General features: G+C 69.8%; 55 protein-coding genes (1 of these 55 running past the window's edge). 34 read left to right on the forward strand and 21 right to left on the reverse strand.

What is annotated here, in order from left to right; genetic code table 11:
• The coding region (locus AN478_RS01465) for a protein-disulfide reductase DsbD N-terminal domain-containing protein (protein WP_197289208.1) at positions 1-491 on the reverse strand (491 nt) is incomplete at its 3' end.
• 159 nt (positions 492-650) lie between these two features.
• Complete coding sequence (cutA, locus tag AN478_RS01470) at positions 651-959, reverse strand: divalent-cation tolerance protein CutA (protein ID WP_054964854.1); 309 nt, start codon at positions 957-959, stop codon at positions 651-653.
• A 316-nt stretch (positions 960-1275) separates the two neighbouring features.
• Here cutA and AN478_RS01475 point away from each other — a divergent pair, with 316 nt between their 5' ends.
• From AN478_RS01475 to AN478_RS01495, 5 genes are all read left to right on the forward strand, one after another.
• Entirely contained in the window at positions 1276-1740 is a 465-nt protein-coding gene (locus AN478_RS01475) for an FxsA family protein (protein ID WP_054964855.1), read from the forward strand.
• Between the two features lie 180 nt (positions 1741-1920).
• Entirely contained in the window at positions 1921-2208 is a 288-nt protein-coding gene (gene groES, locus AN478_RS01480) for a co-chaperone GroES (protein ID WP_054964856.1), read from the forward strand.
• A 62-nt stretch (positions 2209-2270) separates the two neighbouring features.
• Positions 2271-3926 carry a chaperonin GroEL gene (gene groL, locus AN478_RS01485; RefSeq protein WP_054964857.1) on the forward strand — a complete coding sequence of 552 codons (1656 nt, stop codon included), beginning with the start codon at positions 2271-2273 and terminating at the stop codon, positions 3924-3926.
• Between the two features lie 146 nt (positions 3927-4072).
• On the forward strand, positions 4073-4525 hold the full coding sequence (locus AN478_RS14615) for a hypothetical protein (RefSeq protein WP_054964858.1): 453 nt from the start codon (positions 4073-4075) through the stop codon (positions 4523-4525).
• Positions 4526-4633: 108 nt separating this feature from the next.
• Positions 4634-6043: a dihydrolipoyl dehydrogenase family protein gene (locus AN478_RS01495; RefSeq protein WP_054964859.1), complete on the forward strand. Its 1410-nt coding sequence runs from the start codon at positions 4634-4636 to the stop codon at positions 6041-6043.
• Positions 6044-6049: 6 nt separating this feature from the next.
• Here the strand turns inward: AN478_RS01495 and AN478_RS01500 are convergent, their stop codons facing one another.
• Both AN478_RS01500 and AN478_RS01505 read right to left on the reverse strand, forming a co-directional pair.
• Complete coding sequence (locus AN478_RS01500) at positions 6050-7132, reverse strand: glycosyltransferase (RefSeq protein ID WP_054964860.1); 1083 nt, start codon at positions 7130-7132, stop codon at positions 6050-6052.
• Between the two features lie 155 nt (positions 7133-7287).
• On the reverse strand, positions 7288-8790 hold the full coding sequence (locus tag AN478_RS01505; RefSeq protein WP_054964861.1) for a SulP family inorganic anion transporter: 1503 nt from the start codon (positions 8788-8790) through the stop codon (positions 7288-7290).
• Between the two features lie 220 nt (positions 8791-9010).
• On the opposite strand from AN478_RS01505, the gene AN478_RS01510 reads away from it, so the two are divergent.
• From AN478_RS01510 to merB, 13 genes are all read left to right on the forward strand, one after another.
• Positions 9011-9496 (forward strand): universal stress protein, encoded by a 486-nt coding sequence (locus AN478_RS01510; RefSeq protein WP_054964862.1) that lies wholly within the window; start codon positions 9011-9013, stop codon positions 9494-9496.
• A gap of 140 nt (positions 9497-9636) precedes the next feature.
• The gene (locus AN478_RS01515; RefSeq protein ID WP_054964863.1) at positions 9637-10824 is read left to right on the forward strand and encodes an efflux RND transporter periplasmic adaptor subunit; all 1188 of its coding nucleotides are present in this window, start codon (positions 9637-9639) and stop codon (positions 10822-10824) included.
• Complete coding sequence (locus tag AN478_RS01520) at positions 10821-13892, forward strand: efflux RND transporter permease subunit (protein WP_054964864.1); 3072 nt, start codon at positions 10821-10823, stop codon at positions 13890-13892. Before AN478_RS01515 ends, AN478_RS01520 begins: the two co-directional genes overlap by 4 nt.
• Before the next feature lie 157 nt (positions 13893-14049).
• Positions 14050-14499: an NfeD family protein gene (locus tag AN478_RS01525; protein ID WP_054964865.1), complete on the forward strand. Its 450-nt coding sequence runs from the start codon at positions 14050-14052 to the stop codon at positions 14497-14499.
• 35 nt (positions 14500-14534) lie between these two features.
• Positions 14535-15485, forward strand: coding sequence for an SPFH domain-containing protein (locus AN478_RS01530; protein WP_231627307.1), 951 nt, complete (start codon positions 14535-14537; stop codon positions 15483-15485).
• Positions 15486-15578: 93 nt separating this feature from the next.
• Complete coding sequence (locus AN478_RS13830) at positions 15579-16343, forward strand: hypothetical protein (RefSeq protein ID WP_074471335.1); 765 nt, start codon at positions 15579-15581, stop codon at positions 16341-16343.
• Between the two features lie 70 nt (positions 16344-16413).
• Complete coding sequence (locus AN478_RS01535) at positions 16414-17343, forward strand: hydrogen peroxide-inducible genes activator (RefSeq protein WP_054964866.1); 930 nt, start codon at positions 16414-16416, stop codon at positions 17341-17343.
• Between the two features lie 142 nt (positions 17344-17485).
• The gene (locus AN478_RS01540) at positions 17486-18229 is read left to right on the forward strand and encodes a glutathione peroxidase (protein WP_054965152.1); all 744 of its coding nucleotides are present in this window, start codon (positions 17486-17488) and stop codon (positions 18227-18229) included.
• Positions 18230-18412: 183 nt separating this feature from the next.
• Positions 18413-20602, forward strand: coding sequence for a PAS domain S-box protein (locus AN478_RS01545; protein WP_054964867.1), 2190 nt, complete (start codon positions 18413-18415; stop codon positions 20600-20602).
• A 158-nt stretch (positions 20603-20760) separates the two neighbouring features.
• A complete protein-coding gene (locus AN478_RS01550; protein ID WP_269434437.1) occupies positions 20761-21132 on the forward strand; it encodes an FAD-dependent oxidoreductase in 372 nt (123 codons plus the stop codon).
• Between the two features lie 299 nt (positions 21133-21431).
• On the forward strand, positions 21432-22109 hold the full coding sequence (locus AN478_RS01555) for a hypothetical protein (RefSeq protein WP_054964869.1): 678 nt from the start codon (positions 21432-21434) through the stop codon (positions 22107-22109).
• 326 nt (positions 22110-22435) lie between these two features.
• A complete protein-coding gene (locus AN478_RS01560) occupies positions 22436-23188 on the forward strand; it encodes a zinc ribbon domain-containing protein (RefSeq protein ID WP_176758751.1) in 753 nt (250 codons plus the stop codon).
• A 126-nt stretch (positions 23189-23314) separates the two neighbouring features.
• Positions 23315-23974, forward strand: a complete 660-nt coding sequence (gene merB / locus AN478_RS01565) for an organomercurial lyase (protein WP_054964871.1) — start codon at positions 23315-23317, stop codon at positions 23972-23974.
• A 21-nt stretch (positions 23975-23995) separates the two neighbouring features.
• On the opposite strand, the gene AN478_RS01570 is transcribed toward merB, so the two are convergent.
• The 4 genes from AN478_RS01570 to AN478_RS01585 all read right to left on the reverse strand — a co-directional run bounded on the left by AN478_RS01570 (position 23996) and on the right by AN478_RS01585 (position 26328).
• On the reverse strand, positions 23996-24250 hold the full coding sequence (locus AN478_RS01570) for a Smr/MutS family protein (protein ID WP_054964872.1): 255 nt from the start codon (positions 24248-24250) through the stop codon (positions 23996-23998).
• Between the two features lie 13 nt (positions 24251-24263).
• Positions 24264-24683 carry an MAPEG family protein gene (locus AN478_RS01575; protein ID WP_054964873.1) on the reverse strand — a complete coding sequence of 140 codons (420 nt, stop codon included), beginning with the start codon at positions 24681-24683 and terminating at the stop codon, positions 24264-24266.
• A gap of 138 nt (positions 24684-24821) precedes the next feature.
• Positions 24822-25232, reverse strand: coding sequence for a globin (locus AN478_RS01580; RefSeq protein WP_054964874.1), 411 nt, complete (start codon positions 25230-25232; stop codon positions 24822-24824).
• A 163-nt stretch (positions 25233-25395) separates the two neighbouring features.
• Positions 25396-26328, reverse strand: coding sequence for a LysR family transcriptional regulator (locus AN478_RS01585; RefSeq protein ID WP_054964875.1), 933 nt, complete (start codon positions 26326-26328; stop codon positions 25396-25398).
• A 96-nt stretch (positions 26329-26424) separates the two neighbouring features.
• Between AN478_RS01585 and AN478_RS01590 the strand changes: the two genes are divergently transcribed.
• From AN478_RS01590 to AN478_RS01610, 5 genes are all read left to right on the forward strand, one after another.
• Positions 26425-26988: a cytochrome b gene (locus AN478_RS01590; protein ID WP_054964876.1), complete on the forward strand. Its 564-nt coding sequence runs from the start codon at positions 26425-26427 to the stop codon at positions 26986-26988.
• An 11-nt stretch (positions 26989-26999) separates the two neighbouring features.
• Entirely contained in the window at positions 27000-27578 is a 579-nt protein-coding gene (locus AN478_RS01595; RefSeq protein ID WP_054964877.1) for a YceI family protein, read from the forward strand.
• A gap of 12 nt (positions 27579-27590) precedes the next feature.
• Positions 27591-28448 (forward strand): pirin family protein, encoded by an 858-nt coding sequence (locus tag AN478_RS01600; RefSeq protein WP_054964878.1) that lies wholly within the window; start codon positions 27591-27593, stop codon positions 28446-28448.
• Positions 28449-28729: 281 nt separating this feature from the next.
• Positions 28730-29389 (forward strand): hypothetical protein, encoded by a 660-nt coding sequence (locus tag AN478_RS01605; protein ID WP_054964879.1) that lies wholly within the window; start codon positions 28730-28732, stop codon positions 29387-29389.
• Between the two features lie 81 nt (positions 29390-29470).
• Complete coding sequence (locus AN478_RS01610; RefSeq protein ID WP_054964880.1) at positions 29471-30208, forward strand: DUF3307 domain-containing protein; 738 nt, start codon at positions 29471-29473, stop codon at positions 30206-30208.
• Between the two features lie 45 nt (positions 30209-30253).
• Here AN478_RS01610 and AN478_RS01615 read toward each other — a convergent pair whose 3' ends face one another.
• Both AN478_RS01615 and AN478_RS01620 read right to left on the reverse strand, forming a co-directional pair.
• Positions 30254-30637 carry a DoxX family protein gene (locus tag AN478_RS01615; protein ID WP_054964881.1) on the reverse strand — a complete coding sequence of 128 codons (384 nt, stop codon included), beginning with the start codon at positions 30635-30637 and terminating at the stop codon, positions 30254-30256.
• Between the two features lie 104 nt (positions 30638-30741).
• Entirely contained in the window at positions 30742-31182 is a 441-nt protein-coding gene (locus tag AN478_RS01620) for a YbaN family protein (RefSeq protein WP_074471337.1), read from the reverse strand.
• Between the two features lie 151 nt (positions 31183-31333).
• Between AN478_RS01620 and AN478_RS01625 the strand changes: the two genes are divergently transcribed.
• From AN478_RS01625 to AN478_RS14625, 8 genes are all read left to right on the forward strand, one after another.
• Positions 31334-31951: a hypothetical protein gene (locus AN478_RS01625; protein WP_054964882.1), complete on the forward strand. Its 618-nt coding sequence runs from the start codon at positions 31334-31336 to the stop codon at positions 31949-31951.
• A 324-nt stretch (positions 31952-32275) separates the two neighbouring features.
• Entirely contained in the window at positions 32276-33058 is a 783-nt protein-coding gene (locus tag AN478_RS01630) for a BPSS1780 family membrane protein (protein WP_054964883.1), read from the forward strand.
• Between the two features lie 15 nt (positions 33059-33073).
• Entirely contained in the window at positions 33074-33772 is a 699-nt protein-coding gene (locus tag AN478_RS14065) for an RDD family protein (protein WP_231627308.1), read from the forward strand.
• Positions 33769-34743 carry a stage II sporulation protein M gene (locus AN478_RS14070; RefSeq protein WP_054964885.1) on the forward strand — a complete coding sequence of 325 codons (975 nt, stop codon included), beginning with the start codon at positions 33769-33771 and terminating at the stop codon, positions 34741-34743. Before AN478_RS14065 ends, AN478_RS14070 begins: the two co-directional genes overlap by 4 nt.
• Positions 34733-36232, forward strand: coding sequence for a DUF4129 domain-containing protein (locus AN478_RS01645; protein WP_054964886.1), 1500 nt, complete (start codon positions 34733-34735; stop codon positions 36230-36232). The genes AN478_RS14070 and AN478_RS01645 overlap by 11 nt, the downstream gene beginning before the upstream one ends.
• Positions 36229-37383: a DUF4350 domain-containing protein gene (locus AN478_RS14620; protein ID WP_054964887.1), complete on the forward strand. Its 1155-nt coding sequence runs from the start codon at positions 36229-36231 to the stop codon at positions 37381-37383. The genes AN478_RS01645 and AN478_RS14620 overlap by 4 nt, the downstream gene beginning before the upstream one ends.
• A complete protein-coding gene (locus AN478_RS01655; protein ID WP_054964888.1) occupies positions 37380-38372 on the forward strand; it encodes an AAA family ATPase in 993 nt (330 codons plus the stop codon). Before AN478_RS14620 ends, AN478_RS01655 begins: the two co-directional genes overlap by 4 nt.
• The gene (locus tag AN478_RS14625; protein ID WP_054964889.1) at positions 38369-39673 is read left to right on the forward strand and encodes a DUF58 domain-containing protein; all 1305 of its coding nucleotides are present in this window, start codon (positions 38369-38371) and stop codon (positions 39671-39673) included. The genes AN478_RS01655 and AN478_RS14625 overlap by 4 nt, the downstream gene beginning before the upstream one ends.
• A gap of 145 nt (positions 39674-39818) precedes the next feature.
• On the opposite strand, the gene AN478_RS01665 is transcribed toward AN478_RS14625, so the two are convergent.
• The 5 genes from AN478_RS01665 to polA all read right to left on the reverse strand — a co-directional run bounded on the left by AN478_RS01665 (position 39819) and on the right by polA (position 45431).
• On the reverse strand, positions 39819-40157 hold the full coding sequence (locus tag AN478_RS01665) for a hypothetical protein (RefSeq protein WP_054964890.1): 339 nt from the start codon (positions 40155-40157) through the stop codon (positions 39819-39821).
• A 499-nt stretch (positions 40158-40656) separates the two neighbouring features.
• Entirely contained in the window at positions 40657-41211 is a 555-nt protein-coding gene (locus tag AN478_RS01670; RefSeq protein ID WP_054964891.1) for a hydrolase, read from the reverse strand.
• A 96-nt stretch (positions 41212-41307) separates the two neighbouring features.
• On the reverse strand, positions 41308-41895 hold the full coding sequence (locus AN478_RS01675) for an exopolysaccharide biosynthesis protein (protein WP_054964892.1): 588 nt from the start codon (positions 41893-41895) through the stop codon (positions 41308-41310).
• Positions 41896-41984: 89 nt separating this feature from the next.
• Entirely contained in the window at positions 41985-42554 is a 570-nt protein-coding gene (locus AN478_RS01680; RefSeq protein ID WP_054964893.1) for an endonuclease dU, read from the reverse strand.
• 171 nt (positions 42555-42725) lie between these two features.
• Entirely contained in the window at positions 42726-45431 is a 2706-nt protein-coding gene (gene polA / locus AN478_RS01685; RefSeq protein WP_054964894.1) for a DNA polymerase I, read from the reverse strand.
• Positions 45432-45507: 76 nt separating this feature from the next.
• Between polA and AN478_RS01690 the strand changes: the two genes are divergently transcribed.
• The 3 genes from AN478_RS01690 to AN478_RS01700 all read left to right on the forward strand — a co-directional run bounded on the left by AN478_RS01690 (position 45508) and on the right by AN478_RS01700 (position 47638).
• Positions 45508-46230, forward strand: coding sequence for an LOG family protein (locus AN478_RS01690; RefSeq protein WP_054964895.1), 723 nt, complete (start codon positions 45508-45510; stop codon positions 46228-46230).
• A gap of 95 nt (positions 46231-46325) precedes the next feature.
• Positions 46326-46655 (forward strand): DUF2782 domain-containing protein, encoded by a 330-nt coding sequence (locus tag AN478_RS01695; protein WP_054964896.1) that lies wholly within the window; start codon positions 46326-46328, stop codon positions 46653-46655.
• 17 nt (positions 46656-46672) lie between these two features.
• Positions 46673-47638 carry a homoserine kinase gene (locus tag AN478_RS01700; protein ID WP_054964897.1) on the forward strand — a complete coding sequence of 322 codons (966 nt, stop codon included), beginning with the start codon at positions 46673-46675 and terminating at the stop codon, positions 47636-47638.
• A 155-nt stretch (positions 47639-47793) separates the two neighbouring features.
• Here AN478_RS01700 and AN478_RS01705 read toward each other — a convergent pair whose 3' ends face one another.
• From AN478_RS01705 to atpD, 6 genes are all read right to left on the reverse strand, one after another.
• On the reverse strand, positions 47794-49956 hold the full coding sequence (locus AN478_RS01705) for a UvrD-helicase domain-containing protein (protein ID WP_054964898.1): 2163 nt from the start codon (positions 49954-49956) through the stop codon (positions 47794-47796).
• On the reverse strand, positions 49949-51700 hold the full coding sequence (locus tag AN478_RS01710) for a chloride channel protein (protein WP_054964899.1): 1752 nt from the start codon (positions 51698-51700) through the stop codon (positions 49949-49951). The genes AN478_RS01705 and AN478_RS01710 overlap by 8 nt, the downstream gene beginning before the upstream one ends.
• 46 nt (positions 51701-51746) lie before the next feature.
• Positions 51747-53579, reverse strand: a complete 1833-nt coding sequence (glmS, locus tag AN478_RS01715; protein ID WP_054964900.1) for a glutamine--fructose-6-phosphate transaminase (isomerizing) — start codon at positions 53577-53579, stop codon at positions 51747-51749.
• On the reverse strand, positions 53580-54962 hold the full coding sequence (gene glmU, locus AN478_RS01720) for a bifunctional UDP-N-acetylglucosamine diphosphorylase/glucosamine-1-phosphate N-acetyltransferase GlmU (RefSeq protein WP_074471339.1): 1383 nt from the start codon (positions 54960-54962) through the stop codon (positions 53580-53582).
• 100 nt (positions 54963-55062) lie between these two features.
• Positions 55063-55488 carry a F0F1 ATP synthase subunit epsilon gene (locus AN478_RS01725; RefSeq protein ID WP_054964902.1) on the reverse strand — a complete coding sequence of 142 codons (426 nt, stop codon included), beginning with the start codon at positions 55486-55488 and terminating at the stop codon, positions 55063-55065.
• Between the two features lie 79 nt (positions 55489-55567).
• On the reverse strand, positions 55568-56750 hold the 3' portion of the coding sequence (gene atpD, locus AN478_RS01730; protein ID WP_054964903.1) for a F0F1 ATP synthase subunit beta. Its footprint extends 218 nt past the window's final position; the window shows 1183 of its 1401 coding nt (coding positions 219-1401); its start codon lies beyond the right edge, outside the window — the gene reads right to left on this strand; its stop codon occupies positions 55568-55570.

Genomic DNA, 56750 nt, shown 5'->3' on the forward strand with positions numbered 1-56750 from the left:
CCCGGCCCGCCCGCGGCGGCCGCCGGGGCGTCGGCCAGGGAAACCGTGAGCTCCTTGGTCTGCGGCGGGTAGCAGACCCCGGCGTCGGCGCAGCCCTGGTAGCGGGCCTCCACCACCACCTCGTCGGTGTCCTCGACGCCGCTGAGCTCGGCGGTGAGGGTGGCCTCGCCGTAGAAGACCTCCATCTCCTTATCGAAGGTCTCGTCGTACTTCTCCTTGCCCGCGGGCACCTCGGTGGCGACCACCTCGCCCCCCTCGGGCTCCACGACCGAAAGATCGAGCTTGTCGCGGTAGAGGTAGGTGTCGTCCCCCACGTCCCAGGTGACCCGCACCGTGTCGGGTCCCACCGCCTCGGCGCTGGGCTGGAACGCCTCCTCGGGCTGCGGGATGTTCTGGGCCTGGGCGGAAACCGCCAGGGAGGTCAGCAGCAAGGCAACCACAAGGCTCAGCGCAGCGCGCGCCTGCCTCGCAACCGACGCTTGGAACTTCATGCCGGGCTCGCTCCTTTTCCCACTAGAATGTCCGTTCTAGCGGCGTAATGTACCAGACCTCGGACCACAAATCCCCCCAGCGGGTTCATTTGCCCCGCCTTGGCCGTCCCCGCGGACCCGTGATGGGCGTCCCGCCCCCGGGCCCCACGGAATCCCGGCTCAATCCAGATGGTCGATCCAGCGCAGGTAAGCGGCGAGGCCGTTGTCGATGGACACGGCGATGATCTCGGGGACGTCGTAGGGGTGGGCCTCCAGGATGGCGGCCTCCAGGGGCTCGTAGAGCTTCTCCTTGGTCTTGATCATGAGGAGGATCTCGCTGTCCTCCTCCACTCGGCCCTCCCACTCGTACACGCTGGTACCCGCCTGATGCCGGTGCACGCAGGCGGCAAGGCGCTCCGTCACTACCTTGTGGCTGATGGTGCGGGCCACCTCCTCGTTGGGGCAGGTGGTGTAGACGATGATGTTCAAGGTCGGCCTCCTTGCTCGGGCTGCGGCGGCGGGCGTTTCATCCCGTCGGGAACTCCGCCCGCCACCCGTACTCTAACGTGGTAGCCGAATCAGTCCACGGCTCGGTGCGAGAGCGACGGGCTTGTTGATTGTGAAGGCTTTTCCTCCTTTGTGGGTTGGGCGACGGTCTCCGGACCGTCGCCATTTTTTTGCCCCCCGGCCCGAATTCGCCTTCGCGGAATCTTTCCTCCGACCCCCTTGAACCGTTCGCCGCCCGTCCCCACATACGCAGGACTGGGAGGCGCCTCTCCCCCCATCCGCGTCCGGAAGGTTTTCCATGCGGCTATTTCCTAGCCTGTTCGCGCTGTTCCTGATTGTCCCCCTCGTGGAGATCTATCTCCTCATCGAGGTGGGCCAGGTCATCGGAGCCCCGCTGACCATCCTGGCCGTGGTGGGCACCGCCCTCCTCGGTGCCGTCCTGACGCGGTACCAGGGGATGGTAACCGTAACCCGCTTCTATGGGCAGCTTGCCCGCGGCGAGCTGCCGGGCTTCACCCTTTTCGAGGGCGCCTGCCTGCTGGTGGCCGGCGCCCTGCTGCTGACCCCCGGCTTCTTCACCGACGCCGTGGGCTTCGCCCTGCTCACCCCGCCTTTGCGAGCCTGGGCCTACAACCGCCTGCGCCACCGCCTGGAGGTGCGGACCTGGTCCCCGCCGCCCCGCGACCGCGGCGGTCCGGGGAGTCACGGGGGATCGGGCTCGACCATCGAAGGCCAGTTCCGGGAGCGGGACCGCGACCAATAGCCTTTCGGGTCCTTCGAAAGGCACGGCAAATCCGGACGCTATGGGATTGACAAGGCGGACCGGACCGTTAACATTAGCACTCTCCTCCGCCGAGTGCTAATAACGCCCCGGACGGAAACCGAACACCCAAAACCATCAGCTTTTTTTCGACGTACGCCTACCTCAGGAGGGAACGGCACCATGAAGATCCGGCCTCTACACGACCGTGTCGTGGTGAAGCGTGTGGAAGAGGAAGAGAAGACCGAAGGCGGTCTCTACATCCCCGACACCGCCAAGGAGAAGCCGATCCAGGGCGACGTGGTCGCCGTGGGCGACGGCAAGATCCTGGACAACGGGGAGAAGCGCCCCATGGCCGTCAAGGAAGGCGACCGGGTGATCTTCGCCAAGTACGCCGGCACCGAGGTGTCCGTGGGCAGCGAGGACGTCCTGGTGATGCGCGAGGACGACATCATGGGCGTGGTCGAGTAACCGACCGCCCCACCCCGAACATTACACCCACTAGGTTCCAAAACCGGAGGGTTTAGAAAACCATGCCTGCGAAAGATATTAAATTCGGTGAGAACGCTCGCCACCGCATGCTTCACGGCGTCGACCAGCTCGCTAACGCCGTCAAGGTGACCCTGGGCCCCAAGGGGCGCAACGTGGTGCTGGAGAAGTCCTTCGGCTCCCCGAACATCACCAAGGACGGCGTCTCCGTGGCCAAGGAGATCGAGCTTGAGGACAAGTTCGAGAACATGGGCGCCCAGATGGTGAAGGAAGTGTCCTCCCAGACCTCCGACGAGGCCGGTGACGGCACCACCACCGCCACCGTGCTCGCCCAGGAGATCGTCACCGAGGGCATCAAGTCCGTGGCCGCCGGCATGAACCCCATGGACCTCAAGCGCGGCATCGACGCCGCCGTGGAGAAGGTCGTGGGCGAGCTGCGCGGCATGAGCCGCGACTGCTCCGAGGAGAAGGAGATCGCCCAGATCGGCACCATCTCCGCCAACTCCGACGAGTCCATCGGCCAGATCATCGCCGACGCCATGTCCAAGGTGGGCAAGGAAGGCGTGATCACCGTCGAGGAAGGCTCCTCCCTGGAGAACACCCTGGACGTGGTCGAGGGCATGCAGTTCGACCGCGGCTACCTGAGCCCGTACTTCTGCACCGACAACGAGCGCATGGTGGCCGAGCTGGAGGACTGCTACATCCTCCTGCACGACAAGAAGATCTCCAGCATGAAGGACCTGCTGCCCGTGCTGGAGGCGGTGGCCAAGCAGTCCAAGCCGCTGCTGATCGTCGCCGAGGACCTCGAGGGCGAGGCCCTGGCCACCCTGGTGGTCAACAACATGCGCGGCACCATCCGCGTCGCCGCGGTGAAGGCCCCCGGCTTCGGTGACCGCCGCAAGGCCATGCTCGAGGATATGGCCATCCTCACCGGCGGCCGCGTGATCTCCGAGGACGTCGGCGCCCAGCTCGAGAACGCCACCATCGACGACCTCGGCCAGGCCAAGCGCGTCACCATCGACAAGGACAACACCACCATTGTCGACGGTGGCGGCAACGACACCGACATCCAGGCCCGCGTCCAGCAGATCCGCAAGCAGATCGAGGACGCCAACAGCGACTACGACCGCGAGAAGCTGCAGGAGCGGGTCGCCAAGCTGGCCGGCGGCGTAGCGGTGATCAACGTGGGCGCCTCCACCGAGGTGGAGATGAAGGAGAAGAAGGCCCGCGTCGAGGACGCCCTGCACGCCACCCGGGCGGCCGTCGAGGAGGGCATCGTGCCCGGCGGCGGCATGGCCCTGCTGCGCGCCCGCAAGGTCCTCGACGACTTCAAGACCGGCAGCCACGACCAGGACGCCGGGGTGGGCATCATCCGCCGCGCCATCGAGGAGCCGCTGCGCCAGATCGTCCACAACGCCGGTGGCGAGCCCTCCGTGGTGGTCAACAAGGTCATGGAGAAGGACCAGGCCACCTACGGCTTCAACGCCGGTACCGACGAGTACGGCGACATGATGGACATGGGCGTGATCGACCCCACCAAGGTCACCCGCCTGGCGCTGCAGAACGCCTCCAGCATCGCCAGCCTCATGATCACCACCGAGGCCATGATCGCCGACAAGCCTGAGGAAGGCGGCGAAGGCGGCGGCGGTGGTGCCGACATGGGCGGCATGGGTGGCATGGGCGGCATGGGCATGATGTAAGCCCCGCCCGACCCACTGCGGTCGCAAAGCCCCGCCGGCTCCCCCGGCGGGGCTTTTTTGCGTCCCTACTCCGGAAGCCCCTTCCCTCCCCGGCCTTGAAATCGTTGCCCCTCCCCGGCACCCTCGGTCGGGCAAAGGGGGGAAGAATGGACAAGCATCCACGGAAAACCGCTGGCTGGCGGGCGGTTCCGCGTACGGGGCTGGTGCTGGTGGTCCTGGCGATGGGGGAGGCCGCGCCGGCCGGGGACATCGGGCTGCGCTACCAGGGCACCCTGGGCACCGAGCAGCACACCGGGCGGCTGTCCTTCTTCGTGGGCGAGGACCGCCTTCCGGACGACCTGGCGCCGCCCCAGCCCCAGGCCGGCCATCCCTTCCCCGTGCGCTCCGAGCCCCTGGTGGCCCTGCCCGTCTACCGGCAGGGCGCCTACCTGGCCACCCTCCCCCGCGAGCCCCGCGATCCTTCCGGGAACCCCGTGGGAGCCACGCCCATCCGGTGCGGCGGAAGCTCGGACCCCTGCGGCCCGGCCCGCGCCACCCTACCCATTCCGGCGCTGTCGGGCCGCCTCCCCTTCTCCCGGCCCTTCGCCGAATACCGGTAGACTCCCGCGCCCCGGACCGGAACGAACCCGGAATCCCGGCGGGGTTGATCCCGCCGGGCGCCCTCCACAAAATAGCCCTCTTTTCCGTTCCGCCCGGAGTGCACACGAATGAGCGAATCCCTGGATCTGATGGTGATCGGCAGCGGCCCCGGCGGCTACCGCGCCGCCGTCTACGCCGCCCTGCGCGGCCTGTCGGTGGGCATCGTGGAGAAGGCCGACTGGGGCGGCACCTGCCTGAACCGCGGCTGCATCCCCAAGAAGGACTGGCACCACACCGCCAAGACCATCGCCCGTTCTGCCAAGTTCGCCGAACGCGGCATTGCCGGGGGACCGCTGAAGGGCGACCTGGCCGCCGCCTGGGAGCACCAGGAGCGGGTAGTGGCGCAGGTCCAGGAGAGCTACGTGGGCTTCATGGACCGGCTCAAGGTCCAGCAGTACAAGGGCCACGCCCGCCTGGACGCCGAGGGCAACGTGGTCATCGAGGGGCCCGACGCCGGAACCGTGGCGGCCCGCAACGTGATCCTCGGCACCGGCTCCCGGCCCGCCCCCATCCCCGGCGTGGAGCCGGTTTCCGGCAAGGTGCTCACCACCGACATGCTCTTCGACGAGCCGGCCCCGCCGCCCGGCGAGGTGATCGTGGCGGGCTCGGGGGTCATCGGCACCGAGATGGCCTTCATCCTCGCCCAGCTGGGCTGCTCGGTGACCTGGGTGGCCTCCGGTGCGCCCCTGCGCAAGACCCGGTTCACGCCGCAGGCCCGGGGCGCCCTGGAGGGCAAGCTCCAGGAGCACGGCATCGAATGGCGCACCGGCGGGCGCCTGGCCGGTACCCGCGTGGAGGGGGAGCGGGTGGTCGCCGAGCTCGACGACGGCGAGCGCCTGGAGGCGGACTGGCTGCTGCTGGGCACCGGCCGCGAGCCAGTCACCGACGGCCTGGGTCTGGAGGAGGCCGGGGTGGAGACCGACGACCGCGGCTTCGTCCGGGTGGACGAGTACCGCCGCACCACCCGGGAAGGGGTCTACGCCATCGGTGACTGCGCCAACCGCCACCAGACCGCCAACCACGCCATGGCCGACGGCGTGGTGGCCGTGAAGAACATCCTGGAGGCGGAGAGCACCGAGGCGAACGACGCCATGGTGCCGGAGGTGGTCTACTCCGCCCTGGAGCTGGCCCGGGTCGGGCTGGACGACGACGAGGCCGAGGACGCCGAGTACGAGCCGGCGGTGGGCTTCACCAGCTTCGAGACCAACCCCAAGGCCGTGGGCCAGGACACCGACGAGGGCTTCACCCGCCTGTTGGTGGACATGGACGAGGGCACCCTGCTCGGCGGCGAGATCGTCGGCGACTCCGCCGGTGAGCTAATCCACATCCTCACCAGCCACCCCGACCCCGACACGGCCCTCTCCCAGATCGCTGCGGGCCGCTTCAACCACCCCGCCATGGCCGAGGAGGTGCTCAACAGCACCGAGACCCTGGCCGCCAACTGGGGCCTCGGGCCGGAGATCTTCGGCACGGACTGAACCCCCTCACGCCTCGACGGCGGCGAGGAAGCGCCGCACCGTTTCCTCCCCCGGAGGCACCGGCGGGAGCCCCGGATACCCCTCCGCTCGCACCGCGTCCCGGGCCAGGTCGAGGCGGCTCTGGGACACCGCATGGGCGTGGCCGCGCTCCCGGTGGTAGCGGGCCAGGTACTCCTGCTCGCTCTGGCCGGGGGTGGGGATCAGCAGGGCACGCTTGCCGAGCCGCGCCACCTCGGAGAGGGTGGACAGGCCCGAGCGACAGACCACCAGCCGGGCGCGGTTCATCATCGCCCCCTGCACCTCCCGGTCCAGGTGGCCGTATACGGTCACCCGTCCCCCCTCCAAGGTCCGCTCCGTGGCCTCCTGCCTCCCGAGGGTGACCACCACCCGGCCCGGCAGCCCCTCCACCTGCCCCAGCACCCGCTGCGCCAGCATGGTGCGCTGCGGCTCCTCCCCGGAGAGGGTGACGAAGCAGTCCAGCTCCGGTGCGCCTTCGCGCGGAGCCAGGTCGGTTATGGGCCCGATGTAAGTTAGGCGCCCTCCCCAATCGCAGGATAGATGGTGGCTCAGGTCGCCGGTGAGCCCGCCGTCCTCCGCCCGATCCGGCACCAGGATCCGCCGGAAGGGGGCCAGGAGGCGGCGCTGGTGGGCCTCCACCGCCCGCTCCAGGAGGCGGGGGCGGCCGGGGACGATCTGGCGCAGGGACTGGGTAAGGAAGTAGCTGGGCACCTCGGGGTCCACCACCCCGAAGCGGGTGTCGGAGACGATGCGGTCGATCCCCTGCTGGCGGCACAGCTCCCGAGTGAAGCGGCGCTCCCGCCGGTAAGCGCGGAGCACCCGGGGCAGGGAGAGGGTCAGCCGGGCGTAGAAGCCGGCGGCGGTGCGGCTGAAGGGCTTGGGGATCCCCGGCAGGTCGTGGAAAGCGCACCGCCCCGCCAGCTCACACTCCAGGAGCCGCAGGGCGGGGCCCGTGGACAGGACGGTTACGGCGTGGCCGGCCTCCAGGAGGCCGCGGATGAGCGGCAGGGCCCGGGTGGCATGGCCCAGGCCCCAGTCGTGCACCGCGAACAGGATCCGTTGTCCGGCCATGGCCGCTCCCGCGGTCCGCCGCTCCTCTCTCCATCCCGACAGGCCCTTCCAAGCCTGGCAAGTGCCGCGATGGCCGGTTCTTCCAAAACCTGTCCAGGCCCCACGCAAAAAGGCCCGCCGTCGGGCGGGCCTTTCAGGGGGGTTCACGGGACGGTCTAGTGGCCGGCGCCCAGCTCCACGTCCTTGTCGTGCAGGGCCAGCCGGTCGTGGAGTTCGCCGCTGGAACCGCCCGGGCTTTTGACATCCACCTCCATGCCGCGGCGGCGGAACTTGCCCACCACCTTGTCGATGGCGTCCACGGCGGAGCTGTCCCACAGGGCCACGTCCCGGAGGTCGAGGACCACATGGTGGATGGGCTCGCGGTAGTCGAAGCTGTCGATGAACTTATCCACCGCCACGAAGAAGAGCTGCCCGGAGACGGTGTAGGTGCGCGTCCGCCCGTCCGGGGAGAGCGCGCTGGTCACCCCGATGGCCTTGGCCATCTTGCGGGCGAAGAAGATGGCGCTGAGCACCACGCCCGCCAGCACGCCCATGGACAGGTCGTGGGTGATCACCACCGTGGCCACGGTGACCACCAGCACGGTGGCGTCGGTGCGCGGCAGCCGGTGCAGGGTCTTCAGCGACCCCCAGTCGAAGGTGGCGATGGAGACCATGATCATCACCGCCACCAGGGCGGCCATGGGGATGATGGAGACCAGATCGCCGAGCACCAGGATAAAGAACAGCAGATAGATCCCCGCCGCCAGGGTGGAAAGCCGGCCCAGCCCGCCGGACTGGATGTTGATCATGGACTGGCCAATCATGGCGCAGCTGGCCATGCCGCCGAAGAAGCCGGTGACGATGTTGGCTATGCCCTGCCCCTGGGACTCGGTGTTCTTGCCGCTGGGGGTGTCGGTGAGGTCGTCGACGATGGAAGCGGTGAGCAGCGACTCCAGCAGACCCACCACCGCCAGGGCCAGGGAGGTGGGGGCGACGATCTGCAGAGTCTCCCAGGTCCACGGCACGTCGGGCAGCAGGAACACCGGCAGGCCGTCGGGCAGCTCGCCCATGTCGCCCACCTGGAGGGTCTCCAGCCCCTGCCACCAGACCACCGCCGTAAGGGCCACGATGACCACCAGCGGCGCCGGCAACAGGCGCGGGTAACCGGGCAGGTGCGGCAGGGTGTAGAGGAGCGCAAGCCCCACCCCCACCATGATCCACATGGTGGTATTGCCGTCGGTGAGGTAGTGGACCTGGGAGAGGAAGATGAGGATGGCCAGGGCGTTGACGAAGCCCACCATCACCGTGCGCGGGATGAACATCATGTAGCGCGCCAGCTTCGCCCAAGCGAACAGGATCTGGATCACCCCGGTGAGGAGGGTCGCCACCAGCAGGTACTGCAGCCCATGGTCCGCCACCAGGTCCACCACCAGCAGGGCCATGGCGCCGGTGGCCGCCGAGATCATGCCCGGCCGGCCGCCGGCGAAAGCGATGACCACCGCCATGGTGAAGGAGGCATAGAGGCCCACCTGGGGATCTAGGCCGGCCACCAGGGAGAAGGCGATGGCCTCCGGGATCAGGGCCAGGGCCACCACGGCCCCGGCGATGAGGTCGCCGCGGACGTTAAAGAGCCATATGCCGCGCTGGCGCTCCCAGGCGGCCTGCAGGGTTTTCTTCACGTTGTCGTTCCTGGTGCTGCGGGAGTGAGGCGTGCGTCCAGCAGGAAAAGGAGGCAGGTGGCAACGAGAGCGCGGCCGGCAACCGCCCGCCCTTGCAACCGGCGCGATGGGGGTACAGACTGAGCACGCCGTGAAAGGCGTGAAAGCCTATCACTCTATTAGAATTTTCTAAAGACTCCGATCCGCAAGGCCCGGGAGTCTCCGACTACGGGAAGCACGCATGGCCCAGCGCGTCCTCATCGCCGTCGATTTCTCCCCCGCCTCGGCCCAGGCCCTGGCGGTGGCCCGACAGCACTTTCCCCAGGCCACCCGCCGCCTGCTCCAGGTCCTGCGCCCCTCCGACGTGGCCGCCAACAGCGCCGCCGGCGCGGCGCACACCGGCACCTCGCCCCTGTCCTCCAAGGACATGCGGGAGAGCGCGGAGAAGGAGGCAATGGAGCAGCTGGAGGCCTGGGCCCAGGAGGGCGAGGAGTGCGGCATCGACGTGGGCAACGCCGCCGAGGAGATCATGCGCCAGGCGGAGGAGTGGGGCGCCGACATGATCGTCCTGGGCACCCGGGGCCGCAGCCAGCTCGCCAACATGCTGCACGGCTCGGCCACGGAATGGCTCATCCGCCACGCCCGGCAGCCGGTGGTGGTGGTCCACGAGGTCTCCATGGACGATTCCATCCGCGCCCACCTGCCCCCCTCCGAGATCGCCGACTAGGGGCTCCCGCCCCCGGACCCTCCGTGGCCGCCGCCGGGAACCCCGCCCCGGCGCAAGGCTCTAAAGGTTTACCCTGATAAGGGGTTCCGGGGCCCTGCCCCGCTCCCCCCCCCGGCCACGGACAACCACCAGCGGAGACCATGAGCACGCCCGCCCGCCTCGGCTTCCCCCTGCTTGTCCTGGCCCTGCTGGCCGTCGGCGCTGCCTGGTGGCTGGACCGACTTCCCTTCCAACAGGACTCCGACACTCCGCCGGACGAAAAGCCCGCGAACCGCATCGCCGTGGAGGCGGCTCCGGTCACCACCGGCGCCATCACCGATGTGCGCGCCTTCACGGGCACCCTGGAGCCCGAGCAGGCCTTCACCCTGGCCCCCAAGACGGACGGGCAGCTGGAGCGCATCCACGTGGACATCGGCGACCGCGTCGAGCGTGGTCAGGTGGTGGCGGAGCTGGACGACGACGAGGCGCGCCAGGACGTGGCCGAGGCGGAGGCGCTGGTCGCCGTGGGCCGGGCCGAGCTGAGCCAGGCCAAGGCGGATGCCCGCCTCGCCCGGCGCGAGCTGGAGCGCACCGAGCGCCTGGCGGAGCGCGACATGGCCTCGGCCTCCGCCCTCGACACCGCCGAGGCGGAGGCCGAGGCCAAGGAGGCGGCGGTGGCGGTGGCCGAGGCCCGGCTGAAGCAGCGGGAGGCCGCCCTAAGCCGCACCCGGGTGCAGCTCGGCCACACCCGGATCCGCGCCCACTGGCCCGACGGCGACGCCACCCGGCTGGTGGGCGAGCGCATGGCCAACCCCGGCGACTCCATCGGCGCCCATGAGCCCCTGCTCTCCGTGGTGCGCACCGCCCCCCTCACCGCCGTGATCCAGGTGCCCGAGCGCGACTACCCGCACCTGGCCAAGGGCCAACCGGCTACCATCACCACCCGTGCGCTCCCCGGCCACCGCTTCGAGGCCACCATCGCCCGCATCGCCCCCCGGTTCGCCGAGGACAGTCGCCGGGCCCGGGTGGAGGTGCGCGCCCCCAACGAGGAGCGTGCGCTCAAGCCCGGCATGTTCGCCAACGTGGAGGTGGCCGTGGGCACCGCCGAGGACACCACCCTGGTCCCCACCGAGGCCCTGGTGCGCCGGGACGGGCAGCCCGGGGTCTACCGCATCCGCCGCAGCTCCCCGGCCAAGGTGGAATTCGTTCCGGTGACCACCGGCATCCGCAACGGCGAACGGGTCCAGGTGGTTGCGCCTGAGGACCTCGACGGCCGGGTGGTCACCCTGGGCCAGCAGCTGCTGGAGGACGGCGCCCCGGTCACCGTCGCGGAGCTGCCCGAGCTTTGAGCCTGCCCGCCTTCAGCGTCCGCCGTCCGGTGTTCACCGTCATGGTGACCCTGATCGCCGTGCTGCTCGGCGCCGTGTCGCTCTCGCGGCTGTCGGTGGACCTCATGCCGGACGTCGAGTACCCCTTCCTCACCGTGGCGGTGAACTACCCCAACGCCAGCCCCGAGGCCATGGAGGAGCTGGTGGCCCGGCCCATCGAGCGGGCGGTGGCCACGGTGCCAGGCCTGGAGGAGATCACCTCCGGATCGGCGGAAGGGGTCACCAACGTCCAGCTGCGTTTCGACTGGGGCACCGACCTCGCCGTGGCCGCCAACGACGTGCGCGACGCCCTGGACAAGGAGTTCGAGGACCCGCCGGAGGGGGCGGACCGTCCCCAGATCCGCAAGTTCGACACCGCCAACATGCCGATCATGCTCATCGGCCTGTCCACCGGCATGGACCCGGTGGCCCTGCGCCGGCTCATCGACGACCGGCTTACCCCCGCCATCCAGCAGATCCCCGGGGTGGCCCACGTGGATCCCTGGGGGGAGCCGCAGCGCGAGGTGCAGGTGCGCCTGCTGCCCGAGCGCCTCCAGGCCCTCGACCTGTCGCCGGGCGAGGTGGCCACGGCCATCGAGGAGGCCAACCTCAACCGCCCCGGCGGCAGCATAAAGCGGGGCCACACCGACTACACGGTGCGGGTCCCGGGGCGGTTCCGGAGCCTCGACCAGATGCGGGAGACGGTGATCGCCCGGCGCGGCGACGCCCTCATCGAGCTCGGCCAGATCGCCGAGATCCGCAACACCCAGCAGGAGCCCACCCGCCTGGTGCGCATCGACGGCGAGCCGGGGGTGCGCCTGGCGGTCCGCAAGCAGTCCGGGGCCAACACCGTGGAGGTGGCCGAGCGCCTGCACCGCGAGATCGAGCGCCTGCGCGGACGCCACCCGCAGATCCGGCTCACCCCGTTGTTCGACCAGTCCGAGTACATCCAGCGCTCCATCACCAACGCCACCCGCTCCATGCTCCTCGGCGCCCTGCTGGCGGTGGCGGTGCTGCTGGTGTTCCTGCGCAGCCTGCGGGCCACGGCGGTGGTGGCCACCGCCATCCCGGTGGCGGTGATCACCACCTTCGGTTTGGTCTACTTCGCCGGCTTCACCCTGAACCTCATGACCATCGGCGGCCTGGCCCTAGGGGTGGGGCTGATGGTGGACAGCGCCATCGTGGTGCTGGAGAACATGGTACGGCGCCGGGAGAGCGAGGGCCTGGCCCCAGCGGAGGCGGCGGTACGGGGCACCGGCGAGGTGGCCGCGCCGGTGGTGGCGGGTACGCTCACCACCCTGGCCATCTTCCTGCCCATGCTGTTCGCCGAGGAGCTGACCGGCCAGCTGTTCCGACAGCTCGCCTGGGTGGTGGCCTTCGCCCTGCTGGCCGCCCTGCTCGCGGCGCTGACCCTGGTGCCCATGCTCGGGGGCCGGATGCTGGGGGCGGGGGCGCACCCGGCCCCCGTCCCCCTGCGCCGGCTGGGGGACGGCATCGGCCGGACCCTGAAGCGGCTGGAGAGCCGCTACCAGGCCCTCCTGGACCGGACCCTGCGCCGCCCCTGGACGGTGGTGGGCCTGGCCCTGGCCGCCCTCGGCGCCGCCGCGGCCGCCCTGCCCCAGATCGGCACCGAATTCATGCCGCGGACCGACGAGTCCGAGGTGCAGATCAACCTGGAGATGCCGCCGGGCACCCGACTGGAGACCGTGGACCGCGCCACCCGCACCGCCGAGCGGGTAGCCGCGGCGGAGGTGCCTGAGGCGGAGGTGACCGTCACCAGCGTGGGCACCAGCGGCTACCGGCCCAGCGAGTCGGCCACCGGCTACGTGCGCGTGGGCCTGCCGCCGCGGGGCGAGCGGGAGCGCTCCAGCGCCGAGGTGGCCGAGGCCCTGCGCGAGGCCCTGGGGGCGGTGCCCGGCGCCGAGGTTCGGGTGCACACCCGCCGGCCCTTCTTCATGCGCATCCTCTCCGGCCAGGAGGAGGCCCTGGCGGTGGAGGTGCGCGGCTTCGAGCTGGACACCCTGCAGGCCTTGGCCCGGGAGGTGGAACGGCGCATCGCCGACATCGACGGCCTGACGCGGACCCGACTTTCGCGCAAGGGCGGCGCCCCGCAGGAGCTGATCCAGGTGGACCGCCAGCGGGCCGCCGACCGGGGCGTGGCCATCGCCGACATCACCGGGATCGTGGAGACGGCGGTGGGGGGCCGGGTGGCGTCGCGCTACCTGGACGCCGGGGACGAGGTGGACATCCGCGTCCAGTTCCGGGACAACCAGGTCCTGCCCCGCGAGGACTTGCTCGATCTGCGGGTTCCCGCCGACGGCGACCGCCTGGTGCGGCTGGGCAGCGTGGCAAGCCTGGAGGTTGGCGAGGGGCCCACGGTCATCGACCGCAAGGACCAGACCCGGATCGTCAGCGTCGAAGCCAACCTGGCCGGCCGAGACATGGGCTCGGTGGTGGCCGACGTGCGCGCCGCCCAGGCGGACCTGCCCGTCCCCGACAACTACGAGGTGCTCATCGGCGGCGACTGGGAGGAGCAGCAGGAGGCCTTCTCCAGCCTGTTCCTCGGCATCGCCCTGGCCCTGGTCCTGGTCTACATGGTCATGGCCAGCCTCTACGAGTCCCTGCGCGATCCCCTCATCGTCATGGGCTCGGTGCCCCTGGCCGGCATCGGCGTGGTGGCCATGCTCCTGGCCACCGGCACCACCCTCAACAGCCAGTCCCTGCTCGGGTGCGTGATCCTGGTGGGCATCGTGGTGAACAACGCCATCCTGCTGGTGGACCAGGCCAACCGCCTGCGGGCCGAGGGACGGGGGCTCCACGCCGCCCTCCGGGAGGCGGGCCGGCGCCGACTGCGGCCCATCCTCATGACCGCCACCACCACCATGCTGGCCCTGGTGCCGCTGGCCCTCGGCCTCGGCGAGGGCGGCGAGACCCAGGCGCCCATGGCCCGCGCAGTGATCGGCGGGCTATTCGTCTCCACCGCCATCACGCTGGTGCTCATCCCGGCGGTGTACGCCCTCGTCCACCGCCGCCGCGTCGCCACCGCCTGAGCCCCGGGACCTCCTCGGGCTCGGCCCCCTGCCCCCGAGCCTCCGGGCCTTCCCCCCGCTTGCAATTCATTTCCTCAGCATATAAAAGGGCTTAGCCGGTTCCGGGCGCGACCCGGGCCGTGCCCTTCGCGACATACACCAACCGGGGAGGAAGCGCGTGGAGCTCCTGGGACTGCCCGCCTGGCTGTGGTGGCTCGCCGCCGCCGTGGCCCTCGTCCTCATCGACCTGAGCCTGCTGGGAACCCAGTTCATCCTGGTGGCCACCGGCCTGGCGGCGGTGCTGGCCGCGGTGGCGGCAGCCCTCGGCACGGGGGTCACGGCCCAGGTTTGGACCTTCCTGCTCGCCACCCTGGTGCTCGTGCCCCTCATGGTCCGCCTGTTCCGCAAGGAGATGGCCAGCCGGGGCGCCGGCCCGCGGGAGCCGGGCTGGGAGCAGGGGGCGCGGGTCACCGTGGTGGCCCAGGGCGACCGCCTGGTGGCCAAGCTCAAGAGCGACCACTACCCGGTGGTCCTGGACGACGGCAGCGAGCCTCGGGAGGGGGAGACCCTGATCGTGGAGCGCATGGACGGCATCACCCTCGTCACCCACCGCCCGGAAGAAGACTAGAACCGCGGCCCCCGGGCCGCAAAAGGGGAATCCGCATGATCGACATCAGCATCGGCCTGATCGCCGCCCTCGTCATCGGCGTCGGCCTCATCGCCTTCATCGCCAAGGGCCTTTTCATCGTCCAGCAGAGCGAGGCGGTGGTGGTGGAACGCCTGGGCAGCTTCAGCCGCACCCTCGGCCCGGGCATCAACTTCCTGATCCCGGTGCTGGAGCGGGCCCGGCCCATCAAGATCCGCCGCTACGAGAGCACCGGCATCGGCTCCAAGGCCCTCGCCGAGCGGGTGGTGGAGGAGACCAAGATCGACACCCGCGAGACGGTGCTCAACTTCCCCGCCCAGCCGGTGGTGACCAACGACAACGTCTCCATCCAGATCGACGGCGCCCTCTACTTCCAGATCCAGTCGCCCAAGGACGCCGTCTACGAGGTGGAGAACCTGATCCAGGCCGTGGAGGTGCTGGCCAAGACCACCCTGCGCGCCGTGGTGGGCGCCCGCGAGCTGGACACGCTGTTCTCCTCCCGCGACGAGATCAACAACGAGCTGCAGAAGGTGATGGACGACGCCGGCAACAAGTGGGGCGTGAAGGTGAACCGCGTGGAGATCCAGGACATCACCCTCCCCGAGGAGGTGGAGAACGCTATGCGCCAGGTGATGACCGCCGAGCGCAAGCGCCGGGCCACCGTCACCGAGGCCAACGGCTACAAAGAGGCGCAGATCAAGGAGGCCGAGGGCGACAAGGAAGCGGCCATCCAGCGCGCCGAGGGCGAGAAGGGGGCCATCGAGAAGGTGCTCTCCGCCGGCCAGCAGATGCAGAAGGACATCGACCCGCAGATGGTGATCAGCTACCTCATCGCCCAGCGCTACATGGAGAAGCTCCCGGAGATCGCCAAGGACGGCGAGCGGGTGCTGGTGCCCTATGAGGCTACCGGGTTACTGGGGAGTCTGGAGTCTATTCAGGGGTTGTTTCCCGGGAACGGGAAATTTTGACGGAATGAAACCTTTCAAATAAAGAGACATTTTTGGCGTCCGCTTTCTAGATATTCTATCTTTAATAGCTTCTCAAACATAAAGCCAAAAGCCATGCACCTAGATTTTTCTTACAAATTCATACGAACAGCAAGAACAAGAGAGAGTGAATCTTATGTTATATGGAAATTTGACCCAAGCTACCAAGATAGCGTGCGGGCAGGACATATTGATTTACACATAGAAGGTAAAATATACCACGGTAATATAATATTAGAGATAGAATTGGAAGAGGAAGAAGTTGGTATCCTTATCCACCAAATAGACAATACTTGCGTTGGTTGGGACAGGGATGACTTCATAGTTCAAGTATTTTCGGGAAAAGAAATTGGATACTACTCAGATTTCATAACGGAAGAGGAGCGGGGTGAGGAGTATCCCTTACGCAAAGATATTAAACATATCAAAGAAAACATGGACACCTTTTTTGGGAAATTTCAATACACCCGCTCAAAAATTTCAGAGCATGCAGTTGAATCATATTTCTCAGAACTAGGGTTTGAGGCAAAACGCGCCGACAAAGACTTAGATGCACTGAAAGTAGACGTAATAGCAGAATCAAAAGATGAAATAATCTATACCCAAGTAAAATTGGGGCAAATTTCAGAAAAGTCCATGAGGGAGGTAGCACAATCGATTTACAGCCTGCCTCATCCGGATAGTAAGAGGAAATCAGCCGCTTTTGTTGCTAAGCATTTCCCTTATAAATCAGAATTAATACGCGGCAAACTGGAGGAAAAATTTGGGATAAGGATTTTTTGCATAAGCCTCAATCAAATAATTATGGCAACCCCAGAATACAAGCAATCTTTATTTTAAACTTATTGACTTTAAAGGCCCATAGAAGCCATAAAATTTAAATAAAATCGAACACTTAAAAGTAAACACCATGACCCTCTCCGAGCTCAAATACATCATCGCCCTGGCCCGCCACCGCCACTTCGGCCGGGCAGCGGAGGCCGCCTTCGTGGCCCAGCCCACGCTCTCCGTGGCGGTGAAGAAGCTGGAGGAGGAGCTGGGGGTGGCGCTGTTCGAGCGCGGTACCACGGCAGTGACGCCCACCCCGGTGGGCGAGCGGGTGGTGGAGCAGGCGCAGCGGGTGCTGGAGGGGGTGGAGGAGATCGGCGCGCTGGCCTCCGCGGCCCGGGATCCGCTGGGCGAGCCGCTGCGCCTGGGCGCCATCTTCACCGTGGGGCCCTATCTGCTGCCGCACCTGGTGCCCCGCCTCCACGAGGCGGCGCCCGGCATGCCGCTAGTGGTGGAAGAGGGCTACACCGCCGACCTCACCGAGCGTCTCAAGCGCGGCGAGCTGGACGTCATCCTCATCTCCCTGCCCTTCGAGGTGCCTGGACTGGTCACCCGGCCCCTCTATGACGAGCCCTTCACGGTGGTGCTGCCCGCCTCCCACCCCTGGAGCGGGCGTGAAAGCGTGGGCCGCGAGGAGCTGGGGACGGAGACGGTGCTGCTGCTCAACGACGGCCACTGCTTCCGCGACCAGGTGCTCGCCCACTGCCCGGAATGCCGCCCCGAGAGCGGCCAGCCGGCGGGCATGGCCCGCACCGTGGAGAGCAGCTCCCTGGAGACCATCCGCTACATGGTGGCCTCCGGCCTGGGGGTGTCGGTGATGCCGTGCACCGCCGTGGGCGGCGAGCTGTTCAACCAGCGCCTGCTGGCGCAGCGCCGCTTTGCCGCCGAAGCTCCCAGCCGCCGCATCGCCCTGGCCTGGCGGGAGAGCTTTCCCCGGCCCGAGGCCGTGGAGGCGGTAGCGGCGGCGGTGCGCCAATGCCCGCTCACCTGCGCATCCTTCCCCGATAGCTGAATCCTATCTCCTTCATCGCGCTAATTCATTTAACCTATTTCTTGCCGCCGCCTATTCTTTCCCTCGTAGCCGGGCGATGGCCGGAACGGCTTCACGGACCCTGCGATCGAAACTTAATCAGCCCATGAACGAGGGATGGATCATGACCGACAAGCGCGAAGGACAGCGAGTACCCGAGGTCACCTTCAGGACCCGGCAGAACAATGAATGGGCGGAGGTCTCCTCCAAGGACGTCTTCGCCGGCAAGACGGCGGTGGTGTTCGCCCTGCCGGGGGCGTTCACGCCCACCTGCTCGGCCTCCCACGTGCCGCGCTTTAACGAGCTGGCCCCGGTGTTCCGGGAGAACAGCGTGGACGACATCGTCTGCATCTCGGTGAACGACGCCTTCGTCATGAACGCTTGGCAGGCAGACCAGGGCGCCTGGGACATCACCTTCCTGCCCGACGGCAACGGCGAGTTCACCGAGGGCATGGGCATGCTGGTGGACAAGGGCGATCTCGGCTTCGGCAAGCGCTCCTGGCGCTACGCCATGGTGGTCCGTGACGGGGTGGTCGAGAAGATGTTCGTGGAACCGGACGTGCCCGGGGACCCCTACGAGGTCTCCGACGCTGACACGGTGCTCGGCTACCTGAACCCGGAGGCGAAGCAGCCCGAGAAGGTGAGCCTGTTCACCAAGCCCGGCTGCCCCTACTGCGCCCGGGCCAAGAAGGCCCTGGAGGACCACGGGGTGGCCTACGAGGAGCTCGAGGTGGACCAGGGGGTTTCCATGGCCACGGTGCGCGCCGTCAGCGGCGTGGATACGGTGCCGCAGGCCTTCGTCAACGGCGAGCGCATCGGCGGCTCGGAAGCCATTGCCGCCTGGGCGGAGAAGCGCCGGGCCGCCTGAGCATCAGCCTTTCCGGATCGGCCACGCACTCTGGTCCGAAATGGAAGGCTTGTGCCGGGGAGGGAAAAGCCCGATGCCGTTCCTCGGGTACGGGGGTTCAGGCTAGAGTGAAAGTGCCTGGGTATTTCGCCCGGTTTTCCACGGTTCCGCCCGGGATCCCGGCCCCATTCCGGGAGGCCTGCAGTGCAGCGGCAACCCTTCGAAACCCTGCTCAACGACCTACCCTACGCCTTGGTGGGGCTGGACGCCGCGGGCACGCTCAACCTGCTCAACCGGCAGGCGGAGGCCACCATGGGCTACGGGAGCCGGGAGGTGGCCGGCCGGCCCCTGAACCTCCTGTTCCCGGCCGCCACGGAGCCACCCGTTGCCGAGGATGTGCGGGTGCACTGCAAGGACGGCACCGAATTCCTCGCCGAGACGGAGGCCTACGAATTCCCCGCCGCCCCGGCCGGCCTTTTCCTCCTGAAGCTGAACAAGATCCGGCCGGTGGAGCCCGCCCAGCCCCTGGCGAGCATTGCCGGGCTGCCCCAGCCGGACCGCAATCTCTTCTATGCCAACGCCCTGCTGCAGGCCCACCTGGCTACCTCCCCGGACGCCATCGTGGTGGCGGACCGGGATTCCCGGATGCTCGCCTGGAACCAGCAGTTCGTGGCCCTCTGGAGCATCCCTCCGGAGGTCATGGCGCGCGGCGACGGGCGCGCCGCCGTGGCCGCGGTGCTGGACCAGCTCTGTGACCCCGAGGGATTCGTGGCGGAGGTAAACCGCCTCTACGAGCACCTGGACGAATCCGAGCACGGTACCGAGGTCCAGCTCCGGGACGGCCGCATCCTGGAGCGCTATTCCCGCGGCGTGCAGGATGACCGCGGGATCTACTGGGGCCGGGCCTGGTACTACCGCGACGTGACCGCCCGCCGGGAGGCCGAGGAGGCGCTCCGCGAGAGCGAGGCCCGCTTCCGCGCCGTCTTCGAGCGCGCCGCCCTGGGCATCGCCGTGGTGGGTCACGACCACCGGCCGCGCATGGCCAATCCGGCGCTGGAGCGGATGCTGGGCCGGGACCAGGCCACCCTGCGCCGGATGCCCTTCGAGGAATTCACGTATCCCGAGGACGTGGCCAAGGACCGCGCCCTGGCCGAGGAAGTCCTGGCCGGAAAGCGGGACAGTTACCGCATCAACAAGCGCTTCCTCACCCCGGAGGGCGGGGTGGTGTGGGGACGGGTTTCCGTATCGCTCATGCCCGCCACCGAAACCGAGGGGCCGCCCCCCTTGCTGGCCCTGGTGGAGGACGTGGCCGAAATCCACGCCCTGGAAACGGGCCTAGCGCTCATGGCGGAGGTCTTCCGCTCCGCCAACGCGGTAATGGTGACCACCGTGGACGGCACCATCCAGCGGGTGAACGAGGCCTTCACCCGGATCACGGGCTTCACGGCCGAGGAGGTGCTCGGCCACACCAACGCCCTCCTGCGGCCGGAGGGATACGACCCCGCCCTCTACCGGGACATCCAGGCGAGCCTGGACGGTGCCGGGACCTGGGAAGGGGAAATCCTGGGCCGGCGCAAGGACGGCAGCCTCCAGCCCCAATGGGTAACCATCACCGCCATCCACGACGAGGGCGGCCGGGTGGTGCGGTACGTGTTCGTGTTCTCCGACCTCACCATGCGCAAGATGCTGGCCGGCGAGCGCAAGCGCCGGGGCTCGGCCATCGAGGAGCTGGGCCGCCTGCTGGCCCATCAGCTCAACCAGCCCCTGGCGGCGGTCAGTGGCTACGCTGGCGGGGCGCTGTTGCAGCTGGATCAGGGCGGTGCCTCGCCGGAGCTCCTGCACGACGCCCTGGAGCGGATCCAGGAGCAGGCCAAACGGGCCTCCGATGTGGTCAAGGACCTGCGCCACTACTTCCGCGGCGAGTCGCCGGAGCCCTCTCCCACCAACCTCAATTCCCTGCTGCATTCGGTGTTCGCGCTGCTGCCCGTGTCCTCCGAGGCGCATCCCTACCACCTCGCGCTGGACCTAGGGCCGGACCTGCCCCTGGTTCTGGCGGACTCCATAAAGCTTCAGGAATGCCTGCTGAATCTGGTCATCAATGCCGTCGAGGCCGGCCCCGGCCCCGGCTTGGAGGAGGTAGAGGTTACCGTTTCCACCACCCTCCAGGACGGCAGTGTGGAGGTGGCGGTGCACGACCGTGGTCCGGGCATCTCCCCCGGCCTGCGCGAGCAGATCTTCCAGCCCCTGTTCACCACCAAGAGCGGCGGTACCGGCATCGGCCTGCCCATCTGCCAGTCCATCCTCGAGGAGCAGAACGGCCACCTGTGGCTGGAGGCCAATGATCCGGGCCCTGGTGTCACCTTCCGTCTGCGCCTGCCGGCCCTCCCGGCGTAAGCTCCCCCCGGAAACCGCAAGAAACCCTTTGACTCCGTACTCGGGTACAAGGAGTAGGCTTTCGCCCGCCTTGTCCGGCTAAGGCTTTTGCGTCCCCGGAAGGCAGGCCTCACTCCCAGTCGGCACAGGAGGAGCCCATAGGCGAGTGGACACTGGAGATTACCGGCATGACCTGCGCGAGCTGCGCGGAGCACGTGCAGCGGATCCTCAACAGCCTGCCGGGGGTGGCAGCCACCGTGTCGTATCCGGCGGGCACGGCGCACATGAGCGCCCCCTCCGGAGTCGAGGACGCGGCCCTGGTGGCGGCGGTCCGGGAGGCCGGCTACGACGCGCGGCTGGCTCCCGGGGGTCACCGGCTCCCTGCCCCCGGCGAGGCCGCAGGCCTCCACGTCGCCGTCATCGGCGGCGGCTCGGCCGCCTTCGCCGGCGCCATTCGGGCGCAGGACGCGGGCGCGCGGGTAACCCTGATCGAGCGCGGTACCCTGGGCGGGACCTGCGTCAACGTGGGCTGCGTGCCCTCCAAGATGTGAAGGCGCCCGGCGCTGGCCGCCGGGCGCTTTCTCTTTCCGGACCCTTCGTCCCCGTGGATCCGCCCCGTTTTCCGTCCAGAGGCTTTACAGGAGGCGGGCCTCCCACGGCCGGCCCTTCCGCAGCAGCCGGGGCCTCCGCCTCATTCCGCCTGTCGCCGAATTTTGCACATCCCTCGGCACCCCGCCCCTCCCTGCCTCCCCCGCCCATGCAGCAACCTGATTTTCCGTTTTTCCCTTTCCTGGCACGGCTCATGCTTCGGAGGAGGCGAACCCTTTGCTCTCTTTAAAGGAGAGTTGCCATGAGAACCAAGACCCTGTTGGGCGGCATGACCGCGCTGTTCCTTTCGGCCCTGCTGGTCCCAACCACGGCCTCCGCTCTCGCCATCGAGCTGAGTCCCCATAACCAGGGCATCGGCGAGTTCTCCTACGACCAATCCGATAGCACCATCACCATCCAGGAAACCTGGGAGGGGGAAGGTCCGGGGGCCCTGGAGCTCAGTGACCTGGAGGGCGACCGCGATTACACCATCATCAAGGAGATCACCAACAATTCCGGCTCCGACTGGGGATCCCTGGCCAACGAGATCCTGGTCCCCACGGGCGATGGGTCCGAGACGGAAGACCAGGCCTCCTTCGTCCCTGAGGGCTTCAGCCACTCCCACAATACCGACGGAGTGAGCTTCGCCCAGCGCAGCGGCCTCCCCCGGGACTCGGATGCCTTCACGAGCACCGAGGCCGATGAGTTCGGGGAGCGGGACTACCTGGAGTACATGGACGGAATCCTGGGCGACGGGGATACCGCCATGATCCGGTTCGGGCTGCGGGAGAACGGCTACTTCCCGGACGACTCGTTCCTGCTTTCCCAGACCCCCGGGCAGACCTCGGCCCCTTCGCCGATCCCTTCGCCGGCCACTCCCGCCTTGCTCGGACTCGGGCTGCTGGGGCTGGCCTGGCTCCGGGCACGGCAAGCCGGCTGAGCCCCGAACCGGCGGGCCCGTTCCCCAGCGGGCCCGCCGGGGTCATTCGACCGAGCCTCCAGGACCGGACCGCTCCCACGCCGTAGGGAAGACCTGAGCCCGGCCCGGAAACGGGCGGCCCGCCGCCACTCTCCCCTACCGCGGAAGCCGGACTCTTCCCTCGTCGGCTTGCACGAATCCGTATTCAAATATAAAAAAGACCGGACCCGCCCGCCTCCGGGGATTTTTGCGGTACACCCCGCGCTTGGCGGGGCCTGGAGCCGCCGTTCAACCTTGGGCGCAGGGCCTTCCTCGGGGTGGGCCGCCGCCCCGACCGGGATGGATTCGTGCCGAAGAGACGTCCCCACAGCCGCGCCTTTTCGCGTTTGTGCCCCCAGTGCGGACGCCGGCGCCGTTTCACCGATTCCAGCCCACCCTGGATGTGCGCTTCCTGCGGAGCCGAGCTGCCCAGGCGGTCCACCCGGGACGGCCTCTGGGACCGGCTTGCCGCCACCGTTTTGCCCCCCGAGGATTCTCCCGGCGCCCTGGTGCTGGGCGGGCGCACCCTGGTCTGGATGGCCCTGGCCCTGTGGGGACTGCACTTCCTTGCCATGGATCCGGCCACCAATGCCGCGGGCCGGTCATTCCTGCACCACGTCAATCTGACCTTCCACGAGGCCGGGCACGTGCTCTTCCGCCCCTTCGGCCGTTTCCTGACCGTCCTCGGCGGCTCGCTCTTCCAGGTCCTGGTGCCGCTTGTTGTGGCGGCGGCCTTCCTGGTGCGGCGGCATCCCTTCGGCGTGTCGGTGGGCCTGTGGTGGGCGGGCCAGAGCCTGATCGACGTGGCGCCCTACATCCACGACGCCCGTCGGATGACCCTGCCCCTGCTCGGCGGGGGCACCGGGCAGGATCGGCCCGGAAGCCACGACTGGAACAATCTGTTGCGGTGGACGGGTCTGCTCGAATGGGACCACGCCATCGCCATGGCGGCCCACCTCTTGGGCTCGGCCCTGCTCCTGGGGACCCTGCTCTGGGGCGCCTTCGCCCTGTGGCGAGGGTGGCGGGCCCCGGACGGGGCTCGCGGCCCCTACCCTACCTAGACGCAGCCCTCCCCTGGGGATGGCGCCCCGAAGGGCTATACTGGTGGGGTCATGCGTCCTGCCCCGCATGCTCCGCGCCTCAGCGGGCTCCCGGAGCCGGCACCCGCTCGCCACCGAGGAGGTCCCATGGAACCCCCCACCTCGGATCTCGCCGACGCCCTGCTGCCCCTGTTCCCCGACTTCGGCCCGGAGGGCCGGTTCCTGGTGCTGCCCCTGTTCGTGCTGTTGGGGCGGGGCTACCCGGTGGGTACGGCGGAGCTAGCCCGCGAGGCCGGACGGGACGAGGCGGCCGCGCGCCGGCACCTGGCTGGCTGGCGGGGCCTGCGGCGGGACGGGAACGGATCCATCATCGGCTTCGGGGGGCTGGACCTGTTCCCTACCCGCCACCACCTGCGCGTGGGCGAGCGGGACCTGTTCGCCTGGTCCGCCTGGGATACCCTGATCCTGCCGGCCATCCTGGGGGAGGAGGCGTCGGTGGCCAGCCGCTGCCGGACCACCGACGACGACATCCTGCTGCGGGTGGCGCCGGAGGGCGTGCTCGATTGCGAGCCGGAGGACGTGCGCCTGGGGCTCCGGGTTCCTGGAAGGAAGGCACCTGGGGAGAGCCCGCCGGGCGTCGAGGCGGGCTTCCTGGCCGGCCGGGAGGCGGCCGCGGAATGGCGCGCGGCGTATCCGGACGCCCACATTTTCAGCCTCGAGGAAGGCTTCCGGCTGGGGCTGGAGGTGTGGACCCGCCTGCTGGGGGCCGACCTGTTCCCGCGGCAACGGGGGGAACTGGGGCCGTGACGGGCCGGGCTTCCGGGGGGTCTAGAACCGGAAGTAGACGAACAGCCGCCCGTGGTTCTTGGCGTCCTTGTCCACGCGGTGGTAGCGGGCCTTGATGTCGGGGCGCTCCAGGAACTTCAGCACCCGCTTCTTGAGCTGACCGGAGCCCTTGCCGGGGATGATCTCCACGGTCTTGATCCGCTTCTCCTCGGCCTCGTCCATCACCCGGTGCAGCTCCGCCTCGATGGTGCGGCCGCGGTTGTAGATGGGGTGCAGGTCGAGGGTCAGCTTGGCCATGGCCGCTTCCTGCCTAGGCGTGGACCGCCACGTAGATCCCCATGGCCAGCATGGCGAAGATCTGAAGGAAGTAGAGGGCAAAGCGGATCGAGGCCACCACCTCGGTCTGCTCCAGGACAATGTGCCACAGGCTGTGCACGATGCGGGTGGCCAGGATGACGAGCGCCAGGGTGTCGAGGAAGGCGCTCTGCAGGCCGGTGGCCATGATGGCCACCACGATGGCGGCGTAGACGGGCAGGTTCTCCACGCAGTTCATGTGCGCCCGCATGGCCCGGCGGTACCAGCCGCCGCCCTGCTCCTCGTCGGCCCGCCACTCGCGCACCGTGGCCCGGCCCGTGAGGATGCGGCTCCAGCGATACACGCCCACGGTGGCGAACAGAATCAGCAAGGTCCAGCCGGCAAAGCCCAGCAGGACCCAGACCGGAATGCTCATGGAAGCCTCCTCCCCGGTTCATGGTTTTCGGGCAGCCCGCCGGCTCCGGGAAGGCTCCCGCCCTTCTCCCAAGCACGTAGACATGCGGACTACCCACCGTCCATTCGTTCCGGTCCCCTAATCCGGTCCCGGACCGCCTTATTGCTCGTAGCCCGCCTTCACGAACTCCGTCCCGTGACGCAGGACATCCCGCCAGCTCTGCTCCAGGGTGGGGTCAAAGTCCGGATCGAGCCGCCGGACCGCCTCGATCATGGACTCCACCCAGTAGTCGTACAGTTCGGGGCTGATGTCCATGCGCCCCCGGCAATGGGTCTCGCGGATGCGGTTGAGAGCGCTCCGGCCCGTGGCGCTGCCTTCGTAGAAACCGATGACGTTGTTCACCCCCTGGCGGAGGAGACGCTTCTGCTCCTCCCAATCGGTGTCGGTGAACTGGTCGCGGATTCGGGGATCACTGTCCAGCAAGATCCGATAAAAGGTGTCAAAGACGTCGCCCTGGTGGAGGCTGCGCCCCAGGCTCTTCTTCACCCGGTCGACGGGGTTGGTCGGCATCTTGTCGCTCTGCTCCTCTTGCTCCGAACGAATATTCGTTCTGTCCTTCGAAGCCTGGGCATTATGCCTTGTTCTCACTCCGATGCTAAGCCCCCGCTCTGGACAAACGCCTGGCCGGGGACATTTCAGACAATGGCCATGAGGGCACAGAGGCCGTTCGGGCCTACGGGGACCCGGGGCCGCCCCGCAAGGGGCGCTCCCAATCGGGCACCCCGGCGAAGCGCTCGGCGAGGAAATCCACGAACGCGCGTACCTGGGCCGAGAGGTGGCGGGTGCGGGGGTAGACGGCGTGGGCGGCCACCTCGGGCCAGCGGTAGTCGGCGAGGATCGGCACCAGGCGCCCCTCCTCCAGGGCGCCGTGGAGGATGAACAGCGGGCTGTAGAGCACCCCCTGCCCGGCCAGGGCCGCCTCGCGCAGGAAGTCGCCGTTGTTGGCGCGCAGGCGGGGGGTCATGCGCACCCGCCCCGCGCGGCCGCTCGGATCGGTGTAGGGCCACACCTCCGGCTGCTGGCGGTTGGTGTAGACCAGGGCCGGGTGCGCGGCGAGCTGGTCGGGGGTTTCCGGGGTGCCGTTCCGGGCCAGATAGTCCGGGCTGGCGCAGACGATGCCGCGGATGGGGGCGAGGCGCCGGGCCACCAGGCTGGAATCCTCCAGGTCGGCGATGCGGACGGCCACGTCCACCCCTTCTTTCACCAGATCCACCTGGCGGTCGTCGAGGTCCAGGTCGAAGGTCACCTCGGGGTGGCGCTCCTGGAAGGCCTCGATGGCGGGCTGCAGGGGGCCGATGCCGAAGGACAGGGGCGCGGCCACCCGGAGCTCCCCCCGCAGCGCCCCCTGCTCGCTGGACACCGCCTGCTCCGCCTCGGCGAGGTCGGCGAGGATGCGCCGCGCCCGCTCGTAGTAGGCCCGGCCGCTGTCGGTGAGGTGGAGGCGGCGGGTGGTGCGGCGCAGCAGCTCCGCGCCGAGGGCCCGCTCCAGGTCCGCCACCCGCCGGCTGACCACGGACTTGGTCACCCCCAGACGCTCGGCGGCCCCGCTGAAGCTGCCCACCTCCACCACCCGGACGAAGGCCTGCATGGCGTCGAAACGGTCCATTCGTTGCCTCTCATGCAACAGTGTTTTGCGATGTCGGATGTTTATCTTTTATACCAGAACAGCCAGGATCTCTCCCAGCCAAACGGAGGAAGACGGATGCAGTGGCGGAACACGTCGGAGAACTACGGCTGGCTGGCCATCGGCCTGCACTGGCTGATCGCGGTGGGGGTCCTCGGCCTGTTCGGGCTGGGGCTGTGGATGGTGGAGCTGACCTACTACGACGACTGGTACAACCGGGCGCCGGCGCTGCACAAGGGCTTCGGCATCCTGGTGCTCGCCCTCACCCTGGCGCGCCTGCTGTGGCGGTGGGCCAACCCCGCCCCCGTTCCTGAGGGGCGCCCGATGGAACGGCGCCTGGGCCCGATCGTCCACCGCGCCATGCTGGCGCTGCTGGTGGCGGTTCTGATAGCCGGTTACCTGATCTCCACCGCCGAAGGCCGCTCCATCGACGTCTTCGGCTGGTTCCAGGTCCCAGCCACCCTGCACGGGCTGGAGCGCCAGGAGGACATCGCGGGCTGGCTGCACCGCTGGCTGTCCTACGCCCTGATCGCCCTGGTGGCCCTCCACGCGGCCGCCGCCCTCAAGCACCACTTCCTCGACCGGGACCGGACGCTGCTGCGCATGCTCCGGCCCGGCAACCCGGAACGTCCAAACCGCTAGGAGCACCAACCATGAAGAAGACCCTGATCACGGGGCTGTTCGCCCTCGGCTTCGCCATCCCCGGCGCCCAGGCCGCGGAGTACAAGATCGACACCGAAGGCCAGCACGCCTTCATCCAGTTCAAGATCCAGCACCTGGGCTACAGCTGGCTGCACGGCCGGTTCAACGACTTCTCCGGCCACTTCACCTACGACAAAGAGAATCCGGACGCCTCCGAGGTGGTGGTAAACATCGACCCGGCCAGCATCGACTCCAACCACGCCGAGCGCGACAAGCACCTGCGGGACGAGGAATTCCTGCACGTGGACGAGTACCCCGAGGCCAAATTCGAGAGCACCGGCTTCGAGGACCACGGCGACGGCACCGCCACCCTCGAGGGTGAGCTTACCTTGCGGGGCGAGACCAATCCGGTGACCATCGACGTTGAGCACGTGGGCCACGGCGAAGACCCCTGGGGCGGCTACCGCCGCGGCTTCAAGGGCACCACCAAGCTGGCGCTCGAGGACTACGGCATCGACTACGACCTCGGGCCGGACGCCGAGGAGGTCTACCTGACCCTGTCCATCGAGGGCGTTCGGCAGGACGACTAGGAGGATTGCGCCATGGCGGAGCGTACGGTGGTTCAGGTGGTACCGGCGATGGAGGTCTCCGAGGGGGCCGGGGTGCGGATCCTGCGGACCATCGGCACGCCCGCCCGGCGCCACCTCGATCCCTTCCTCATGCTGGACCACTTCGGCAGCGACAACCCGGACGACTACGGCGCGGGCTTTCCCGATCACCCGCACCGGGGCTTCATCACCCTCACCTACATGCTCGACGGCCACATGGCCCACGGCGACAGCATGGGCAATGAGGGGCGGCTGGACCCGGGCGGGGCGCAGTGGATGAAGGCCGCCAGCGGCGTCATCCACTCGGAGATGCCGCGCCAGGAGGCCGGGCTCATGCGCGGCTTCCAGCTGTGGATCAACCTGCCGGCGGCGGAGAAGATGTCGGCGCCGGAGTACCAGGAGATCCGCCCCGAGGCCGTGCCCGAGGTGACCGAGGAAGGGGCGCGCGTCCGGGTGCTGGCCGGGCGCTACGGCGACACCGTCGGCCCGGTGGAGGACCCCAACACCGACGTCAGCTACCTGGACGTGCGGCTGGAGGCGGGGGCCACCTTCACCCACCAGCCCCCTGACGGCCACACCGCCTTCGCCTTCCTGTTCGAGGGCACGGCGCAGGTGGGGGGCCAGGACATCCCCGACACCAGCCTGATCGTGCTCGGGGAAGAAGGGGCCGTCACGGTGAAAGCGGGCCCGGAAGGCGCCAGACTGCTGCTGGTGGCCGGGCGGCCCCTCGGCGAGCCCATCGCCCAGTACGGCCCCTTCGTCATGACCAACCGCGAGGAGCTGGAGCAGGCCTTCCGCGACTACCGGGACGGCCAGCTGGTGCGCGACCGGGCGGCCTTCCGGGAGGTCTGAGGCGCCCTCCCCTGCTGCGCCGTTCTCCAACCGCCGGGGCTACCCCGGCGGTTTTTTTCGCCCGACCCACCCCGGGTACTGTCCGAAGGCCCTTCGGTCTGTCCCAGGCTCCCTTGGCAAGGGGCCGCCCCCGGATTATTGTTTCCTGACAGGGTGTTGAAAGGGGGGCGAACCCCGGTCCTACCCCTCCGGGAGATCGGCGCCGGACGCGGGCACCGCCCCGTGCTTGTCCACCCCCTCCGAACCGGGTTCCTTCCCCCGCCGTACGCTCGACGGAGCCAATGACCAAGACCTACGCGGTGTTGACCGGCGATCTGGTGCGCTCGCGCTCTCTGTCTGGGGAGGCGCTGCAGGCGGCCCACGAGGGTCTGCAGGCTGCCGCCTCGGACCTGTCGGCGGCCCCCTGGGAACCGGCCCCCCTTCCCCTCGGCGCATTGGACATCTTCCGGGGCGACTCCTGGCAGCTCCTGCTCGGGGAGCCCCGCGCGGCGCTTCGGTCCGCGGTCTACCTGCGGGCCTCCCTGCTGGCGCGGGGGGCAGCGGACACCCGCATCGCCATCGGGATCGGCGGAGTGGACCGGGTCGCCGAGGAGCGCGTGTCCCAGTCCGCCGGCGAGGCCTTCCAGCTGTCCGGGGAGGCCCTGGACGCCATGGGGCCGCGCTTCCGGATCGCCCTGAACCCGGCACCCTCCCTGGCGCTTCCTGCCCGGTGGGCGGGGCTTGTAGCCCACTTGTGCGACAGCGTCATGGCCCAGTGGGAGGGCCGGCAGATCGAGATCGCCCGCTTGGCCTGCTTTTTCCCCCAAGCCTCGCACGAGGAGATCGGCGCCCGGCTCTCCCCGCCCATCACGCAGCAAGCGGTCAGCAAGTCCCTACTCAGCTCCGGCTGGTACGGGCTGGCCGAGGCCCTCACGGTGATGGAGTCAGACTCCGGCGTGTAACAACTCCTAAATATTGTATTTAAAAAAACAACCTTTAAAAGTTGTTAATAGAAAAACAACCACGCACGGGGCACCCGGCCCATGACCGAGACCCTTCTGGCCCTGCTCGTCGGCCATTTCGTCGGGGACTTTGTCCTCCAGACCGACCGCATGGTGCGGATCAAGCGCGCCCCCGCGATCCTGGTCCTGCACGTGGTCCTGGTTACGGCGGTGAGCGCCCTGCTGCTGGGCAGCCTAGACGGGTGGGTGCTGGGGATCCTGTTCCTCACCCATCTGGCCATGGACGCGGTGAAGGTCTACCTGCTGCCACCGAGCCTGCCGGCCTTCCTGGCGGATCAGGCCGTGCACCTGGCGGTCATCGTCGCCCTCGCGCTGGCCTTCCCGGCCACGGCGCAAGCCGGCCTCTGGGGGGAGTGGCTGACGGATGCGGAAATGCGGGGCTACGCCCAGGGAATGGCGGGGGCTCTGGGGGTACTGCTGACCCTGCCGGTGGCGGGGGTGGTCATCGGCCTGCTCATGGAGCCCCTGACCCGGGAGCTGGAGGGCGATCAGAGCCCTACTGGGGGCCTGCCCAACGGCGGTCGCTACATCGGCTGGCTGGAGCGGGGGCTGGTGCTGATGCTGTACCTGGGCGGACAAAGCTCGGCCATCGGTTTCGTGCTGGCCACCAAGTCCATCTTGCGCTTCGGCGAGATCAAGGACTCCGAGCACCGCAAGCTGGCCGAGTTCATCCTCATCGGCACCTTCCTGAGCTTCGCCCTGGCCCTGGCGGGCGGGATCCTCACCGAGTGGGCGCTGGGCGCCGTGGCATCCCCCTAGCCCCGCCCCGCCGGGGCCGGTTTCCGGCCCCGGATGGGGGTCGACTCAGCGGTTGTTCACCGCGTAGCGCCCCGGGCCCAGCAGCATCAGCGCCACCGCCGTGAACAGGTACATGCCCTGCAGCTCGATGGCCCAGGCGCCGTTCTGGTTCAGGGCCAGCACCTCGTGGCTGTGGGCCAAACCGATGGCGAAGAGCATGTTCAGGGCGATCAGCCCGGCCCCCACGCGGGCGTACCAGCCCACCAGGAGCAGAATGGGGCCCAGCACCTCGCCAAGGAAGGCCCCGTAGGCCAGCGCCGGGGGAAGACCCGCCTCCCCGACCATACCCTGGATGCCGTCCACCCCGTTGGTCAGTTTGTTGATGCCGTGCAGCAGGATCAGCACGGCCAGCACCACCCGCAGCAGCAGTTTGCCGAGATCGTTCATCATGGTGGGGTTCCATCCTGGTTGTTCCGGAAAAAAAGAAAACCCTTTCCGAACCAAGGTAACCCCTTGAGCGAAAATGGAAACCCCTTGCTAAAAAGGCAGATCGGTCAGCGCGTGGAGCCGGTGCGACGGGCGGGCTCGGAGCCGGGCTCGCCGGGTAGGGCCAAGGGAGCGGCGGTCTTCCAGGAGAGGTTCTCGCTGGTGGGACGGGTGAGGAGGAAGGCCGCCACGCAGGCCAGCGCCAGCCCCTGCAGGGCCAGGGCCCAGGCGGGGACGCCGGCGCCCGCCGCGATGCCCACGCTGGCGAACAGGGAGAGCACGGCGATCCACTTGCCCCGGCGCGGGATGGCCCGGTGCTCCCGCCAGTCCCTTAGGTAGGGACCGAAGCGGGGATGGGTGAGGAGCCAGCGACGGGCACGCTCCGAGCTCCGGCCGAAGGCCCAGGCGGCCACCAGCAGGAACGGGGTGGTGGGCAGCAGCGGCAGCAGGATGCCCGCCACGCCCAGCCCCACATTGCACCAGCCGAAGAGCTGCCAGACCCAGCGCATGTCCCACCTCCCCGGTAAGGCTCCTGCGTTAGTATACACCCGCACCGTTGCGACGAGGATCGGCCCGCCACTCTTCGACCCATTTGCGGACCCGTAGGTGCCCTGCGGAGAATGGGTGGTTCCTCCGGACCCACGGGAGGACCGTCACACCATGCTCGGGATCGTCCTCCGCGCCCTGCTGCCCGGGGCGTTCCTCCTCCTCGCCGGGTGCGCCACCGGGGTCACGCCGCCCGCATCCCCCGTGGAGGACCCCCGCCGGGTCTTCCTCCTGGACCACGGCTGGCACGCCAGCCTGGTGCTGACCACCCCGGAGGGCGACCTGGTGCGCTACGCCTACGGCGACTGGCGGTACTACGCCGAGCGGGACACCGGTTTGGGCAGCGGCCTGGCGGCGCTGTTCCGCGCCACCCCGGCGACCCTGGGCCGCCGTGAGCTGCCCGGTCCGCCGGATCCGGGGGTAGTGTGCCGCCGGGTCCTGGTACCGGTGGAAACGCTGTTCCCCCTGGAGGTGTCCGGAGCGCGGGTGGACGCCCTTCGGAACTGGCTGGACCGCCGCCACGCGGAGGGCGCCGAGGGCCACAAGTATGTTCCCGCCTACGACCTGACCTTCGCACCCCTGTCCGAGTCCTACCGCCTGCCCACCACCTCCAACAGCCGGGTGGCCCGGTGGCTGCGCTCTCTGGGCGCGGAGGTTACCGAGACCCCCCTGCTGTCGCGTTGGACCCTGGGAGGACCCGACGCCGAGCCGCCGCACCGCTGCCCCCCTTGATCCTCCGTCCGGCCGTCCCGCTTGGCGCCCCTTCCGCGCCGGACCGGGGTTGTCGGGAATAAGGCCCACCCGCTGGGAAGTTACGTGCATCCCGGTACAGCTTCTGGCAGTCTTTGGACAGACTGGTTGGCTGTCCGTTTGCTGCGGGACAGCCACAGGGGAAAGTGACGGGCGGAACGGACCCCTATGCTGCTCCCCTCGGGGACCTCCGGGCGACCGGAGAGGGGGGAGACACCGGGAGGTCGGCCTCCCGAGTAGAGGCGGCCGACCGGACTGGCACGGGCGACGACGGGTCCGACCCAGTCGACAACAAAGGGGATTGTCATGAGCGAGAATCCGTATCAGGCGCCGGCGGCGGCGCTGGAGACTGCCTTCGGGAACGGCGACCGGGAGTCGGGAGAGCTTCGCGAGCCACGGGGGGTGGCCGTCGGGCGCGGCTGGGGATGGATCCGGGAGGCCTATGGCCTGTTCAAGCGGCAGCCGGCCCTCTGGGTCCTCCTGCCACTGACCTTCATGCTCATCCAGATGGGCCTTTCCATGGTACCGCTGGTCAACATCCTGGCTGCCTTCCTGGGGGTTCTGTTGATGGCGGGAATGTACTTCGCCGCCGACCAAACCGCCAACGACGCCGATGCGGCCTTTCCCGACCTCTTCGTGGGCTTCCGCGAGAACACCCTGCGCCTGCTGGGCGTCGCCCTGGTCCACTCCCTTGGAACCATTCTCGCGGTCGGAATGAGCCTGTTTCCCGCCCTGGCTTCGGGCACGGGAGCGGGACTCGACCAGGCCGGGACGAGCCCTGGCCCGGTCGCGCTGCTTTTCCCTCTGGCCATGTTCGCGATCATGATCCCGATCGCCATGGCCACCTGGTTCGCGACGCCCCTGGTCATCCTCGAGGACGTAAAGGTGCTGCCCGCCCTGCGCATGAGCTTCATGGCCTGCCTGCGCAACATCCTGCCCATGTTTGTCTACGGGCTGGCCCTGGGTGCGCTCTTTTTCCTGGGGGCCCTGCCCCTGTTCCTCGGTCTGCTGGTGGTGTTCCCGGTCGCGATCCTTTCCAGCTACACCGCCTACCGGGACATCTTCTACAGCGAGCCCGCCCCGGCGTAGGGAGCGATCGGGAAGGTGCTCGACACCACCGTCCGTACCGAGACCCCGGAGGGGGTGGATCTCCACCTGCACCCGGCCGGGCCCCTGGAGCGGGCCCGCGCCTGGATGATCGACCAGCTGCTGCGCCTGGGGATCTACGCCCTGGTGTCCTTCGTGCTCGGCCTGCTCGGCCAGTTCGGCTGGGGCCTGGCCCTGGTGGTCGTCTTCCTCGTGGAGTGGTTCTACCCGGTGTACTTCGAGCTGTTCCACGGCGGGGCCACGCCGGGAAAGATGGCCCTGGGGCTCCACGCCATCCAGGACAACGGCGCGCCGCTGGAATGGCGCGGGGCCCTGCTGCGCAACCTCCTGCGGGCGGCGGACTTCCTGCCCTTCCTCTACGGCCTGGGGCTGGTGGTAATGGTCCTCACGGGCCGCTTCCAACGGCTCGGCGACCTCGCTGCCGGGACCCTGGTGGTGTACGACACCGAGCGGCACGACCAGAGGGACTCCGGGGTGCAAGGCACCCTGCCCCCGCCGGTGCCGCTGAGCCTGGAGGAGCAACAGGCCGTCCTGGCCTTCGCCGAGCGGGGCGGGCAGCTGTCCCCGCAGCGCCGGGCCGAGCTGGCGGCGGTGCTCGCCCCCCTCCTCCCCGCCGGGGCGCCGGAGCCGGAGACGGCCCTGCACCGGCTCGCCAACTGGTATCGGGGACAGGGCATGGCGGAGGCGGAGCCGTGAAGCAGCTCCAGTTCGAACGGCACCACCGGGAGGACTGGGAGGCGCTCGAGGAACGGCTCGACGCCCTGGATCGCCGGGTCGCGGACGACGAGGTCGGCGACCTGCCGGAGCTGTACCGCCGCACCTCCCGCCACCTGGCCCTGGCCAAGGACCGCCACTACAGCCCGGCCCTGGTGGCCCGCCTCCACCGGCTGGTGCTGCGCGGCCACCAGCACCTCTACCGCACCCGGCGGCGCTGGGCCGGACGGGTGCTGCAGTTCTTCCTGGTGGAGCTGCCCCGCACCGTCCGCGCCGAGCGCCGGCTGTTCAGTCTTGCCGCCTTCCTGCTGTTCTTCCCCGGCCTGGTCATGGGCTTGGCCAGCTACGCCGACGGGCGGCTCATCTACACCTTGGCGGGCAGCGAGCAGGTGCGCCAGATGGAGTCCATGTACGACCCGGCCAATGACAAGGTCGGGCGCGGCGCCGAGCGCCAGTCCGCCTCCGACTTCCAGATGTTCGGCGTCTACGTCAGCAACAACACCGGCATCGGCTTCCGCACCTTCGCCGGGGGCCTGCTGTTCGGCGTGGGAACGGTGGCGACCCTGCTCTTCAACGGCCTGTTCCTGGGGGGCGTGGCCGGCCACCTGACGGGGCTCGGCTACGCCGGTACCTTCTGGCCCTTCGTGGCCGGCCACGGGGCCTTCGAGCTCACCGCCATCGTACTCAGCGGCACCGCCGGCCTGCAGCTCGCCCGCGCCCTGTACGCGCCGGGGCGGTACGGCCGCATCGGCGCGCTGCGGGCCGTCGCCCCCGCCAGCGCCACCATCATGGCCGGCGCCGCGCTACTCTTCCTCCTGGCGGCCTTCGTGGAGGCCTTCTGGTCCTCCAGCACCCTGGTGCCGGACGAAGTGAAGTACGCGGTGGCCGGGGTGCTCTGGACCCTGGTGGCGGCGTATTTCCTCCTCGCCGGGAGGGCGCGGCGTGGATCTTGAGCGGGTCCAGGCGGAGCTCCGTCCGCGGCGGCCCGGGGAGGCGGTGGACCTGGGGACCCGCTTCGCCCGGGCCTGGTGGCCCGCCATGCTGGGCTTCTGGCTGTTTACCGCCGGGCCGGCCTTTTTGGTCGTGCACGGGCTGCTCTGGAGCCACTTGGCCTGGGCCCCGCTCGCCTTCTGGTGGCTGAAGCCCCTTTACGAGCGGGCGCCGCTGTTCTTCCTCAGCCGTGCCCTGTTCGGCGAGCGCCCCGCCGCCGCTTCGACGGCCCGCGAACTGCATCGGATCGCGGCGCCGGGCCTGCTCGGCGACCTCACCTGGCGCCGCCTCAGCCCGCGGCGCTCCTTCGCCCTGCCCGTGGCCCTGCTGGAAGGGGCCCGCGGGGAGGCCCGGGGCAGCCGGCTGGCGGTGCTGGGCAGCGCCCGGGGCACGGCGGGCTGGCTGACGCTGATCTACGCCCTCTTCGAGGCCCTGCTGGCCCTCTCCCTGCTGCTCGCCGCCTGGGCGCTGGTGCCCTCCCGGCTGGCCCTGGATGTGAGCCACTTCCTCACCGCCACCACCGCCGGCCAGGTCACCCTGAACGCGGTGGCCTTCCTGGCGGCGGCCGCCGTGGCGCCCTTCTACGTGGCCTCGGGGTTTAGCCTGTACCTCAACCGCCGGGTGGAGCTGGAGGGCTGGGACCTGGAGATCCGCTTCCGGCGCCTGCGGGACCGCCTGGAGGGCGGCACCGGAGCGGGCCGGGCCGCCTTCGTTCTCCTGGCCCTGGGTGCGGCCCTGGCGGGAGCGCCTGCCACTCCTGTGGAGGCGGCCGCCGACCCCGCCGGCCCCCAGGCCTCCGCGCCCACCGGCCCGGAGGAGGCGGAGGCCCGCATCGAGGAGGTGCTCGCCCACCCCGACTTCGGCCGTATGGAGACCGAGACCCGCTGGGAGCTGGATTTCGACCCCGACTTCGAGGCCGATTCCGGGTTCGAGATCCCGGAATTTTTCAAATGGCTGCTGGATCTGGGCGGGATGCTGGCCAGCCTGGGGGAGGTGCTCCTGTGGGCCGCGGCGGGCGTGGCCGTTTACTTCCTTCTCTACAACCTCCTTGGCTGGCTGCGCCAGGTGGACCGGACCCGGACGGGGAGCCGACCGCGTGGACCGGCGCCGGAGGTGCTGTTCGGCCTGGCGGTGACCCCGGACTCCCTGCCCGCGGATGTGCCCGGCAAGGCGCGCGAGCTGTGCGGGGAGGGCCGGCCCGGGGAGGCCCTGGCCCTCCTCTACCGCGCCGGGCTGGCCCGGCTGCTCGCGCGGGTGGAGGTCCCCTCCGGGGCCACGGAGGGAGAGGTCCTGCGCCAGGCCGAAGGGGCCCTGGACGCCACGGGCCGGGGCCTCTTCACCGAGCTCACCGCCACCTGGCTGCGCTTCGCCTACGGGCACCGGCCCCCTCCCCCGGCCACCGTTGAGGACCTCTGCCGCCGCTGGCCGATGCTCGAGGAGGGCAGGCGGTGACCCGGGGCGAGCGCTTGGCGCTCGGGGGACTGACTCTGGCCGTGCTTGGCTTGGTCGTGGGGGGCTTCCTCCTGTTCTTCAAGCCCGTGGAGGAGGAGGTGCGCACCGATGTCTCCCTGGAGGCGCGCAAGAACCCCTTCCTGGCCGCGGCGCGCTTCCTGGAGGCCGGCGGGGTGCCCACTGAGCGCGCCCGGGGCCGGGGCACGCTGGAGGAGCTGCCCCCGCCGGACCGGGTCCTGTTCCTCACCGCGCCCCTGGCGGACCTGGAGGCTTCCGAACGGGAGGAGCTCGCCGCCTGGCTGCGCGCCGGAGGCCACTTGGTCACCGAGGCGTTCTTCCTGTGGGACCCGGAGGAGCAGGCCAGCGGCGACCCCTTCCTGGATGGCTTCGGCATCCGGCTGCACCGCCATGGGGACGCCGGGTCCGTGTGCCGGGAGGAGGCAGACGGAGAGATCGAGGTGACCCTGCCCGGAGTCCGCCCGGCCATGGAGGCCGAGCCGTCGCCCCGGTACTACCTGGAGGACGCCGCCGGGGCGGCGGACGGCCGGGTCACGACCCTCTGCGGCCCCCACCTGCTCACCCGCGCCGTGGGCGAAGGCCGCCTCACCGTGGTCTCCGACACGGGCTTCTGGCGCAACGACCGGATCGGCGAAGGGGACCACGCCCTGTTCCTCTGGCGCGTGATAACGCTTACCGAGCCCGCCGGGGCCCGGTTCCTGGCCCACGTGGACATGCCCGGTCTCCCGCTCCTGCTCTGGGAAAAGGCCCCGGAGGCCATCCTCTCCGGGGCCATCCTCCTCCTCTTCGCCCTGTGGGCGGCGTACAACCGCTTCGGGCCGCCGCTGCCTCCCCCCGGCAGCGGCCCCCGCCGCAGCCTGGTGGAGCACCTGGACGCCCTGGGCGCCTTCCACTACCGCCACAGCCAGCCGGACCGGCTCCTGGAGCCCCTCCGCCGGCGCCTGCACAACCGATTGGAGGGGCGCATCGCCCTGTGGCGCCACTGGGACCGGTCCCGACGGCTGGCCTGGCTGGCCGAGCATTCGGGCCTGGAGGAGGAGCCCCTGGAGCGCGCCCTTTACCACACTCCGGGCAGCGACGGGGAGCTCCTGGAGACGATTCAGACCCTGCAAACCCTGGGACGACACCTATGAGCAACGAGACCCCCCTCAGCCCCCAACCGCCGGAAGCGCCCGCCGGGGCCGAGCACGCGCGGCGCCTGCTGGAGTCCGTGCGCGCCGCCTTCGTCGGCCAGGAGCGGGTGGTCACCGAGACCCTCGCCGCCCTGGTGGCGGGGGGCCACGTCCTCATCGAGGGGGTCCCCGGGCTGGGTAAGACCCTCCTGGCCCGGGCCCTGGCCCGGGCGGTGAACGGCGGATACGCCCGTGTCCAGTTCACCCCCGACCTCATGCCCAGCGACGTCACCGGTCATACCCTCTACGACGCCACCTCGGGGCGGTTCCGCATCCGCAAGGGGCCGGTGTTCACCAACTTCCTGCTGGCCGACGAGATCAACCGGGCCCCGGCCAAGACCCAGTCCGCCCTGCTGGAGGTGATGCAGGAGCGTCAGGTGACGCTGGAGGACCAGGCCCTGCCCCTGGAACCCCCCTTCATGGTCCTGGCCACCCAGAACCCGGTGGAGCAGGAGGGCACCTACCCCCTGCCCGAGGCCCAGCTGGACCGCTTCCTGCTCAAGGTCCGCATCGACTACCCCTCCGCCGATGAGGAGTCGGACATCGTGGACCGGGTGACCCGGGGCCAGACGGGCGAGCAGCTGGACGTAGAGGCGGTGATGCCCATGGTCTCCGCCGCCGAGGTCCTGGACCTCCAGCAAGCCGCCGCCGGCCTGGAGGCGGACGGCCAGGTGGTGGACTACGCCGTACGCATCGCCCGCGCCACCCGGGACTGGCCGGGCGTCCACAACGGCGCCGGGCCCCGCGGCGGCATCGCCCTGGTCCGCACGGCCCGGGCCTACGCCCTGCTCCAGGGCCGGGACTTCATCGTCCCCGACGACGTGAAGGCCATCGCCAAGCCCGTCCTGCGCCACCGCCTGCAGCTCGGGGCGGAGCTGGAGATCGAGGGCCTGTCCAGCGACGACGTCCTCGACCAGATCCTGGAGCAGGTGGAAGCCCCGCGGCCATGAGACCCGCGCTGCCAAGCCTTCTCCTCCTGGCCGGCTGGTTCGCGCTCGGTCTGGGCGGGGCGCTGTGGCCGGTCCTGGCGGAGGCCTGGCGGGGCGGCGGCCTCCTCCTGGCCGGCCTCCTGGGGACCGACTGGCTGGCCGCCCGCCGCCCGCTGGACCTGGAGGTCGAGCGGCGCCCCCCGGCCAACCTCGCCCAGGGTGCCTGGGCCACCGTGGAGGTAGTCCTCCGCAACCTCGGGAAGCGGGCCTACTCCCTGGCCGTGTACGACCACCACCCGGCGACCGCCGAAACGGCGGGCAAGCCTGTGCCGCTGCGCCTGGAGCCCGGGGCCTCGGCCCGCGTCCGGTACCGCCTGCGGCCCACCCGGCGCGGGGAGGCCCAGTTCGGACCGGTGGAGATCTGCGTCCGCTCCCCCCTGCGCCTGTGGCGGCGCTACGCCCTTTTGCCGCAGGACCAGCAAAGGCGGGTCTACCCGGACTACGCCGAAACCGTCAAATACTCCCTACTGGCCCTGGACAACCAGCTCTCCCAGCTCGGCATCCGCCAGCGCCAGCAGCGGGGCATGGGCCTGGAATTCCATCAGCTCCGCGACTACCGCGAGGGCGACAGCATCCGCCGCATCGACTGGAAGGCCACCGCCCGGCACGGCAAGCCCATCGCCCGCGATTACCAGGACGAGCGGGACCAGGAGGTGGTGTTCCTCCTCGACTGCAGCCACCGCATGCGCACGGAGGAGGATGGCCGCAGCCACTTCGACCAGAGCCTCAACGCCCTGCTGCTCCTGGCCCATGTGGCCCTGCGCCAGGGCGACGCCGTGGGCCTGCACACCTTCGGCGGGCCGCGACGCCGGCTCGCTCCCCGCAAGGGTACGGCCACCCTCAACCGCCTGCTCAATCAGCTCTACGACCTGGAGGCCACGGGCCACGGGGCCGATTTCACGGCGGCCGTACAGGAGCTCCTGGGCCGGCAGCGCAAGCGCGCCCTGCTGGTGTTCCTGACCAACCTCCGGGACGAGGACGGCGACGACCTGGTCCGAGCCGCCCGCATGGCGAGCCCCCAGCACCTGGTGATGGTGGCGAACCTGCGGGAGACCGTCCTGGACCGGCTGGTGGCCGAGCCCGTCGCCACGGTGGACCAATCCCTGCGCCACGCCGCGGCGGTGGACCTTCTGGCCCGCCGCGAGGGGGTCCAGGAGCGGCTCCGCCACGGCGGCGCCCTCCCCTTGGAGGCCACGCCCGACCAGCTGCCCAGCGCGGTGGTCAACCAGTACCTGGCCATCAAGCGCAGCGGCCGGCTCTAGGCCGTCCCTCTGGCGGGGCGGCCTTTTTTTTCCGGTACAGAAGCGATCTGGCGTCTCCGACACCCACCGGATGAGGCGGTGCAGGGCACCGGGGCAGGCATCGGGAAGGGACCGAGGGCCCTATGGCCCCGGGGGCAAGGGGTAATCAGGAAGTCTTCATCCGGGAGGAGGCGCCCACGTCCCCCCGCGGCTCCCGCTGGCCTATCCGGCGCCGGCCCTCAAGATCCTCGGCGTTCTCCCGCAGGCGCTCTACCACGCGGCGCAGGTGGTGGCGGTGGTCGGGATGGCCCTGCTCGGCCAGCTGGGCCAGGCGGGAATGGGCGCCCCGGAAGCGCTGGCGGGCCGTTTCCCACTGGCGGGGTCCCGCCTCCTCCGCCTCGCCGGGCAGCCCATATTCTTGCTCGATCAGGAACTTCTGCTCCTTCAGGGAGCTTTCCGCCGCATTCAGGATAGCCTTCCATTCCAGTTCGCTGAAGTTACGCATCTCTGTCCCGTTTGTTTCGTGAATCTATTCTGCGCTTCAGGTCCCGGGGGAGCCCCCGGCCTCCGTCGCTGCGGCGACCCGCCGTCCTTATGGGATATGGCTCCCCGATGCGCCCGGGGTTCCTGCCGCTCAAGGATCCCCCTACTCCGCCTCCGGGTGGACCGGTACGCTTCGGGGTTCGCCAACCCGGCCTCCCACCGATCCGGAACATTTGTACCGAATCGACCCTTCCTTCCGAAAATGGGGGAAACGTGGTGCTGTATGCGGTCTTTGCCTTACGAAGGGGCGACCGCGGGCCGCCGCGGGCGGTGAATGCCGGCCGCTGGCGGAAATACCCTCAGGGTCCGGGAGGGTGGGGGTCGGGGATCGGGAGCGCCCCGGAGACGGGGAAGCCGCCGGGGCGAGCGCTGGGATAAGGGGACAGGCATCGGGGCCGGGGCGAGATTCCGGACCCAGGGGTGACGGGCGGGGGATCCCCCGCCCGGGACGCGGGAGTCGCCTAGCGGATCAGGCGGGCCAGCCGGCGGAAGCTGTCGGTGCCCGCCTGCTGCAGCCACTCGAACAGCACGGACTCCACGTTGGCCACCTGCACGCCGTTGGCCCGGAGGCGGTGCAGGGCGTTGGCCTTGTGGTCACACCGTCGCGAGCAGACCGCGTCCTCCACCACGAAGGGGGTGTAGCCCGCTTCCCTGAGCTCCAGGGCGGTCTGCAGGACGCACACGTGGGTCTCCATGCCCGCGATCACCACCTGGGGCCGGCCCGCGGTCTCCAGCGCGGCGGTGAAGTCCGACGCGCCGCAGCAGGAAAAGCTGTCCTTCGGGAACACCCGGGCGTCTTCGGGGAAGTGCTCGCTGACTTCCGGGAGGGTTGCTCCCAGCCCCTTGGGGTACTGCTCGGTGGCCAGGACCGGGAGCCCCAGCTCCTCGGCGGCCCGCAGCAGCACCTCCACGCCCGCCAGCACCTCCCGCCGGGCATCGGGGCTCATGGCCGGGGCGAGCTTCTCCTGGATGTCCACGATGGCAAGGACACTTTGTTCGGCGCGTGCGAGGGACATGGCGGGGCCTCCCGACGTTGGCTGGATGGTTCCGGTCCGTTCGCCACCCGGCGAAGGCCCCAAGTGTACGGAATCCGCCGCCGGGAGCCCATGGATCTAGAGGAGGGTGTAGACCACCGCGCCCATGGTCAGCCCGGTAACGACAAAGGCCACCAGGGCCAGCAGCCCGTCCCGGGCGATGAGGGAGAGCCCGAAGGCGAGGAGGCCCGCCCCCGCCCCGTTGGCGCTGAAGGGGACCACCTCCATAACCGGCATGCCGAAGGCGATGAGGACGCACACCGCGGCGATGGCGTAGAACCCCGTGCCCTGGGCGAACATGCGCAGCCGCGGCCGGGTCCAGCGGTCCAGGAAGCGCGCCGGGGGCCGCATCCAGTCCAGGGACTTGCGCAGGCCTTCCTGCCCCACTTCCCGGTTGAGCATCCAGGACGGCAGCCAGAAGTACTCGCGCTGGAAAAGCAGCTGCCCCGCGGTAAGCAGCACCAGGAGCCCCATGATGGTGGGCATGCCGGGGAGATCGCCGACGATGGGAGCGAGGGTGACCAGCCCCGCGAGCAGCAGCAGGGGCCCGAAGGAACGGCGTCCGGTGGCGTGCAGGATGGACTCCATGGAGACCTGATCCTTGTCCTGGGCCGCCTCACCGATCCGGTCCAGCAATTCTTCCAGGCTCTGGGGATCTTGGGACATGGGCGAATGACCCGGTTGGGGTGGATCTCTTTCCACCCTGCCCCTTTTCCATAGCTGGGCAAACCTGGGAAACAAAGGCGACCCGGACCTTAGGCCCGGCCGCGGCTGTGCCCCTCCCCCACTCCGCCGGCGATGAGGTGGGCCACGCGCAGGGGCTCGGGGAGCTTGCCGTGCCGGGCCCATTGGCGCAGGGCCGCCTCTGCCTGGGTCCGGGTCAGGCCGGCCCGCTGCACGTGGACACCCCCCATCGGCTCCATGGGCCCCAGCCGGTCCAGGACGGCCCACTTGCGGGCTCCTCCCGGGACGCGCTCCAGCAGGGCGCGGCGGATCCGTTCCCGGTCCGGCTCGCGGCGGGCCACCACCAGCACCGGCAGGCCGAGGGCGTGGTGCAGCAGCACGGGATCCACCACGTTGAACCCGGCCAGGGTCACGCCCTGCAGGAACACGATCCGCAGCTGGGGGAAGAAGCGCGAGGCGGCCACCAAGCGGATCAGGACGGCGGTGGCGTCGGTGCCGTCCCGCTGGACGTGACCGCTCACTACCCCGTCAAGACGGTCCTTGGCGAATACCGCTCCTACCACCCCCACCGGGCCGGGGCCGGCCCGGTCGAAGGGCACGTCGTCGAAGCCGATGGCGTGGGGGTAGGAGCTCGTGGGCATGGACGGATCCGGGTCGGAGCCCGCTTCAGGGCGGGATTTCGGATCGGGGTTGGAAACCGGGTTGGCCGTCGCCCGCTGATGCGGGCTCCCACGGGAGGTGATCCGGGCGCCGGGGCCCGCCTTTGCCCTGGGAGGTTCCCCGCTGAGGCTTAGAGGCGGCCTTCCGGGCCGCTAGTGGGCCTCCTCCCAGTTGGCCCCGGTGCCGATCTCCACCTCCAGGGGCACCTCCAGCTCGTCGTTGCCGCCGGTCATGAGGCCGGGCAGGGCCTGCTGCAGGGCCGCCAGCTCCTCGGGGGGCGCCTCGAACACCAGCTCGTCGTGCACCTGCATGAGCATGCGGGTGGCCATGCCCTCCCCCTCCAGCCAGCGGTCCACCGCGATCATGGCCTGCTTGATGATGTCCGCGGCCGTGCCCTGCAGCGGGGCGTTGATGGCGGTGCGCTCGGCGGCCGCCCGCACGCCCGGATTGCGGGCGTGGATGTCGGGCAGGTAGAGGCGCCGGCCGCGCAGGGTCTCGACAAAGCCCTGCTCCCGGGCCCGCTCCCGGGTGGCGTCCATGTAGGCGCGCACCCCCGGGTAGCGCTCGAAGTAGGCGTTGATGTAGGCCTGGGCGTCCTCCTGGGGGATCTCCAGCTGGCGGGCCAGGCCCCAGGCGGACATGCCGTAGATGAGGCCGAAGTTGATGGCCTTGGCGGCGCGGCGCTGGGCGGGCTGCACCGCGTCGGCGCTCGCGGCGCCGAACACCTCGGCGGCGGTGGCGGCGTGGACGTCCTCGCCGTGGGCGAAGGCCTCGCGCAGGCGCTGGTCGCCGGAGAGATGGGCCATGAGGCGCAGCTCGATCTGCGAGTAGTCCGCCGCCACCATGGTCCAGCCCTCCTCCGGGACGAAGGCCTTGCGGATGCGGCGGCCCTGCTCGGTACGCACCGGGATGTTCTGCAGGTTGGGCTCCGCCGAGGACAGCCGCCCGGTGGCGGTATTGGCCTGGTGGTAGTTGGTGTGCACCCGGCCCGTCTCGGGGTTGATGAGCTTGGGCAGGGCGTCGGTGTAGGTGGACTTGAGCTTGGAAAGCCCCCGGTGCTCCAGGATGCGCGCCGGCAGGGGATAGTCCTCGGCGAGCTGGGTGAGCACCTCCTCGTTGGTGGAGGGCGCCCCCTTGGGGGTGCGCTTGAGCACCGGCAGCTCCAGCTCGTCGAAGAGGATGGTCTGGATCTGCTTGGGCGAGCCCAGGTTGAACTCGCGGCCGGCGATGGCGTAGGCCTGCTCCTCGGCGCGCTGCATCTCGCCGGCCATCTCCTCGGAGAGTTGGCCGAGCAGGTCCAGATCCAGGCGCACCCCGGTGCGCTCGATTTTGGCCAGCACCGGCATGAGCGGCAGCTCCAGCTCCTCGTAGATGGCCCACAGGCGCGGCTCCGCCTCCAGCTCGGGGGCCAGGGACTCGTACAGGGCCAGGGTCACCTCGGCGTCCTCGCCGGCGTAGTCCACCGCCTCGGCCACCGGCACCCGATCGAAGGTCACCTGCTTGGCGCCCTTGCCCGCCACCTCCGTGTAGCTGGTGGTGGCGCGGCCCAGGCGCTCGGTGGCCAGGTTGTCCATGCTGTGATTGTGGCGGGTGGGGTTGAGCACGTAGCTCATGAGCATGGTGTCGTGAAAGGGGCCGGTCACCCGATAGTCCGCGCGGTGCAGGACGGAGAGGTCATACTTGAGGTTGTGGCCCACCTTGGGCTGCGCGTTGCCCAGGAGCGGTTCCAGGGCCTCACGCACCCGCTCGGCGGGCAGCTGCCGGTCGGCGCCCTCCCCGGTGTGGCCCACCGGCACGTAATAGCCGGTGCCCGCCTCCACGGCGAAGGACAGGCCCACCAGGTCGGCGCGCTCCGCCGACAGGCTGGTGGTCTCGGTGTCGAAGGCGAAGCGCTCGGCCTCCCCCAGGCGCTCCCCCAGGACCGCGAGCTCATCCTCGTCGGTGACCGCCTCGTAAGCGGAGGCCTCGGCCTCCCCCTCCAGCGCACCCAGCTCCCGGGCCAGGCTGTGGAACTCCAGCTCGCGGAACAACTCCTGGAGGACGGGGACGTCCTCCGCGTGGCGGCGCAGGTCGTCCAGGGTGCGGTCCAGGTCCAGCTCCCGCCGGATGGTGGTGAGGTCCTTGCTGAGCCGCAGCTGCTCGGCGTGCTCCTCCAGGCGCTCGCGCTGCTTGCCCTTGAGTTCGTGGAGGTGGTCGAGGAGGTTCTCCACGCTGCCGTAGGTCTGCAACAGCTTGGCGGCGGTCTTCTCGCCGATTCCGGGCACACCGGGGATGTTGTCCACCTTGTCGCCCACCAGGGCCAGGAGGTCGGCGATGGCCGACGGCGGCACGCCCCACCGCTCCCGGACGGCGTCCTCGTCGATCAGGCGGTTCTTCATGGTGTCCAACAGCCGGGTATGGCCGTCCACCAGCTGGGCCATGTCCTTGTCGCCGGTGACGATCATCACCTCGCAGCCGAGGGACTCCGCCTGGACGGCCAGGGTGCCGATCACGTCGTCGGCCTCCACGCCCTCCTCCACCAGCATGGGCAGGCCGAAGGCCTCCACCAGCCGGTGGATGTAGGGGAGCTGCTCGGCCAGGTCCTCGGGCATGGGCGGGCGGTGGGCCTTGTACTCGGGATAGATCTCCGAGCGGAAGGTGGGGCCCTTGGGGTCGAAGACCACGCCCAGCTCGGCGGGGCCGTAGTCCTCCAGGAGCTTGAGCACCATCTGGGCGAAGCCGAAGGCGGCCCCGGTGGCCATACCGCTGGCGTTGGTGAGGTTGGGGAGGGCATGGTACGCCCGGAAGATGTAGGAGCTGCCGTCCACCAGGAAGACCGGGCCGGCGCCCCCGTCGGTTTTTTGCCCGTCCTTCGTCATAGGCGGTATGCTCTCCCTCTTTGACGGCCACCGGCCGGCCCGCAACCGGCTGTGGTGATAAGGCGAAAAGGGTACCATGGACAGGAAGGGTGACCGATCCGCCCCCGAGGCCCAGGAGTTCCTCAAGCCGGGGACAACGAGCACCAACGGGGCCTGGAACGACGAGATCCTGGCCGAGTTCAGCCACGGCTTCGAGAACCTGGCGGACATCGAGCCGGCGGTGAGCATCTTCGGTTCGGCGCGGATCGAGCCGGGGCACCCCTACTACGAGACCACCAGGGAGATCGCCCGGCGCCTGGCCGCGGACGGCTTCACCATCATCAGCGGCGGCGGCCCGGGGATCATGGAGGCCGCCAACCGCGGCGGCGTGGAGGGCGGCGCGGAGAGCGTGGGGCTCAACATCGATCTGCCCCGGGAACAGCGCGCCAACCCGTACCAGACCCGGGAGCTGCTTTTCCGCCACTTCTTCGCCCGCAAGGTCATGTTCGTCAAGTACGCCACGGCCTACGTGGTCATGCCGGGCGGCTTCGGCACCCTGGACGAGCTGGTGGAAGCCCTGACCCTGCAGCAGACCGGCAAGAGCCGGCGCTTCCCCACCATCCTGGTGGGGTCGCCCTTCTGGAAGGGGCTCATCGACTGGTTCCGGGAGACCCTGCTGGGGTTCGGCACCATCAGCGCCGAGGATCTGGATCTGTTCATGGTGTGCGACGAGCCCGAGGAGGTGGTCGGCGAGATCCTGGACTTCTACCGCCGGGAGCACGGCGGCGCGCCGCCCGGGGGGCGGGCGCGGGAATTCTGAACCCCGCGCCGCCGCCCGGGCTCCAATTCCCTGGTATCATGCCGGCGAACCCCGCCCACCGGGGGCTTTTGCCGCCGGCACCGGAGGGCCGAGCCATGCAGCCCGCACGACGCTTTCTGACGCTCCTGGCACTGGCGCTGGCGCTTCCCGCGGCCGCCCAGGATCCGGAGGGGATCGAGGACCTGCCTCCCGAGCAGCGCATCGCTCCGGGCCAGGAGGAGCCCGAGGTCCGCATCATCCAGCGCGGGGACACGACCATCACCGAGTACGAGGCCCAGGGCCAGGTCTACATGATCAAGGTGGAGCCCGCCGTGGGACCGTCCTACTACCTGTACGACCGCAACGGTGACGGGGAATGGGACGATCGCTTCTCCGAGCTCGGCCCGGACATTACCGTACCCCAATGGACCATCTTCGAATGGTGAGGCCCGCGTAGACGTCGATGTCGGTTTATACCTCCGTCACCCCCGAACAGCTGGACGAGTTTCTCGCCCACTTCCGCCAGATCGGCGAGGCCCGCGACCTGCAGGGCATCTCCCAGGGCGTGGAGAACACCAACTACTTCCTCACCACCGACCGGGGGGAGTACATCCTCACCCTGTTCGAGCGGGTGCCGGAGCAGGACCTGCCCTTCTTCCTCAACCTGATGGCCTTCCTCGCCAACGACGGCCTGCCCGTGCCCCGGCCGGTGCCCGACGACGAGGGCAGCTTCCTGCGCCGCCTAGCGGGCAAGACCGCGGCCATCGTCACCAAGCTACCGGGCCGGACCATCTACTACCCGGGCGTGGAGCACTGCGCGGAGGTGGGCCGGGTGCTCGGACGCATGCACCGGGCCGGCCAGCGCTTCCCCGACAGCCGGGACAATCCGCGCGGGCCCGGCTGGTGGCAGGATACGGCGGCGGCCCTGGAGGGGGACCTGTCCCCGGACGAGTGGCGGCTGCTCCAGGACGAGCTCACCTACCAGTACCACAACCGGCGGGTGGACCTGCCGCGCGGCGTGATCCACGCCGACTTGTTCCACGACAACGCCCTGTTCGAGGGCAACGAGCTCACCGGGGTCATCGACTTCTACTACGCCTGCAGCGACGTGCTGGCCTTCGACCTGGCCATCGTCGCCAACGACTGGTGCATCCACCCCGACGGCACCCTCAATCCCTACCGCACCCGGGCGCTGCTGAAGAACTACAACGCCGAGCGGCCGCTGACCAGCGTGGAGGAGGCCCTGTGGCCGGTGATGCTGCGCGGGGCGGCGCTGCGCTTCTGGCTGTCCCGGCTCTGGGACTACCACCACCCCCGCGACGGCGAGCTCACCTCCACCAAGGACCCGGACACCTTCCGCGCCATCCTGGAGGCCCGCCGCGACCTGCCCCAGAACGCCTGGGTGGGCTGGCCGAAGGCGGCGGAGTAGGAACCGGCCCCTTCCAACAGGGGGAACGGGCCTCCTGCACCGTAGGAACTCGCTTTAGCGAGCGATGGGTAAGAAGGCCGTGGGGGGGTGGGTGGGATTCGCCCGCTGAAGCGGGCTCCTACAGGCTAGGCGCGGTTTCCATCATCCCTCACGCCTCACTCCAACCGCTCCAGCCCCGCGTACTCGGTGATCAGCCACTTTTCCTCCCCCAGGTCGCGGAAGAAGACCCGCACCCGCGCCTTGGGACCGCTGCCCTCGCAGGCCATGACCACGCCGGCGCCGAAGCGGGGATGGCGCACCCCGGAGCCCGGCGGGTACGGCGGCGGCTCGCGCCCCTCCGCCGGCTGGGGGGCGGCGCCGGGCCCCGCCATTCCGCCCAGGCCCGGGCCGTCCACCGCCGGCCGCGGGGTGAGGTCGTTGAGCCGCTCCGGGCTGATCTCCTCGCTGAAGCGCGACGGCGGGTTGGTCTGGTCGCGGCCGTACAGCCGCCGGCGCCGCGCCATGGTGAGGGTCAGCTCCTCCATGGCACGGGTCATGCCCACGTAGCAGAGCCGGCGCTCCTCTTCCAGGGCCGCCTCGTCGTCGAGGGTGCGGAAGTGGGGGAACAGGCCCTCCTCCATGCCGGTGAGGAAGACCCGCGGGAACTCGAGGCCCTTGGCCGCGTGCAGGGACATGAGCTGCACGGCGTCCTCGTCGGGGTCGGCGCGGCCCTCGCCGGCTTCCAGGGCGGTGTGGGCCAGGAAGGCGGACAGGGGGTCCTCGTCGTCGGGGACCTCCTCGGCGGCGAACTGCTCCGCCGCGCTCATGAGCTCCTCCAGGTTCTCGATGCGGTTGTCCGCGTCGCCGTCGCCCTTGGCCGCCCAGGCCTCGGCCAGCCCCGTGTCCCGGAGCACCCGCTCCACCAGATCGCCCAGTTCCAGGTTGCGCGAGGCGGCGGTGAGATCGTCGATGAGGCGCATGAAGGCCTCCAGGCCGGTGCGCGCCTTGCCCCGCACCGCCCCGCTCGCCAGGGCGTTCTCCGCCCCCTGCCACAGGGAGCCGCCGCTCGCGGCCTCGCGCACCGCCGCCAGGGACTTCTCCCCCACCCCGCGGGCCGGCTGGTTCACCACCCGGTCGAAGCTGGCGTCGTCGTCCCGGTTGCGCAGCAGGCGCAGGTAGGCCAGGGCGTCCTTGATCTCGGCGCGCTCGTAGAAGCGCATGCCGCCGTAGACCCGGTAGGGCAGCCCGGCGCCGAGCAGGGCCTCCTCGATCTGCCGGGACTGGGCGTGGGAGCGATACAGCACCGCGCATTCCGCGCGGGCCCGGCCCCCCTCCACCCAGCGGCGGATCTCGCTGACCACGAACTGGGCCTCCTCCCGCTCGGTGGGGGCGGCGAGCCAGCCCACCGGCTGGCCCTCCTCCTGTTCCGTCCATAGCTCCTTGCCCAAGCGGCCGGTGTTGCGGCGGATGACGTCGTTGGCGGCGGTAAGGATGGGCTGGGTGGAGCGGTAGTTGCGCTCCAGCCGCACCACGTTGCAGTCGGGATAGTGGTCGCGGAAGTTGAGCACGTGGTCCACCCGCGCCCCGCGCCAGCCATAGATGGACTGATCGTCGTCGCCCACCGCGAAGAAGTCGTCGCCCTCCCCCACCAGCGCCTGCAGCCAAAGTAGCTGAATCCGGTTGGTGTCCTGGAACTCGTCAACCAGGACGTGGCGGAAGCGTTCGCGGTAGTGGGCGGCCACTTCGGGCTGCTTGCGGAACAGCTCCAGGGTCCGCAGCAGCAGGTCGCCGAAGTCCACCAAGCCGGCCTGGTGGAGGGTGGCCTGGTAGCGGCGGTAGAGGTCGGTGATGGTGGGATCGTCGTCGCCCCGGCTCGCCACCTCGGCGGGGGTCAGGCCGTCCTCCTTGCAGGCGTTGACGGCACCCTGCACCCGGCGGGGATCGTAGGCCTTCTCATCCACCCCGGCTTCGCGGATCACCCGGCGCACCATGCGCTTCTGGTCCTCGGCGTCGAGGATCTGGAAGTCGCTGGGCAGCTCCAGGGCGGCCGCGTGGGCGCGCAGGATGCGGTGACACAGGCCGTGGAAGGTGCCGATCCACAGGTTGGCGACGCTGATGCCGAGCAGCTCCTCCACCCGCTCGCGCATCTCCCGGGCGGCCTTGTTGGTAAAGGTCACGGCCAGGATGGATCCAGGGGGCTCACCCAGGTGCCCCACCAAGTGTGCGATGCGGTGGGTGAGTACGCGGGTCTTGCCGCTGCCCGCCCCCGCCAGGATCAGGTTGGGTCCGGCGGGCAGGGCCACCGCCTCCTGCTGCTGCTCGTTCAGGCCTTCAAGCATGGGGCTCGGTCTCTTCCCTTCCTTCGGGGTTTCGCATCTGTTCCAAGCAGGACCGCACCACGTCCGTCCGGTTCACCAGGCCCACCAGGGTCTGGGCATCCCGGGGGGAGCGCACGGGGAAGCCCTCCAGCCCGTAGGAGGCCATGAGGTCCATGGCCTTCACCGCCCCGTCGCCGGGATAGAGATTGCGCAAATCCTCGGCGGGGTGGAGGAAGGGGTCCAGGTCCACCAGACCCTCCTCGTCGGGGGCCTCCAGGCCGGCCTGCAGGAGCCCCATGAGGTCCATGATCCCCCGGAAGCGGCCCGCCTCCTCCACCGGGAAGACCACCTGGAGGCCCGAGTCGGACTGCGCGCCGCGCAGCTCCTCGGCGGTTATCCGGCGCGGCAGGGCACGGTACTCCCGGAGCATGACCCGGTTCACGGGGATGGTGCACTTCTGCCCCGCCTCGGGCAGCGTGGGCTCGGACAACTCCCGCAGATGGAGGGTCCAGGCGAAGATGGACTGCGCCTTGAACCAGTCGCGGGAGGTGACCGCCGCGGTCACCGTGGCCAGCATCACCGGCAGGATCACCGCCGGGTTCTGCACCAGCTCGAACACCGCCACGATGGCGCTGAAGGGGGCGTTAAGGATGGCGGCCATGCCCGCCGCCATGCCGATGACGGCGTAGACGGCGGTGTCCCCGGGGTCGCCGGGGAGGTACCCCGCAAGCTCCGCCACCAGGGCCCCGACCAGGGCGCCCATGAACAGGGAGGGACCGATGGCGCCGCCCCGGGACTGGGCGCCGAGGCTCACCGCCGTGGCCACTAACTTGCCCACCAGGATCAGGGCCAGGGCCAGCAGGGGCACGCTGCCGGTGAACACCCGGGTCAGGGTGTCGTAGCTGACCCCCATCACCTCCGGGAGCGGCACGGCCAGCACCCCCACCAGCAGTCCACCCACCGCCGGCAGGGCCCAGGCGGGCACGGGGCTCCAGCGGCCCAGGCGGTAGATGCCCTCCACCCCGCGGATGAGGAGGAAGGAGACCAGGGCCGCCCCCAGGCCGATCACCCAGTCCAGGGGCAGGTAGACCAGGGAGTGGGTGGCGATCTGCGGCACCTCGAAGGTCATCTCCCCGCCCACCCCGGCCTGGGCCACCACAGTGGCCAGCACCGCGCTCACCACCACGGGCGCGAACAGGATCAGGGTGTACTCGCCGAGGATCACCTCCAGGGCGAACACCACGCCGGCCAGGGGGATGTTCAGGGCGCCGGCGAAGGCCCCGGCGGCCCCGGCCGCCACCAGGATGCGCAGGTACTCGGGATCCACCCCGACCCGCTGGCCCACCAGGGAGCCGATGGCGGCGCCCATGTGGATGGACGGCCCCTCCCGACCCACGGAATGCCCCGAGCCGATGGCCAGGGTACCGAAGACGAACTGGGCGATGGCGCTGCGGGCCCCCAGCTGGCTAGCGCCGTAGGCCACCCGCTCCAGGACCCGGCTGACCCCCACATCAGCGTGGCGGGGGAAGGCGAAGGCCGCCAGCAGGCCCACGGCCAGGCCCCCGGCGGCGGGCAGCAGGAGCCGCGCCCAGGCGGGCAGGCCGGCGAACCCGGCGCCCAGGGTGAACCACTCCGTGGCCTGGGCGATGGCGAGGCGGAACAGGAGGACCACCGCCCCCGCCAGTACCCCCACGACGACCCCCAGCGCCATGAGCCGCAGGCTCCAGTGCTGGGTCCAGGTCCGCAGGAGGTGGGGGAGGTCCATGGTCCTCGCCGGGTTTGCCCCTCGGGGCGCGCCGTTTCCGGGCAGGCTACTCCACGGTCACCGATTTGGCCAGGTTGCGCGGCTGGTCCACGTCCGTGCCCTTGAGCACGGCGGTGTGGTAGGCGAGCAGCTGGAGCGGGATGGTGTAGAGCACCGGGGCGAGCAGCGCGCCCGGGTCCGGCAGCTCCACCACCTCCAGGCCCTCCCCGGTGGGCGGTCCCTGACCGGGCTCGGTGAGCACCACCACATCGCCGCCGCGGGTGCGCACCTCTTCTAGGTTGGACAGCACCTTGTCGAGGAGCTGGTTGTTGGGGGCGAGGACGAACACCGGCATGTCCTCGTCCACCAGCGCCAGGGGGCCGTGCTTGAGCTCGCCGGCCGGGTAGGACTCGGCGTGGATGTAGCTGATCTCCTTGAGCTTCAGGGCCCCCTCCATGGCGATGGGGTAGAAGGGCCCGCGGCCCAGGAACAGGGCGTGCTCCCGCCCCAGGAGGCCGGCCGCCACGCGGCGCATGGACTCGTCCAGCTCCAGCGCCCCGTGGAGGCGGCGCGGCAGCGCCCGCAGCTCCTCCCGCCAGACCCCGGGATCCTGCCAGGCGGCCCCTTGGCTGGACTTGCTGGCCGCCGCGGTGAGCAGCGCCAGGACGGTGAGCTGGGTGGTGAAGGCCTTGGTGGAGGCCACGCCGATCTCCGGGCCGGCCTCGGTGTAGAGGGTGGTGTCCGCCTCGCGGTCCAGGGAGCTCTCCCGCACGTTGCAGATGGCCAGCACCGGGCCGTGGCCGTGGGCACGCAGCTCGCGGACCGCGGCCAGGGTGTCGGCGGTCTCGCCGCTCTGGGAGATGGCGATGATGGCGGTGCCCGGACGCACCACCGGGTCCCGGTAGCGGAACTCCGAGGCCACCTCCACCGCCGTGGGCAGACCGGCGTGGGCCTCCATCCAGTAGCGCGCCACCTGGGCGGCGTGGTAGCTGGTGCCGCAGGCCAGGATCAGCACCTCTTCCACCCCGGACCAGGTTTCGGCGAGGCCGTCGGCGATGTCGTCCAGCCCCCAGTCGGGCCGCTCGATGCGCCCCTCCAAGGTCTCGGCCACCGCCGCCGGCTGCTCGAAGATCTCCTTCTGCATGAAGTGGCGGTACTGGCCGCGCTCCACCTGGTCCACGCGGATGTGGGAGGTGCGCACCTCGCGGTGCTGGGGGTGGCCGTCCATGTCGGTGACGGTAAAGCCGTCGCGGGTGAGCTCCACGAAATCGCCATCGGCCAGGTCCACCAGCTCCTGGGTCACCGGCACCAGTGCGGCGGCGTCGGAGGCGAGGAAGTGCTCACCCACCCCAACGCCCAGCAGCAACGGGCTGCCCTTGCGGGCCCCCACGATGCGGCCCGGGTCCTCGGCGTCCACCACCGCCAGGGCGTAGGCGCCCTGCAGACGCCTGGCTACCCCCCGGAGGGCGCCGAACAGGTCGCTTCCCCGGGCCAGCTCGCGGTGGATGAGGCAGGGGATGGTCTCGGTGTCGGTCTGGGAGTGGAGGACGTAACCCTCCGCCTCCAGCTCCGCCCGGAGCTCGCCGTGGTTCTCGATGATGCCGTTGTGGACCACGGCCACCCGTTCACCGGCCACGTGTGGGTGGGCGTTTTCGGCGGAAGGGCTGCCGTGGGTGGCCCAGCGCGTGTGGGCGATGCCGGTGTGGCCGCGGACCCCCTCGGCCTCCACCTCCTCCTCCAGGGCCGAGACCTTGCCCTCCCGGCGCCGGCGGATCATGCCGCCGCTGCCGAGCACGGCCAGCCCCGCGCTGTCGTAGCCCCGGTACTCCAGGCGGGAGAGCCCCTCCAGGAGTACGGGGACCATGTTCCGCTCGCCCACTCCGCCGATTATCCCGCACATCTAGTCCTGCTCCTCCTTGGCCCGCTCCTCGGGGCGCTTCCAGTCGTGGCGGGTAAGCTGCTTGGCCCGGGACAGGGTCAGGGCCCCGGCCGGGGCGTCCTTGGTGATGGTGGAACCGGCGCCGATGGTGGCGCCCTCCCCCACGCTCACCGGCGCCACCAGCTGCACCGCGGAGCCGATGAAGGCCCCCGCGCCGATGGTGGTGGTGTGCTTGCGATGGCCGTCGTAGTTGCAGGTGATGGTGCCCGCCCCCAGATTGGCGCCCGCCCCCACATCGGCGTCGCCCACGTAGGAGAGGTGGTTGGCCTTGACCCCGGGGCCCAGGCGGGCCTTCTTCACCTCCACGAAGTTGCCGACCTTGCTGCCCTCCTCCAGGACCGTGCCCGGCCGCAGGCGGGCGAAGGGACCTACGGCGGCGCCGGGGCCCACCGTGGTGCCCTCGATGTGGCTGTTGGCCTCCACCCGGGCGCCCTCACCGATGGCGCAGTCCCGGAGCACGCATCCGGGGCCGATGTGGGCCCCGGCGCCCAGGGTCACCTCCCCCTCGAACTGGCAGCCCGGGTCCACCACTACGTCGGTCGCCGGATGCACCTTGCCGTAGACCGCCGTCCGGGCGGGGTCCCGCAGCGTCACCCCCGCCTCCATGAGGGCATCGGCCGTGCGCTCCTGGAAGGCCGCCTCCACCGCCGCGAGGTGCCTGCGGTTGTTCACTCCCTGCACCTCCCCCGGGTCCGGGACACGGTGGGCGAGGACCCCGCCCGCTGCGGCCGCCAGTCCCACCACGTCGGTCAGGTAGTACTCCCCCTGGGCGTTGTCCGCGGACAGGGACGCCAGCCAGGGGCCGAGACGTTTCCCCCTAACCGCCAGCGTACCGGTAAACACCTCGCCGATGGAACGCTCCTCGGGGGTGGCGTCCTTCTCCTCGCGGATACCCGTGACCCGTCCCTGGTCGTCGCGGAGGATGCGTCCGTAGCCGGTGGGGTCCGCGGGGTGGGTGGTCAGGATGCCCAGGTCGTGGCTGGAGCTGGCGAGGGCGTCGGCCCAGGCCCGGAGGGTCTCGCCGCGCAGCAAAGGGACGTCCCCGTTCAGCACCAGCACCCAGTCGGAGTCGGCGAACTCGGGCCCGGCGCACTGTACGGCGTGGCCGGTGCCCAGCTGCTCCTCCTGCTCCACCAGCTCCACGTCCGGGGCCCCTACGCGGTCCCGCACTTCCTCCGCGCCGTGGCCGACCACCAGCCGCATGCGCTGCGGGGACAAGGAACGGGCGGCGTCCAGGACGTGCGCCACCATGGGGCGCCCGCCCACCTCGTGCAGCACCTTGGGGCGTGCCGAGCGCATACGGGTGCCCTGTCCCGCGGCGAGGATGACAACGGTCAAGTTCAAGGCTTCAAACCCTCCAAACAACAAGGGGGCGGCCCGAAGGCCGCCCCCTGCTCCGACGATACGAACCGGCGGGTCGTCAGCGCAGCCGTGGCAAGCGCCCTCACACCCCGGCGCGCTCGCGGTGCCGGCGATAGACCCGGAGACGGGCCGCCGCCTCGGCCAACTCGGCCTTGGCGCGGGCCAGCTCCATGTCGGAGGTCTGCTCCTCCAGGGCCTTCTCCGCCCGGCGCTGGGCCGCTTCGGCCTCCGCCGCGTCGATGTCCGGGGCCCGCTCCGCCGTATCCGCCAGCACGGTCACCACCGAGGGCTGGACCTCGAGGTAGCCGCCCGAGACGAATAGCACCTCCTCGTCGCGGCTCTCGTGCTGGATCCGCACCTCCCCGGGTACCAACCGGGTGATGAAGGCGGAGTGGCCGGGCATGATGCCCACCTCGCCCATCTCGGCGGGGGCGACCACCATCTCGCTGGTGCCGGAATAGATCTCCCGGTCGGCGCTAACAACATCCACGTGGATGGTCATTCCCATGATGCCCTCTCTCCCCTACTCAATATAGCCCGTTCGCGGCGGGGGCGGACAACCCCCGCCGACCCGTCCGGGCCGTGGCTCAGCTGGCCTTCTTCAGGGAGTTGGCCTTCTCCACCGCCTCGTCGATGGTGCCGACCATGTAGAAGGCCTGCTCCGGCAGTTCGTCGTACTCGCCGTCGACGATGCCCTTGAAGCCGCGAATGGTCTCGGACAGCGGCACGTACTTGCCGGGCGCGCCGGTGAAGACCTCGGCCACGAAGAAGGGCTGGGACAGGAACCGCTGGATCTTCCGCGCCCGGGCCACGATGAGCTTGTCCTCTTCGGACAGCTCGTCCATGCCCAGAATGGCGATGATGTCCTGCAGCTCCTTGTACCGCTGCAGCACCTGCTGCACCCGGCGGGCCGTGTCGTAGTGGTCCTGGCCGATGACCTGAGGGTCCAGCTGACGGCTGGTGGAGTCCAGGGGATCCACGGCCGGGTAGATGCCCAGCTCAGCGATGGAGCGGGCGAGCACCACGGTGGCGTCCAAGTGGGCGAAGGTGGTGGCCGGCGCCGGGTCGGTCAGGTCGTCCGCGGGCACGTACACCGCCTGCACCGAGGTAATGGACCCGGTCTTGGTGGTGGTAATGCGCTCCTGCAGGACGCCCATCTCCTCGGCCAGGGTCGGCTGGTAACCCACCGCCGACGGCATGCGGCCCAGCAGGGCGGACACCTCGTTACCCGCCAGGGAGTAACGGTAGATGTTGTCGATGAACATCAACACGTCGCGGCCCTCGTCACGGAACTTCTCCGCGATGGTCAGGCCGGTCAGCGCCACGCGCAGGCGGTTCCCCGGCGGCTCGTTCATCTGGCCGTACACCAGGGACACCTTGTCGAGGACCTCGGACTCCTTCATCTCGTAGTAGAAGTCGTTGCCCTCGCGGGTCCGCTCGCCGACGCCAGCGAACACGGAGTAGCCGGAGTGCTCGATGGCGATGTTCCGGATCAGCTCCATCATGTTCACGGTCTTGCCCACCCCGGCGCCGCCGAACAGGCCGACCTTGCCGCCCCGGGCGAACGGGCACATGAGGTCGATCACCTTGATGCCCGTCTCCAGGATGTCGGCGGTGGAGGACAGGTCCTCGTAGGCCGGCGGCTTGGCGTGAATGGGGGCGGTCTCGTCCTTGGGGACCTCACCGGCTTCGTCGATGGGGTTGCCCAGGACGTCCATCATGCGGCCCAGGGTCTTCTCGCCAACGGGCACGGTGATGGGGGCGCCGGTG

Origin of the sequence: Thiohalorhabdus denitrificans (assembly GCF_001399755.1) — a bacterium.
Classification (GTDB): domain Bacteria; phylum Pseudomonadota; class Gammaproteobacteria; order Thiohalorhabdales; family Thiohalorhabdaceae; genus Thiohalorhabdus; species Thiohalorhabdus denitrificans.

Coding starts and splice junctions, on each gene's coding strand:
- groL (WP_054964857.1), top strand. CDS start 2,271: ATGCCTGCGAAAGATATTAAATTCGGTGAGAACGCTCGCCACCGCATG.
- AN478_RS01700 (WP_054964897.1), top strand. CDS start 46,673: ATGTCGGTTTATACCTCCGTCACCCCCGAACAGCTGGACGAGTTTCTC.
- AN478_RS01580 (WP_054964874.1), bottom strand. CDS start 25,232: ATGCCGACCAACCCCGTCGACCGGGTGAAGAAGAGCCTGGGGCGCAGC.
- AN478_RS01615 (WP_054964881.1), bottom strand. CDS start 30,637: ATGATGAACGATCTCGGCAAACTGCTGCTGCGGGTGGTGCTGGCCGTG.
- AN478_RS01680 (WP_054964893.1), bottom strand. CDS start 42,554: ATGCCCACGAGCTCCTACCCCCACGCCATCGGCTTCGACGACGTGCCC.
- AN478_RS01475 (WP_054964855.1), top strand. CDS start 1,276: ATGCGGCTATTTCCTAGCCTGTTCGCGCTGTTCCTGATTGTCCCCCTC.
- AN478_RS01690 (WP_054964895.1), top strand. CDS start 45,508: ATGGACAGGAAGGGTGACCGATCCGCCCCCGAGGCCCAGGAGTTCCTC.
- AN478_RS01710 (WP_054964899.1), bottom strand. CDS start 51,700: ATGGACCTCCCCCACCTCCTGCGGACCTGGACCCAGCACTGGAGCCTG.
- AN478_RS01530 (WP_231627307.1), top strand. CDS start 14,535: ATGATCGACATCAGCATCGGCCTGATCGCCGCCCTCGTCATCGGCGTC.
- AN478_RS01585 (WP_054964875.1), bottom strand. CDS start 26,328: ATGGACCGTTTCGACGCCATGCAGGCCTTCGTCCGGGTGGTGGAGGTG.
- AN478_RS01600 (WP_054964878.1), top strand. CDS start 27,591: ATGGCGGAGCGTACGGTGGTTCAGGTGGTACCGGCGATGGAGGTCTCC.
- AN478_RS01575 (WP_054964873.1), bottom strand. CDS start 24,683: ATGAGCATTCCGGTCTGGGTCCTGCTGGGCTTTGCCGGCTGGACCTTG.
- AN478_RS01610 (WP_054964880.1), top strand. CDS start 29,471: ATGACCGAGACCCTTCTGGCCCTGCTCGTCGGCCATTTCGTCGGGGAC.
- AN478_RS01670 (WP_054964891.1), bottom strand. CDS start 41,211: ATGTCCCTCGCACGCGCCGAACAAAGTGTCCTTGCCATCGTGGACATC.
- AN478_RS01725 (WP_054964902.1), bottom strand. CDS start 55,488: ATGGGAATGACCATCCACGTGGATGTTGTTAGCGCCGACCGGGAGATC.
- AN478_RS01665 (WP_054964890.1), bottom strand. CDS start 40,157: ATGCGTAACTTCAGCGAACTGGAATGGAAGGCTATCCTGAATGCGGCG.
- AN478_RS14615 (WP_054964858.1), top strand. CDS start 4,073: ATGGACAAGCATCCACGGAAAACCGCTGGCTGGCGGGCGGTTCCGCGT.
- AN478_RS01630 (WP_054964883.1), top strand. CDS start 32,276: ATGAGCGAGAATCCGTATCAGGCGCCGGCGGCGGCGCTGGAGACTGCC.
- AN478_RS13830 (WP_074471335.1), top strand. CDS start 15,579: ATGCACCTAGATTTTTCTTACAAATTCATACGAACAGCAAGAACAAGA.
- merB (WP_054964871.1), top strand. CDS start 23,315: ATGGAACCCCCCACCTCGGATCTCGCCGACGCCCTGCTGCCCCTGTTC.
- glmS (WP_054964900.1), bottom strand. CDS start 53,579: ATGTGCGGGATAATCGGCGGAGTGGGCGAGCGGAACATGGTCCCCGTA.
- AN478_RS01495 (WP_054964859.1), top strand. CDS start 4,634: ATGAGCGAATCCCTGGATCTGATGGTGATCGGCAGCGGCCCCGGCGGC.
- AN478_RS01675 (WP_054964892.1), bottom strand. CDS start 41,895: ATGTCCCAAGATCCCCAGAGCCTGGAAGAATTGCTGGACCGGATCGGT.
- AN478_RS01695 (WP_054964896.1), top strand. CDS start 46,326: ATGCAGCCCGCACGACGCTTTCTGACGCTCCTGGCACTGGCGCTGGCG.
- AN478_RS14625 (WP_054964889.1), top strand. CDS start 38,369: ATGAGACCCGCGCTGCCAAGCCTTCTCCTCCTGGCCGGCTGGTTCGCG.
- AN478_RS01620 (WP_074471337.1), bottom strand. CDS start 31,182: ATGCGCTGGGTCTGGCAGCTCTTCGGCTGGTGCAATGTGGGGCTGGGC.
- AN478_RS01540 (WP_054965152.1), top strand. CDS start 17,486: ATGACCGACAAGCGCGAAGGACAGCGAGTACCCGAGGTCACCTTCAGG.
- AN478_RS01625 (WP_054964882.1), top strand. CDS start 31,334: ATGCTCGGGATCGTCCTCCGCGCCCTGCTGCCCGGGGCGTTCCTCCTC.
- AN478_RS01705 (WP_054964898.1), bottom strand. CDS start 49,956: ATGCTTGAAGGCCTGAACGAGCAGCAGCAGGAGGCGGTGGCCCTGCCC.
- AN478_RS01570 (WP_054964872.1), bottom strand. CDS start 24,250: ATGGCCAAGCTGACCCTCGACCTGCACCCCATCTACAACCGCGGCCGC.
- polA (WP_054964894.1), bottom strand. CDS start 45,431: ATGACGAAGGACGGGCAAAAAACCGACGGGGGCGCCGGCCCGGTCTTC.
- AN478_RS01605 (WP_054964879.1), top strand. CDS start 28,730: ATGACCAAGACCTACGCGGTGTTGACCGGCGATCTGGTGCGCTCGCGC.
- AN478_RS01510 (WP_054964862.1), top strand. CDS start 9,011: ATGGCCCAGCGCGTCCTCATCGCCGTCGATTTCTCCCCCGCCTCGGCC.
- AN478_RS01535 (WP_054964866.1), top strand. CDS start 16,414: ATGACCCTCTCCGAGCTCAAATACATCATCGCCCTGGCCCGCCACCGC.
- groES (WP_054964856.1), top strand. CDS start 1,921: ATGAAGATCCGGCCTCTACACGACCGTGTCGTGGTGAAGCGTGTGGAA.
- AN478_RS01515 (WP_054964863.1), top strand. CDS start 9,637: ATGAGCACGCCCGCCCGCCTCGGCTTCCCCCTGCTTGTCCTGGCCCTG.
- AN478_RS01595 (WP_054964877.1), top strand. CDS start 27,000: ATGAAGAAGACCCTGATCACGGGGCTGTTCGCCCTCGGCTTCGCCATC.
- AN478_RS01590 (WP_054964876.1), top strand. CDS start 26,425: ATGCAGTGGCGGAACACGTCGGAGAACTACGGCTGGCTGGCCATCGGC.
- AN478_RS01655 (WP_054964888.1), top strand. CDS start 37,380: ATGAGCAACGAGACCCCCCTCAGCCCCCAACCGCCGGAAGCGCCCGCC.
- AN478_RS01555 (WP_054964869.1), top strand. CDS start 21,432: ATGAGAACCAAGACCCTGTTGGGCGGCATGACCGCGCTGTTCCTTTCG.
- AN478_RS01500 (WP_054964860.1), bottom strand. CDS start 7,132: ATGGCCGGACAACGGATCCTGTTCGCGGTGCACGACTGGGGCCTGGGC.